Source organism: Segatella oris (genome assembly GCF_900637655.1).
In the GTDB taxonomy this organism is placed as follows: Bacteria; Bacteroidota; Bacteroidia; order Bacteroidales; family Bacteroidaceae; genus Prevotella; species Prevotella oris.
In genome coordinates, this window is record NZ_LR134384.1 from 1,672,473 (window position 1) to 1,730,143 (window position 57,671).

Genomic DNA, 57,671 nt, shown 5'->3' on the forward strand with positions numbered 1-57,671 from the left:
ACCGAGATAAGCATTTGAAATAAAAAAACTTGGGATTATCTATCCCAAGTTTCAAGAGGCACCTAGCAGAGTCGAACTGCTCTACACGGTTTTGCAGACCGTTACCTAACCGATCGGCCAAGGTGCCATAATTGCTGATTTGCGGTTGCAAAGGTATAACAAAAAAACTATTTGACCAAATATATCTACTGTTTTTTTCGTTCCTTTTTGCATTTATCATAAAATGCACAGCCTGCACATTTGTAGTCTTTGCACTTAATATTCTGGTTTATAGATTTATAGATGCCTCTTATAGCGAATGTAACTGCCAAAGCTATAACCAGAAAGATGATAATATATTGTATGAGTATTCCCATTCATTAAAAATAAACGGACAGAATTATACATTTTTTACATATATAAAGTCTGCCCGTATAATCAACCAGTTTTCTAATAATCAATTCATCAATTCATTTGTTTGCAAAGATAATTCTTTGCCGTTAGATATGCAATCCTCATTTTTAATGATTTTCATTCAATGAGTTATTTTTCTTTTTATCCATCGTAATGGAAACTATGTTCCAAAATATTGGAAATCAAAGTGTTATATGATGATTTTTAATTTGCGTCAAGTTATGCTGTCATATGATGCTAATTGCACTGTATTCTGATGCAAATCACACGCTAATCTGATGCAAATTAAAAACTAACCTGAACGATATTGAAATTCAGGATAATTTTGATGATAAGCTATGTTTATTCAGATGTAAATGCGGTATGTATTGTGTTATCGTCTAACTTATGTTTTATTATATAATCATCATTATGATAAATTAACGATATATGAAAGATAACTTTTAATATATTCACCCTATTTCACGGTAAGATGAAAACAACCTTGATGAACTTCGTACTTGATGTGGCAGCGGTTTTGTTTTCTCATGTCGTTCAATACCTCGCTGAGAACCCATTTCAGTGTGTCATTCTGTACAGAACGATGCTTTTCATTTGGTGCTTCTACAGTTTTATATCTATTGTAACAAATATCTACCGTTGTTCCATAAAGATGACAACTGTTTACTGTTGCATTGCCATTATGGTTTCGAAGTTTATCTACATCCTCTTTAGAACGCATGACACTCGTGATGATAATCTTATGCAAAGGGATGCCTTTAGTTTGCAATGAATCAAAAAAGTTGTGCCCGATATCCTGCAACAGTATGGCGGCTTTGGGCACCAGATAAGGAATACTTGACTTTAAGTTGTCAACATAATAATATGGATTTCCACCAACATATACAAGTTCTTCCTTTCTGTTTTCTGCCTCTTCACGGTTTGCAACCGGATTAACACCTAATGCCTGAGCAGACAGAAGTTGCACATCGTTCTGGTCAGGGAATGCCTTACCGAAGTTTGGTACACTGTAAATTCTGTTTTTTACAACCGAGCCATCAGCATTAAAAAAGGTTGAAGCATGTAGTTGAGAAGACTTTGTTTGAGCATATTGCGCCGTTGTTTGATGCGTGTTGAGTGTGTCTGTTTGGGGCGACTTCGATTTCTCCATGATGCCATCTGGGTGTATTTCCTTGTTGGCAATCGACGGAAAAAGACATCGAATGAAACTAAGAAAGACAACACTAAGGCCGAAACCCTGTAAAAAACGATTTTTGGAAATCTTCATGACCCTATAAATAAACTTTTATTCAGCAGTGCAAAGATAGACCAAATATTTTGTAATCTCAAAAAAAAACTCTACTTTTGCAAGTAAATTTTAAGAAGCTCATACATTGATAGAGAAGCATATATTTCTTGAAGATATTGATCCTGTTGTTTTCTATGGCGTCAATAACAGTCATCTGCAGATGATTAAATCTCTCTTTCCCAAACTGAGAATTGCTGCGCGGGACAATGTCATTAGAATTCTTGGCGACGAGGAAGAGATGGCTAAAATAGAGGAAGATTTGGCTTCAATACAAAGACATGTGCTAAAATATAATTCCATTTCCGATGAAGATATCCTTGACATTGTAAAAGGCAGAAAGACTAAAGCTGAAGGTGTTAAGGATGTTTTAGTTTACAGTGTGTCGGGAAGACCGATTAAAAGTCGGTCGGGAAATCAGCAGAAACTTGTTGATGCCTTTTCTAAAAATGATATGATATTCGCTGTTGGTCCTGCCGGAACGGGAAAAACTTATTTAAGTATTGCTCTGGCAGTAAAGGCGCTCAAGGAGAAAACTGCAAAGAAAATCATCTTGAGTAGGCCTGCTGTCGAAGCTGGTGAAAAGTTGGGGTTCTTGCCTGGCGACATGAAAGATAAAATTGATCCTTATCTTCAACCTTTATATGATGCGCTTGAAGATATGATTCCGGCAGTCAAATTGCAAGACATGATGGAAAAACATGTTATTCAGATTGCCCCACTCGCTTTTATGCGCGGACGCACATTAAGTGATGCAGTAGTTATTTTGGATGAAGCTCAGAATACAACTCCGCAGCAAATAAGAATGTTCCTGACCAGAATGGGCTGGAATACGAAGATGATTATCACGGGTGATATGACTCAAATAGATTTGCCTAAAGAGCAGAAAAACGGTCTTAAGGAAGCATTGCATATTCTTGGCAAAGTAGAAGGTATAAGCGTGATTAATCTTTCCCAGAAAGATATTGTAAGGCACAAGCTTGTCACTCGGATTGTTGATGCCTATGATGCTTTTGATAAAGTGAAAGATCAGGAGCGTGAGGAAAGAAGACAAAAGCCTCCCAAAGAGCGAAGAAAACAGAACTTAGAAGAAGAATATACAATATTAGAAAATTCAGACAACGACTTTAATTAATATTGAAAATGAAAGCTTTAACAAAGACAGATTTCCATTTCGATGGACAGAAAAGTGTTTACCATGGTAAAGTTCGTGATGTATATAACATCAACGATGATTTAATGGTAATGGTTGCAACCGACAGAATTTCTGCTTTTGACGTGGTCTTGCCAAAGGGAATTCCGTTCAAGGGACAAGTGTTGAACCAGATTGCTGCTAAATTTCTGGATGCAACAAGTGACATTTGTCCAAACTGGAAAATGGCAACTCCTGACCCTATGGTAACAGTTGGGCTTAAATGTGAAGGCTTTCGCGTTGAGATGATTATCCGTTCTATCCTCACAGGCAGTGCTTGGCGTTCTTATAAAGAGGGTTGTCGTGAGCTATGTGGCGTTAAACTTCCTGATGGAATGCGTGAAAACGAGAAATTCCCTGAGCCAATCGTCACTCCGACGACAAAGGCTGATGAGGGGCACGACTTGAATATTTCCAAGGAAGAAATTATAGCACAAGGGATTGTTTCAAAAGAAGATTACGAAATTATAGAGGATTATACCAAGAAACTCTTCAAGCGTGGACAGGAAATAGCAGCTAAGCAAGGACTGATTTTGGTTGACACAAAATATGAATTTGGTAAGCGTGATGGAAAGATTTATTTGATAGATGAAATCCATACACCAGACTCAAGTCGTTATTTTTACGCTGAAGGCTACGAAGAGAAACTTGCAGCAGGAAAGCCTCAGAAGCAGTTGTCAAAGGAATTTGTACGTCAATGGTTGATTGAGCATAACTTTATGAATGAACCAGGACAGCAAATGCCCGAGATTACTGACGAATATGCTGACAGCGTTAGTGATAGATACATTGAACTGTATGAGCATATTACTGGAGAAAAGTTTGATAGAAGCATTGAATGTGGAGATATTGCAGCGAGAATAGAAAATAATGTTGCAACTTATCTGAAGACAGTCAGATAATTTATTTAAAGGCATTGCATGTATAAACAAGAAGAGATAAAGCCTTACGGTAAGGAGGGTGAGAAAGGAAAGTTGGTTGAGGAAATGTTTGATAACATTGCCCCGACATATGATACGCTAAATCACCGTCTCTCTTGGGATATAGATAAAGGCTGGCGAAAGAAAGCAATTCGCCAGCTTTTGCCCTTTCAACCGAAAGCAATTTTGGATATTGCAACGGGTACAGGTGACTTTGCTATATTGTCTGCAAAAGAACTTCGCCCTCAAAGAATGATTGGAATAGATATCAGCGAGGGGATGATGAAGATCGGACAGAAGAAAGTTGAAGCTGAAGGGCTACAGCATATTGTTTCTTTCAAAAAGGATGATTGTACACACTTGTCATTCGATGATAATTCTTTCGATGCTGTTACGGCTGCTTTCGGCATCCGTAATTTTCAGAATCTTGACCAAGGTTTGAGTGAGATGTATCGTGTCTTGAAGCCTAATGGTCATCTAAGCATTGTGGAATTAACTACACCTGTGAGTTTCCCCATGAAGCAATTGTTTAAGTTATACTCACATACGATACTCCCTGTATATGGAAAATTAATTTCAAAAGATACCAGTGCATACAGCTATCTGACCAAAACTATAGAGGCTTTTCCGCAAGGTGAAGTGATGTTAGATATCCTTAGGAAAGCTGGTTTTAAGAATGCGAGCTTCAAAAGGCTTACCTTTGGTATTTGTACAATGTATTTTGCAACGAAGTAAGAATTAAATCTCACCTATCAACTATGGATAAATATGGTCTTATAGGATACCCACTCGGACATTCCTTTTCTATAGGGTTCTTCAATGAAAAATTTCAAAATGAAGGTATTGATGCACAATACTGCAACTTTGAAATACCAAGTTTGGATTGTCTTCCTGAAATTATTGCTCAGAACCCAGACCTCAAAGGCCTGAATGTGACCATACCTTATAAGGAAAAGATAATAGATTTTCTTGATGAACTCAGTCCTGAAGCAAAGAACATTGGAGCGGTCAATGTTATTAGAGTGAGCCATAATGGGAATAAAACATTCATGAAAGGTTACAATAGTGATGTCATTGGCTTTACTAAAAGCATAGAACCTCTTTTAGAGAGATGCCATAAAAAGGCCTTAATCTTAGGTACCGGCGGTGCCTCTAAAGCTATTAAATACGGTTTGGAATCTCTTGGATTAGAAACATTATTGGTCAGTAGGTTTGAGCGTCCAGGCACTATACAGTACCAATCTGTTACGCCTCAATTACTCCAAGAATATAAGGTGATTGTAAATTGTACTCCATGTGGCATGTATCCTAAAGCAGACGAATGTCCCACCCTACCCTATGAAGCTATGGACAGCCATACTTTACTTTATGATTTGATTTATAATCCGGATGAGACCTTGTTTATGCATAAGGGAGCAGAATATGGAGCTACAGTAAAGAATGGCTTGGAAATGTTGCTGCTTCAAGCCTTTGAAAGTTGGAAATTTTGGAATAGAAAAGAATAAATTTTATATGACAAGAGATATGGATAATAGATATATGATGCGTGGTGTCAGTGCTGCCAAGGAAGATGTTCATAATGCTATTAAGAATATAGATAAAGGTCTTTTCCCGCAGGCTTTCTGCAAAATCATCCCTGATATCTTAGGAAATGATCCTGAATACTGTAATATCATGCATGCTGACGGTGCGGGAACAAAGTCGTCATTAGCCTATATGTATTGGAAAGAAACTGGTGACCTTAGCGTTTGGAAAGGTATTGCACAGGATGCAATTGTCATGAACACAGATGATCTTTTGTGTGTTGGCGCTGTGAATAATATCCTTGTTTCAAGTACAATTGGGCGAAATAAAATGTTGGTTCCCGGCGAGGTTATATCAGCCATCATCAATGGAACAGATGAGTTACTTGCTGAAATGAGAAATATGGGTATCGGCATTTACCCTACCGGTGGAGAGACTGCTGATGTCGGAGATCTTGTCAGAACGATTATTGTTGACTCAACCGTTACTTGTCGCATGAAGCGAAGTGATGTCATAGACAATGCCAATATACGCCCTGGAGATGTAATCGTTGGTCTTAGTTCTACAGGACAGGCTACTTATGAGAAGCAGTATAATGGTGGCATGGGCAGCAATGGATTGACCAGTGCCCGACATGATGTGTTTGCAAAATATCTGGCAGAACGTTATCCGGAGAGCTATGACCATGCAGTACCGGAAGAATTGGTTTATAGTGGAAAGTACAAGTTTGAAGATGCCGTGGAAGGTAGCCCAATTAATGCAGGAAAGCTTGTGCTCTCTCCCACTCGTACCTATGCGCCTGTTATCAAGAAGCTTTTGGACGAGCTTCGTCCAGAAGTTCATGGTATGGTACATTGTACAGGAGGTGCGCAGACAAAGCTTTTACACTTCATTGGTGACAATTGCAAAGCGATAAAAGATAACATGTTCCCTACTCCTCCATTGTTCAAAGCCATTCAGGATTGTTCTGGAACAGATTGGAAAGAAATGTATCAAGTGTTCAATATGGGACATCGAATGGAAATATTCGTGCGTCCGGAGATTGCAGATAAGGTGATAACCATCAGTAAAAGCTTTAATATTGAAGCACAGGTTGTTGGCCATATAGAGGAAGGAAAGCGTAGTCTCACTATTCATTCCGAGTTTGGGACTTTCGAATATTGAATACTCTGCCACAACATTATATACGTGAATTCTGTTTAAGAATCTGTTTGGGTTTTGATGGGGTAAAAAATAAAAAACGGCTTTCCAACCCCTTGGAAGAGCAGAAAACTGGAAAAAATGGCTTTCCAACCCCTTGGATGAGCAGAAAACTGAAAAAAATGGCTTTCCAACCCCTTGGATGAGCAGAAAACTGAAAAAAGTGGCTTTCCAACCCCTTGGATGAACAGAAAACTGAAAAAAGCGGCTTTCCAACCCCTTGGAAGCAGAAAGATAGATGTTTAAACCGAATTCACAACATGATATCATAAGTAAAATTAAAATAATATGCCAGAAAATAATAGTATACTTGAAAAGTTAGACGGCCTTGAAAGCCGTTTTGAAGAGGTTAGTACGTTGATTACCGACCCAGATGTAATTGCTGATCAGACACGTTATGTAAAGCTTACCAAGGAATGGAAAGATTTAGGCGATATCATGAACGCCCGAAAGCGATACATAGCATGCCTCGATTCTATCCGTGAAGCAAAGGATATACTTGCGAATGAGAGCGATAGCGACATGAAAGATATGGCTCGTGAAGAGTTACAGCAGAACGAAACTCTCCAACCGCAATTGGAAGAAGAGATAAAACTACTCTTAATCCCCAAGGATCCTGAGGATGCAAAGAATGTTCAAATGGAGATACGTGCAGGAACAGGTGGTGATGAAGCAGCTTTATTTGCAGGGGATCTGTTCAACATATATAAGCGCTTTTGCGACATGAAGGGCTGGACACTCAGTGTCACTGATGTTTCAGAGGGAGCTGTAGGTGGATATAAAGAGATCGATTTTGCTATCAGTGGCACAGATGTATATGGTACAATGAAATATGAAAGTGGTGTCCATCGTGTTCAACGTGTGCCTGTGACAGAGTCAAACGGCCGTATGCAGACCAGTGCAGCTACTGTTGCCGTGTTGCCTGAAGCTGATAAATTTGAAGTGAATATCAATGAGGGAGACATCAAGTGGGATACCTTCCGCTCAAGTGGTGCCGGTGGTCAGAACGTTAATAAAGTGGAGTCCGGTGTCCGTTTGCGCTATCCCTGGAAGAATCCTAACACTGGTGAGGTTGAAGAGATATTGATTGAATGTACAGAAACGCGTGATCAACCCAAGAATAAAGAGCGTGCTTTGAGTCGCCTCTATACTTTTATTCATGACCGCGAACATCAGAAGTATGTTGATGATATTGCAAGCAGAAGGAAAAGTTTGGTCTCAACAGGTGACCGATCGGCCAAAATCAGAACCTACAACTTCCCACAAGGGCGCGTAACAGACCATAGAATTGGTTATACGACACATGATCTTCAAGGTTTCTTGGGTGGAAATATTCAGGATATGATCGATGCATTGACTGTAGCAGAAAACGCTGAAAAGCTTAAAGAAAATGAACTTTAAACTATCAAACGGAGATGGGCATTAAATATACAAAGAAGAATGAGGATCAGGAGCAGCAGGAACGTACAATTCAGGCTGATGATTTTATGCGGCTCATGATTTCTACTCATCGAAAGGAGAAGGTCAAAACAGAGTTGCCAAAAACTGAAAAACAGAAATAACATGAACAGAGAACAACTTATAAAAGAGATTTTCGACAAGAAGTCTTTCCTGTGCGTAGGTTTAGATATCGACCTAAATAAAATACCGAAACATCTGTTGGATGAAGATGATCCTATTTTCGTTTTCAATAAAGCTATTATTGATGCGACCGCCCCATACTGTGTTTCCTACAAACCTAATCTTGCATTCTATGAGTGCTATGGCATAAAAGGAATGATAGCTTTCGAAAAAACAATCAATTACTTGAAAGAACACTATCCTCATCATTTCATAATTGCAGATGCCAAACGTGGTGATATTGGCAATACAAGCCGCATGTATGCCAAGACTTTCTTTGAAGAATATGATCTCGATGCACTGACTGTTGCACCTTACATGGGTGAAGACAGTGTAAAACCTTTCCTTGAATATGAAGGAAAGTGGGTCATTTTATTGGCTTTGACCAGTAATAAAGGCAGCCATGATTTCCAGCTTTTCACTTCCGATAATGGTCAGCGCCTGTTTGAAAAGGTGCTATCAAAGAGTCAGGAATGGGGCAACATGGATAACTTGATGTATGTTGTTGGTGCTACACAAGGTGCAATGTTCCAGGATATTCGAAAGATAGCGCCTGATCACTTCCTTTTAGTTCCTGGTGTTGGAGCACAAGGTGGTAGTCTTCAGGAAGTCTGCAAGTATGGAATGACGGCAGATTGTGGCCTGTTAGTTAATTCTTCTCGTGGCATTATCTATGCCGGCCAACATGAAGATTTCGCAGAGAAAGCCGCAAACAGTGCTAAAGAATTGCAACAGCAAATGGCTATTGAACTCTCGCGCTTGCAGTAGTTATATAATATAATTGCAGAGTTGCCGGCAAGTGTTTATATATTGTTTCAGCCTCTTTCCCGAACAACTCTGCGCTCTTTTTTACGATATTCAATTTATCGGCTCGCACTGATTTTAAAATCTGAAGTCGACTTCAACATCAATCATGTTATAGTTATGCTTTGACAACGCACGGTCGTTGATGCGGGCATACTCCACATTAATTTGAAAGTTCTTGTGGAAAAGATAATCTGCTCCAACCTCATACTGGGTACGTGCCCTATCCCACTCTGCACTTGGACGGTACAAGTCGTAGCGTGCTTTCACATGTAATTTCTTCTGAATGACAGGTGCTATAACTAATCCATAGAAGCCATCTGCCTTATTTCCCAAGGTTGTATTCACATCGCAATTCGTGAAATTAGGATCCTGTGCGGTCGTATTAGTGATGGATTTAGCAAATGCATATCCCGTTGAATGAACATATTCAGAGCGCAAAGTCCAGTCATTAAATTTGTATTCGCCACTGACAGCATAGCGATGTTTAGGCAAAGAACGAACCTTTCCCGTGTGTGTTACACCTGCATCATCTGTCCAATTCCCCTTACGGGCCACTGAACCTTCCCAGCCAAAGACACCTAATCGCAGACCATCTACGGGTATTACCCAAATACCACCAATGATATCTTTGCGCTGGTCAACATCTTTTGTATTGATACCTTGGCCGTTAAACACCCCTATTTGGTAGTGTAAAAGGTTGCGCCCCGCTGCATTCTTGAGGAAATCACCTTGAATTTGAAGACCTATATCGCGGCCGTTGCTGGGCTGTTCACCACTTCTGTCACTGAAGCCGGCCAGTTTCGAAGTGATCTGTCCCACGCACATAAATCCCTGGTCAATGGGATGAATGGGATTTTCAAACGTAAATGGTCGCTTAAACTGGCCTAACTTCACCTTGAAATAATCATATTTCTGCCACTCTACAAATAGGTCTACAAGACGTGGACTGCTTCCCAATGTCGATGTGTTTCCATTGAATTGAGCCTGTGCCTTCCAATAAAAATCATTTAAGATACGTCCGTCTAAAGACAAACGGAACAATCGCAGATTAAATGAATTGCCTTTGCTTCCTTCTTGATCAGTATATTGATACTGGGTCATTCCATAGCCAGAGAGTTTAATGTTGCTGAACCATTCCTTCTTCTGTGCACTACCTGACAGTGTGACAAGCACGAGCAATGCAACGCATAAGCCTTTTCTCACCATAATTCATGAATTAGAAAATTAATATTTTTGTTATCTTCTTTCCAGCAGAACCACATTTTCAACATGTGGTGTATGTGGGAACATATCAACCGGTTGCACAGCTGTCACCTTGTAATCTGCATCCATCAATTGCAGGTCTCGCGCCTGAGTCGCAGGGTTACAGCTTACATAGACGACACGCTTTGGTGCAGCATTCAGAATAACCTGAACGACATCAGGGTGCATCCCTGCACGTGGAGGATCGGTAATGATGACATCCGGACGCCCATGTTCATGGATAAAGTCGTCTGTAAGGATGTTTTTCATGTCGCCGGCATAAAACAAAGTGTTGTCTATGCCATTGACCTTGCTGTTTTCCTTAGCATCTTCGATAGCCTCCGGCACATATTCTATACCTATTACTTGCTTGGCCTGATGAGCCACAAAGTTAGCAATTGTTCCCGTTCCAGTATATAAATCATAGACTAATTCCTTTCCTGTGAGTGCAGCAAAGGCCCGGGCTACACTGTAAAGATGATAAGCTTGTTCGGTATTTGTCTGATAGAAGCTCTTCGGCCCAACCTTGAATTTCAGGTCTTCCATAGTCTCATAGATGAAATCTGTACCCTTGAAAGTCGTCAGTTCCAAGTCACCGAAAGTGTCATTCCCCTTTTGATTGTCCACATAAATCAGGCTGGTAATTTGCGGGAAAACATCTGCAATGTGCTGAAGCAGTGCCATTGCTTTCTCTTCGTCGCCCTCTTCATCATAGTGGAACTGCACCAACAGCATGAATTCCCCTGTGTTTGAATTGCGCATCATTAAGTCGCGCAGCAATCCATGTTGTGCTCTGATATCATAAAATGCAAGGTCTTGTTCCTTGGCATAACGATTTATCTCATTTCTAATCTGGTTATGGAGATCGTCCATCAACCAGCATTTCTCAATAGGATATATCTTATCAAATGCTCCCGTGATATGGAAACCAATGGCACTCTCGTTCAAATTTCCCTCTGTTCCCTCCTCACGAGGTGGCATAGCAGCAATTTCGTCCTTGGTATACCAACGTTTATTTGCACAGCCAAACTCTAATTTGTTACGATATTCCTTTGTTTTTACGCTTCCCATAATGGGATTAAACTCTGGAAGTGCTATCTTGCCAATGCGCGTCAGTTGGTCGTAGACTTGCTGTTGCTTGGCTTTCAACTGCTCCTCATAGGGCAGATTCTGCCACTTACAGCCACCACATATACCGAAATGTGCACACATCGGAGTCTCGCGTACCTTACTGTATTCAATCACTTTTACGACTTTTCCTTCCATAAAACTGTGTTTCTTTCTGGTAATCTGCACATCAACGATGTCACCAGGAACACAGAACGGAACAAAGACTACTTTGTCCTCGTGATGAAAAAGACTTTTCCCTTCAGCTGCAACAGCCTCTATAGTAACGTTTTCTAAAATTGGGTATGGCTTATGTTTCCTTGTCATTATTCTTGTTTGCTTATGTGCAAAATTAATAAATTAATCTCAAAATCCTATAATAAAGGTATATTTAATTTTCCATGATACAGCAAGTTTATATTCAACCCTCCCCTATTTAATGTATACATCAACATTCAAAGAGCAGTTCTTCTCATCTTATTTTAATGGTGATTATCTATATTTGATATTTTGTTGATTGCCAGACAGTTATTCCATAAAACAGGAATGACAGAACAAAATGATGCAAATGACGCTGTAACTTGCGTCATATTGCGCGCTCATTTGCGTCAAATCACAGCGCAATATGCATCAAGTTACGAGGCATACTCCCTAAAACATCAGTGAAAATTTTGTGAGAAACCAGAAAAACTATACTTTTGTAAAAACAATCTGAATGTTAAGTTTATGATGAAAAGCAGGATTATCATATCCCAAAATATAGCAAAAGAGCTCACCGATGCCATTGCTTCGTGCCGGCACGACCGTCTTTTCATACTTACAGATGAGACTACGCACAGACTCTGTTGGCCTGTTCTGGACGAGTTGTTGCATGCACAAGAGGCGAAAGTCATAACCATTCCGGCCTCAGACACCCACAAAGATGTCACTTCACTCATGCAAGTATGGCAGGAATTAAGCAATGGAGGTGCCACGAGACATTCTTGTCTTGTGAACCTTGGTGGTGGAATGGTGACAGATTTAGGGGGCTTTGCAGCTTCAACTTTCAAGCGGGGCATCAACTTCATCAATATTCCAACAACGCTTTTAGCTATGGTTGATGCATCTGTGGGTGGAAAGACGGGGATTAATTTCAACGGACTGAAGAATGAAATCGGCGTGTTCAATGAGAGTCGTTTCGTTCTCATTGACACGCAATTCCTGCAGACACTCGATGCAAAAAATATCTGTTCGGGATATGCAGAAATGCTGAAGCACGGACTCATTTCTGATGAAAAGACATGGAATGAACTCATTACATTTCCGCTAATGCAGCCAGATTTGAAGAAACTTCAATGTATGGTTGCCGAGTCTGTCAAGGTGAAAGAGCGTATCGTTGAGCAGGATCCACATGAACAAGGCATACGAAAGGCATTAAATCTGGGGCATACTTTCGGCCATGCTTTCGAGAGTTGGGCTCTCAAGAGAAGCCCTATCCTGCATGGTTATGCCGTTGCTTTCGGACTTATTTGCGAGCTTTATCTCAGTTGTTTCAAGGTTGGTTTTCCGACAGAAAGAATGAGACAGACTGTCAGTTTCATTCGTGAAAACTATGGATATCTTCCTGTTACATGCAATGACTATGATGAACTCATTGCGCTGATGACCCATGATAAGAAGAATACAAACGGCATCATCAACTTTACGTTGTTGGGAAATATCGGTGATATCCGTATCAATCAGACGGCTACTGATGAGGAGATTAAAGAGGCATTAGATTTCTTTCGCGAGGGATAAGGCTGCTGCACGTGCAGGTTTTCCAGTCTCGGTGAGTGGTATGTGATCTATATAAAGATAATCATGTGGTTGCCAATATTTTGGAAGACATGCCTTGCAGATATGCTTTATCTTTGAGATTTCCTCTTCTTCTGTCAGTAGAACAATAGTTTCTCCAAATTTTTTGTCAGGTCGTTTGGTAATCATGAAAGGCTTTTCAAGCCATGGTTTCAATAGGGTCTCAATCTCTTCCATCTGTACTTTAATGCCTCCTGTGCAGACGACATTATCCTTCCTGCCCCGGATTTTGAAGCAACCTTCGGCATTAATTGTTACGATATCATTCGTCACAAGGAGTCCGTCGTGCACTAACGGTGCATCAATCACCAAGCATCCTTCGGCATTAGAAGATACCGTTACTCCTTCAAAAGGCTTATACCAATCGCTTGTTTCCGGCCCATTCAAGCGTCGAAGTGCAATATGCGAAAGTGTTTCTGTCATGCCATACGTGCTCCACACATTATTTGGAAAGTCTCTCAAGGCTTCAGCCAGCTGATTATCGATAGCACCACCACCAATGATAAGATGTGTAAAATGTTTCAATTCCTCGGTCTCTTCGACCACTTGAAGACTGTTATAAACCTGCAGGGGAACCATTGCAGCAAGAGAATGCCTGTTTCTGTCAACCTTAAAACCATGCAATGGGTGGCCTGATGGTTCAACGGTTTTCAGTTCCAAATGGCGTTCAATGCTGCGTACCACCATCATTTTCCCCGCGATATAGTCTAATGGCATACAAAGAAAAGCCATGTCACCAGCCTGTAAACCAAGGAAATCACAAGTGATGCGGGCTGAATTGAGCATTCGCTTCTTCTCGACAAACATTGACTTTGGCATTCCCGTGCTACCGCTGGTGTGCACCAATATCCTATCTGAAGGATTGTTCCATGCTTCTAAAAAGGCCTCTAAAGTCATTGCAATATTATTTTATAGCCCATAATTCATCTCTCTTTATCTCTAAAGGCATAGTGATATTATCCGTAAAAAGCTGACCTGTTCCCAAGCCTTGGGGGGGCGTAATGTGTGAACCGTAGACCTTTGCACAGAAGTGTGCAATGGCATTCAATCCCACATTGCTTTCTAAAGCACTGGTTATCCAGCTTCCAATCCCACGTTCTTCAGCCAGTTGTATCCATTCTTCTGTGCCATACATTCCGCCATGAAGACTTGGTTTGAGAATAATATATTGGGGCTGAATGGTGTCAAGTAAATCAGCTTTCATACTTTTTACATTTACTCCAATGAGTTCTTCATCCAAGGCTATAGGTAGCGGTGAGACAGCACAAAGCCTTGCCATGGCTTTCCATTGATGTTGTTTGATAGGCTGTTCTATCGAATGAATGTCATATTTCGCCAATGCTTCGAGGCGCTGCAGTGCATTGTTTGGTGTAAAAGCTCCATTGGCATCTACACGCAGTTCAATTTGTCTTTTGCTGAAAGACTCACGGATGTGTCGAATGAGTTCAAGTTCTTTGTCGAAGTCAATAGCACCGATTTTCAGCTTCACACAATGAAATCCCTGCTGAAGTTTAGCCTCTATCCGCTGATACATTTCATCGAAACTCCCCATCCATACAAGCCCATTGATGCGTATGCCCACTTCACCTCGACCGAAAGGAGTGTCAAAAAGCATTGTACTTCCATGAGCTTCCAATTGTGCAAAAGCAGTTTCCAAGCCAAAAAGAATGCTCGGATAAGATCGCAATATGTCATAGGGAATCTTGCCTAAAGTCTCAACTGTCTTACAAAGTTGGCGCAAGATCGTTTCATATTCAGGTATGGCATCACATGAAAGATCTGGCAAAGTAGCACACTCTCCAAATCCTTTTATCCCAGGGCGTGCATCATCTGTCACCGTTAGAAAATAACTGTGACGCCTTGTATAAACACCTCGAGAGGTGCCGGCCGGTTGCTTGAAGTGAAATGTCCGCTCACTGATTTCAATATGTATCATTAGGGGAATTGTGGATATTTGTCAAAGTCGGGCTTGCGTTTTTCAAGGAAAGCCTTGCCTCCCTCCTGTGCTTCGTCCATCGTGTAATAAAGCATGGTTGCGTCACCTGCAAGTTCCTGAATGCCCGCCTGACCGTCAAGCTCTGCATTCAGACCGGCTTTTATCATACGAAGTGCTAGCGGACTGCGTTCCATCATGATTTCAGCCCACTCTACACAAGTGTCTTCTAATTGGTTGAAAGGCACCACCTTATTGACCATTCCCATAGCTTCGGCCTCCTTTGCACTATATTGTTTGCAGAGGAACCATATTTCACGTGCCTTCTTCTGGCCCACCATTCGAGCAAGATAACTGGCTCCAAAACCAGCATCAAATGACCCAACTTTTGGGCCAGTCTGACCGAAGATTGCATTTTCACTCGCAATCGTAAGATCGCACATCACATGCAAGACATGTCCTCCACCGATAGCATAGCCATTCACCATTGCAATAACAGGCTTGGGCAAACGACGTATCTGCATCTGCACATCAAGTACATTCAGGCGCGGGACACCGTCACTTCCCACATATCCTCCACGTCCTTTCACGTGCATATCTCCACCTGCACAGAAAGCTTTATCTCCCGAACCGGTCAATATAACCACACGAATGTCCTGGCATTCTCTGCAATAAGAGAATGCTTGGCTCATCTCCCAAGTGGTCAATGGCGTAAAAGCATTGCGATAACGTTCACGATTAATGGTTATCTTTGCAATATGATTGTAGCTTTCAAAGAGGATTTCCTTGAAGTCAAATCCTTTGATTTTCTCCCATTTTCTTTGTTCCATAATTATAAAGTATTAAGATATTCCTGGTATATCTGTAGATCGGTTTCGGCATCGGTAAACACTTCCAAGAGCATTGGACGCTCTGATTTCTCCTTTACCAGCACATATAGAAGCTTCTCAAGAGTCTGTATGTCGTTTGCCGCATAATATTTAATTCGATTGTCACGGCATATCCCTTCTGCCGTTGTTGCATGCTCTGCTATTACTATCCTGTTACGTACCGGACTCTGTTTCAGGCCTTCAAACTTCGCGAAAATCTCTCCTCCATGATTGTTCAAAAGCAGTATTCTTAGATTTCCACCTAAGTTTTGGTTCCACAAGGCATTCTGATCATAGAAGAAACTCAAGTCACCAATGATGCAAAACACCTGTTCTTTTGTTACCAAGGAATAGCCGGCAGCTGTAGAAAGTGACCCTTCTATACCGTTTACACCACGGTTACAGAAGATATGATGACGTGCATAAATACAACCTAATCTAATAGATGTACTGTTGGCATAATGCACAATAGCTTTCGATGGATTGTTTGAGAGGAGGGCTTCCACCTGCTTCACTGCCAACATATTTGAATAGTGCGGTTCAAAAACCATGCAATGTTTACGTACATGTTGCTTCATATTCTCCCATAGGTTGAACCATTCGGTATTCCCTTGGAAGTCGATAGCCTGCATGATATCCTTGGGTTCAGCCTGTACGATACCGGTTAAATTCATGAAAGTATCATATAAAACGCCCTCTGGATTAACTATCCAACATTCAGCTTTCTTGGCTTTCCGCAGAAATTCTTTGAGTCGTTTGCTCACAAATGTATCGCCAAAATAGAGAATAAAATCAGGTAAGAACTCCTTTTTATCACCAATCAGGCACATCGTTTCCTCTAAGCAGTTATCCCCTTTATCAACGCCCAATGGCTCATATAGAACAACGTGTTGCTGTGAAATCAAACGTTCAACATGCGTGGAAATCACCACAGAAGGTTTCATTTGTCCAATGATAATCAATGGTTTCTGCGCATGTTTCAACGCTTTGACTATAGGTTGAAAGCACTGAACAGAAGCTGCATTGAAATCTGACAGGCCTGAAAGAAAAGTGATTTTGCGCTCTATAGGTAGTGTATTTGTATTGAACTGATAAAGTGGCTCAGTAATGGGAACATTGATATGTACAGGGCCACAGATACCTTTTACACATGCAATCATGGCTTCATTGATCAGCCGGTTGCAATACCAACGACTTTCTTTATCATGCGGTTCAGGCAGGTTGACAGTCTTGCTCACAAAGCGTTCCAAAGCACCTACTTGCAGAAGCGTCTGTCCGTCAAGCTGGTCTATCCACTGTGCAGGCCTATCTGCCGAAATCACTACTAAAGGCAAATGCTGATAAAAGGCTTCTGCCACTGACGGACAAAGGTTGAGTAATGCTGTTCCACTCGTCACACAGACAACCACCGGAGCATTGACCGCCTGACATAAGCCCAAGGCATAAAACCCCGCACTGCGCTCATCGGTCACAGGATAGCAATGAATGCTACCACAAGCATCAAGATTATGGACAATAGGAGCATTCCTACTGCCTGGACAGACCACGGCATGACGCACACTATGAGCAATGAGAAGACTCGTTAATATATTTACATTTTCTTTATCTGAGAACATCCAACATTGTGTTTAACTTATATTCTGTTTCCCTCCATTCTCGTGTTTCATCAGAATTATCAAGTAATCCTCCACCTGCATAAAGCCTACAATTTTGTTCCATCAGCAGCATACAGCGCAATGAAACATAAAGATGAGTAGCGTCATCCATCTGCAATGGTCCACAAAAACCACTGTAATATTTTCGATCGTGAGACTCATGTTGCAAGATAAAATCCTGTGTTTCGCGTTTGGGAATGCCACAGACAGCAGGCGTAGGATGCAAGGATGAGATGACATTCCCTATATACCTATCATCTTTTAAGATAAAATGGAAATCCGTACAACGGTGATAAAGATGGGCTGCCATACGCGTATAAGGTTGACTTCTTCTTACTTCTATAGCGTGATTAGCCAAATGCTGCGCAATATAATCGGCCACATACTGTTGTTCCCGACAATCTTTTTCGCTCCAAGGCCCTTCTTCACGCATTGTTCCTGCTAAGGCCATGGTATGCCATGCAGGACTTCCTGCCTGCTTTTCTATCAACACTTCAGGGGTAGCCATCAGCCAAGTACCGCTCTGCTGCATTGATATCAGACAGATGAACTGGTGAGGATACAGTGTACATGCTTTTACAAACAAACGCATCGGACTCGGCCTTTTACAACACTTTACATCAACATGACGTGACAACACAATCTTTTGAAAATGTCGATTGAGTAATTCTGTGTGAAAACATTGAAAGTCTTTGTGATATTCTTCCCTGTCAAAAAGGACTTTCTCCACACTAACGGTGTCATTACCAGATGGTTTAAAAGGCAGCACTTCAACCTCGTCAGGCCTTATCAGCATCAAAGGAGTATCCTCTGAAACAGCAAAGGGCGAAAAGACAAAACCTTGCTGACCATTCAGTTCTTCACAAGAAGAAAGGCGAAGCGGTTCATGTCGTGACCGAATACGCACGTAATGATCTGTATCTGGCAGTCGATAGACAACAGTTGCCGTCATGCTTTCCGAGTAGTAGAATTCATGATATAGTTGGTGACATGAACCGTTGAAATCAAGTCCCCGGCCGAGTTTTTAATGTCAATCTGCCACACATGCAACGTGCTTCCTTTTGAAAGAAGTCGCCCGAAAGCTGTTACCGTATCGCCTTCAAGCACAGCTTTTACATGATTTCCACTGACATTGATACCTACACAGATTTTACGCGGGCACAATGCAATGCTTCCTACGCCTGCCAAATTCTCGGCTAAAGCTAATGAGGCCCCACCCGACAGGAAACCGAAAGCCTGCTTATTACGCTCATCTACTTTCATAGTAGCCTTGCAGGTATCAGGTTCGGGAGTTGAAATAAACTCCATTCCAAGCGTATTCGACAGTCCGTCATGTCGGCGGAGCATCTCTTTTATCTTTTCTACGTCCATAGTCTGTTGATTTTGTCAGTCTATGCAAATATACATAAAATAATTCAAAAGAGGCTTGGTTCGTATGAAAAAAAATGGTGTGGACAATGCTTTTGAATATTTTCCACTTGGATTATGAAATTCCTTTCCACCCTATTGGCACAACCGTTATCGTGCTGTCGCTGCTGTCATCATCAATAAGTGCGAGTTGAAATCCTGTCGGTTCCCATTGCTTATTGATGATATCACAACAATGGAGAATATCTAATGTGTTATTCAACAAGGCTTTTTCTATGGTCAGATGATGCAGTTGAACACGCTTCAGACATTCAATATTCCACAAGAAATTGTCAAGTCCTTCCTTAGGATCGACACTTCGCACGACATTTGCATCGGAGAGAAGATACAGCATGCCAACACTTGAAAGTGTATCTATGTCGTTTTTCGCGTCTATCCAAAATGCCTCATAGTCAATCTCATCTTCACCTACGGTCTTGGCCTTATGTTCATAAAATGCTTGGGGATGCGCTAAACTCTCCAGAATGGTATCCATAAGTGGCTTATCATCATCTATCAATTGAATTGCAAGTGCTTCTAATTTATCTTTATCCGTGGGGAGAGGAATAATGGTTACTTGTACTGTATCTTCTTTTTCCTTCTTCTTACCCTTCGGCAGGAAATAAGATATAAGAGGAAGACCGAAAAGTAATGCTCCAAACGCACACAGAAGGCCCATAATGTAGTGACCTGTCTGGAATTTAGTGATTGCAGCCCATGCTGCTCCTATAGTGAAAATGAGAAGAACAAGCCATGTAATGGCGTTGGCAAAGAAATCTTTCATACATTTAGGTTTAGGTATCTTCAATAAACAGATAATTCATCATCCACAACGGATATTCCCATTTTAATTTGCAAGAGAAGCTGGATATTTCCATAATGTGCTGTCGGGCAGCTTGAAATCTGTGTCAAATCACGATGTAATCTGCATCAAAACAGCTTGTAACTTGCGTCAAAATACATCGTGATTTGAGTCAAGTTACATTGTGATTTGAGTCAAGTTAAACGGTAAAGTGACGCAAAACACGACGTGATTAAACTCAAAATGAAAAGAGACTATACCGTTAAGTCACGACAATGCCTCTTTTACTATCATTTTATACAGTGTTCATCAAGCTGTCATCTTATTGAGTTTCTTCAACAGTGCAAACATTACAACCGCACTGATAAGGCAAAGTGCAATCAGAATGCCCCAGTTATACATCAGCGGAATACGGTTCCATAGCATTGAAGGGATAGAACTGAGGTAGTTACCGATGGCAGTTGCAACGAACCATCCACCCATCATGAGGCCTTTATACTTTGGAGGTGCTACCTTGCTGACAAAGGAAATGCCCATTGGTGAGAGCAGAAGCTCGGCTAAGGTCAAGGTGAAATAGGTGGAAATCAACCAACTTGGAGAAAGAATGCTTTGGGTTTTATCCCCTAAGTCCATAGGAGAAATCAGACTGGTTGAGGCCAATGTGATGACCCCAAATCCCAATGCAGCCACTAACATACCCCAGGCAATTCGGGCCGGCGCACTTACTTCATGGCCTTTATTGGCTAATAAACCGAAGAAAAGCATACTGAAAGGTGTGAGTGAGACGACAAAGAAAGGATTGAATTGCTGGAAGTCGGAGGGTTGAGCCATAGTTGGATTATCCATTTGCTTAAAGAGATATAGTGCACCTCCCCATGCAAGCAATGTAACAACGCTGCAGATGACCTTGTTCTTCGTGGTTTTTGCCTGGAAAACGGAGAAGCCGGTGTAGACTGAAAGTGCTATTAAAGCAAGACTGAAGATGTTGAACCAAATGCGCATTGAGCCGGTAACAGTCAGGTCTGTATATTTCTTTGCGAAGAAAGTCAGCGCAGAACCGTTCTGATGGAAAGCCATCCAGAAGAATATCACAACAGCGAAGACCAATAATAAGGCAACAATACGATCTTTCGTCTGCTTCGGTGTGAGTTCTTCAACAGCTTGATTGGCAGCTTTTGCTTGATTGGCTGTGACGTCTGCATGCTTAAACCAACTGCGACAGACAAAATAGATTATAGCCGAAAGTATCAGTGATATGCAGGCAACACCAAAGCAAAGACCATACGCACCATAAAGGGTATGCAAATATGCAGGGTCGAAATTGCCGGCGTCATACACAAATCCATATTGACGAAGATAGATGTTCGTAATCCATTTTGCCATTGAAGGAGCGAACATAGCACCTATATTAATGGCCATATAGAAAAGACTGAAAGCAGAATCACGACTGCTTGAATATTTAGGATTATCATAAAGGTTGCCCACAAGCACTTGAAGATTGCCTTTGAAAAGCCCGGTTCCCAGAGATACGCAAGCTAAACCGGCAAACATGGCAGCCTTACCGATGTCGTTAGCTCCTGTCGGAATAGCTAATCCAAGATATCCAAAGAACATGGTTGCAAAGCCTATCGTGACACACTTCCCATAACCGATTTTGTCGGCTAACATGCCACCTAAAAGCGGGGCAAAGTAAACAACGGCAAGAAAAATAGCATAGACTTGTCCTGCTTGAGACTCTGTCCAGCCAAACTTAGCCTGCATAAACAATGCAAAGATGGCTAACATTGTGTAGTAACCAAAGCGCTCACCCGTGTTGGCAAGGGCTAAGGCGTACAGACCTTTCGGTTGATTTTCAAACATATTCCTATTTTTAATTGTAATTATTTCGTTTTTTTCGTCCGTTTGATATCAAAGAGATAGGTTGCTTTGATAACAATATTGCCAAAGTTTGACTTTGAGAAGAAGTCGCGTTTAGTAGAGCCATAGATATTGCCAAGTCCGTAATAATAGCGTGCTTCAAGCAGGAAATGCCCCACTTTTGGGTGGCTGTATTCTCCGCCAAGACCTACGATGATGCCATAATCAAATTTCTTCTCTACACTCATCGTATCTTGTGCAACCACTGGGTTGACGCGGTCTTTTGTGTTACGCTGGTCAAAGTTGAAATTCATGTCGGTACTTTCACTGAGCATATAGCCAAACTGTGGTCCCAAATTGAGAAAGAAATTGGTCCCCTTGTCTTCTTTCCCCCATGCAAGGTGGGCAAAGATAGGTGCTTGAATATAGTTGATTGTGCGTTTATATTCTTCTGCAACTCCTGTCGTTGCATTGATGACAGGTTGGTCTTTAGCATCAAGAATGTCCTCTTTCCAACCCAATTGAGCATAGTTTATTTCTGCCATGATAGAACAAAATGTAGAAAAATATTTCTCACTTTTATAGCGCAATGCAAGACCACCGGTGATACCTCCGTGTTGTTTCTGATTGACTTTGGGCACAAATCCAACATTGCTCAATACGTAACCTCCATTGAAACCTACAGAGAAGTCATCGCGATGCTCGCCTATCTGCGCCAAAAGAGGCTGACCATAACAGCAGACAAACAGCAAGACTCCCATTATTTTGTTTTGCAATCTCATACTAAAAACCAAGAGAAATAGACGAAATCAATAGGCAATACTCTCTACATTGCCATTGTAGAGGTAATGAATTAACTGAAAACTTGCATTAATACGCCCACCATTGTCAACGGGTTCGAACTTCAATGGTGATTGCAATGCCTTGTAAGGCTGTTGCCATTTGCTGCCCAGAAACCTCTTGCCATACTGCGCCATGCCTCGAACAAAGAATTGTGCATGGTCGTAGCCCATGATGGCAAAGCGTGGCAAGGCCTGCTGCATAGGCTCATGAAACCAATAACGATAGCTGTTTTCCAAAGCCTTCGTGCCCGAAGAAGAGGCATTATAATAAAAGGTTGTGGGGATATAAGTGTCATATTTGCAGAAATGGGCAAAGTCATAAGGTGCATACATCAACCATTCTGTATATCCAAACATGCTGATGAGTGTGCCAGGATGCAACTGATCGAAACGCTCAAGCTTGACAAAAGCGGCATTCAGTTCGGGAGAACGCGCTGTATTGAGCACGATAACATTTGTCTGACCATTGACAAAAGCCTTGGAAAATGCAATATCATCTGACTTGAGACTTGTGAGATTATAGCGTATTCCCTTGGTTTCAAGCTGCTTGCGCAATGCTGCAGTGAAAGCACCTTTCTTGCTTGTAGCATCTCCACAATCGACAAATACAGGATGACATTTACTGAAACGTTCAATAAAAGCATTTACTGTGGCGTTTATCAACCGTGTTTCATCCTGATATACCTGGAAGATATTGCTGTTATATGCCACATCATTTCCTGAAATAGAGAATGGTATCACCAATCGAATGCCTTTAGTTTTACAGAAATCACCAAGAGGTTTCACTTGTTTGCTATACAAAGGGCCGAATATTAAATCACACTTGGTTGCATTTGGATCGAGCAATGTAGTTTTGATATCTGTGTCAATATTAACATTCCAGGCATGAATATTGATATGATAGCCCTCTTTTTTCAGCTGCTCAAAAGCTGTCAGCATACCACGATAATATTCTATCATGCGCTTTCCATCACCATCTACTTGATGCAATGGAAGCATTACACCCACAGAAATCGTGTTATTACTACCAGCTTTGCCTGTGACAACGCCCATAACGACAAGCAAACAAAGCAATATGTATCTACAAATAAACTTCATCTTAGAAAAATATTAAACTTCCAACTGCAAAAATACAAAAAATATGTCATTACACCATATCTTGTGTTTTCTTTTTAGTAACTTTGCAAAAATATAGCTATAAAGAAATGAAAATAAAGATATTAGTTCTGCTCTTTTTACAGTTGATAGGCTATGTCTGTGTTTGGGCTGATGATAATCCTACTGTCGTGCCAACTGTAATTATCAAGGATGCTTCTGGAAATGAAAGCCAAGGAGATTATAATGGACCAGCACCTGTTGAGGCAACTTTTAAGGCAAACCCGCAGTCTGTAACTGGTTGGACGGCTTATTACGAATGGCGTTTCAGTTATGAAAGAGAGAATAAGCCCTATCTTATCAGGTATGAAGAGAATACATCCTATACATTCAGTAGGTCGGGACATCATTCGGTTGTGCTCTATGCAAAGTTCACCAATGGCAATGACATTATAGAACAAGAGTGCGATCCGATAAGCATTACGCTGTCAGAGAGCAAACTTGAAATGCCAAATGCCTTTTCTCCAAATGGTGACGGCATTAATGATATTTATCAAGCTAAGTCAACCTACCAGAGCATTATAGAGTTTCATGCTATCATTTACAATCGCTGGGGCCAGAAACTCTATGAATGGAATGATATAACCGGCGGTTGGGATGGAAAGTTTCACGGTAAAGATGTCAGCCAAGGAGTATATTTTGTTGTGGTAAATGCACGTGGCGCCGATGGCAAACGCTATTCTATCAAGCGTGATGTAAATCTTCTAAGGGGTTACATCGACTCAACAGGGCAATGAGGTGGGCAGAAAAAACTATCAAGAAGAAGTATTCAAGAAACACAAAATAGAATGATTTCCTTATGGAAAGAGAAGATAAAAACATTAATGTCTGGGGAGCACGTGTGCATAATCTAAAGAATATCGACGTGCAAATCCCTCGCAATTCACTGACAGTCATCACTGGTTTGTCGGGTTCTGGCAAGTCATCATTAGCTTTTGACACTATTTTTGCCGAAGGACAACGTAGATATATAGAAACGTTTTCAGCTTATGCACGTAATTTCCTGGGTAACATGGAACGATCGGATGTTGACAAAATAACAGGTTTAAGCCCTGTTATCAGCATTGAACAAAAGACTACGAACAAGAATCCTCGGTCAACTGTCGGTACGACTACAGAGATTTACGATTATCTACGCTTGCTTTATGCACGTGCAGGAACGGCATATAGTTATGCTACTGGCGAGAAAATGGTAAAATATACAGAGGAGAAAGTCATTGAAATGATTACTCATGATTATGTAGATAAGCGTATTTACCTCCTTGCTCCATTGATTAGAAACCGCAAAGGGCATTATCGTGAACTCTTTGAAAGCATGAGGCGCAAGGGATATATCTATATCCGAGTAGACGGAGAGATAAAGGAAATCACGCGTGGTATGAAGACCGACCGCTACAAAAACCATAATATAGAGGTAGTAGTCGATAAGATGCTCGTGGAAGATGTCTCTCATGAGCGCCTCGCCAAAAGTATACAAAATGCCATGAAGCAGGGCGATGGCCTTATTATGGTATTGGATAAAGATAGCGGTGATGCCAAGTTCTTCTCTAAACGCCTTATGTGCCCGACTTCTGGAATTTCCTATAAAGACCCCGCACCAAATATATTCTCGTTTAATTCACCAGAGGGGGCATGTCCACATTGCAAAGGATTAGGCTATGTCAACGAGATAGATCTTAAGAAAGTAATCCCCAATGACAAGATGAGTATACGCGAAGGGGCTATTGCCCCATTGGGGAAATATAAGAATCAGATGATATTCTGGCAGATAGATGCTATTCTTCAGAAGTATGACTGCAATCTCAAGACTCCCTTTGTAGATATTCCACAGGATGCTATTAATGAGATTTTATATGGCAGTCTGGAGAACTTGAAGATTGACAAGGGGCTTGTTCATACTTCTTCAGACTATTTTGTGGCCTTTGATGGTATTATTAAATACCTGCAGACCGTTATGGAAACCGACGAATCGGCTGCAGGAAAGAAGTGGGCCGATCAGTTCATGGCTACGACAGAGTGCCCAGAATGCAAGGGACAACGCCTTAACCGTGAGGCGCTCTCCTATCGCATTTGGGATAAGAACATTACAGAGGTAGCCTGTCTTGATATCAATGACCTCAAGGAATGGCTTGAACATGTGGAAGAACACATGGAAGTTCAGCAAAAAAAAATAGCTACCGAGATACTTAAAGAAATCCGAACGCGTGTGAACTTTCTGTTGGAAGTAGGGCTCGACTATCTCTCACTCAATCGGCAAAGTGCTACCCTTTCGGGCGGAGAAAGCCAACGTATTCGCTTAGCTACACAGATAGGAAGTCAATTGGTCAATGTACTTTATATCCTTGATGAACCGAGTATAGGTCTGCATCAACGTGACAATGACCGTCTCATCCGCTCACTCAAGGAACTGCGCGACCTTGGTAACACTGTAATTGTTGTTGAACACGATGAAGATATGATGAGGGCCGCTGACTGGATCATAGACATTGGACCAAAGGCAGGGCGAAAAGGTGGTGAAGTTGTATTTCAAGGGACGCCTGAAGAAATGCTTAAACAGCATACCATCACAGCTGAATATCTGAATGGTGAACGTAAGATAGAAATACCATCCGAACGTCGCAAGGGTAATGGGAAACATATAAAGATTTTCGGTGCAAAAGGAAATAATCTCAAAAATGTGGATATTGATTTTCCATTAGGCAAGTTGATTGTTGTCACCGGAGTATCAGGCTCTGGGAAATCTACGCTTATCAATGAAACACTCCAGCCCATTCTCTCTCACCATTTCTATCGTTCGTTGAAAAAGCCTATGCCATATGACAAGGTGGAGGGGATTGACAATGTGGATAAAGTGGTCAATGTTGACCAGAGTCCTATTGGAAGAACACCACGCAGTAACCCTGCAACCTACACGGGGGTATTCAGTGATATTCGAAATCTTTTCGTCAACTTACCTGAAGCAAAGATACGAGGTTATAAGCCAGGGCGCTTTTCCTTCAACGTGAAAGGTGGTCGTTGTGAGGCTTGTAGCGGTAATGGCTACAAGACAATTGAGATGAATTTCCTGCCCGATGTAATGGTACCATGTGAGGTCTGCCACGGCAAACGTTACAATCGAGAAACACTTGAAGTGAGATATAAGGGTAAATCCATTGCTGATGTGCTCGATATGACGATTAATCAGGCCGTGGAATTCTTTGAGAATGTGCCAAGTATTCTGCCGAAAATCAAGACATTGCAGGATGTAGGTCTGGGGTATATCAAGCTTGGACAGAGTTCAACGACACTCTCAGGTGGTGAGAGTCAGCGCGTAAAGTTAGCTACAGAACTGGCTAAGCGTGATACAGGCAAGACGCTTTATATCCTTGATGAGCCGACAACAGGACTTCACTTTGAGGATATCCGTATTCTGATGGATGTGCTTCAAAAACTCACTGACCGTGGCAACACTGTAATTATCATTGAACACAACTTGGATGTTATCAAGTTAGCTGACTATATCATTGATGTTGGTCCTGAGGGAGGACGAGGTGGTGGAACAATTCTTACCACAGGAACACCTGAAGAAATAGCCAAGAGTAAGTTGGGATATACACCGAAATTCTTAGCTTCTGCATTAAAAAAAGCATGAGGAAAATTGGTTTATAAGGGAAAGTTCAACTTGCAGAGATAATTAATATAGACTGCAGGAGACTTCATTTACCTTAAAAAACATGTTTTTTCATGACAGATACTTCGGGAGATTGGCTCATGAATATGCCAAGTTCGGGATAAGTAATTGAAACTATTACAAGCTAAGATTAATCTCCTGAGAATGTAATTCATGTCAGTTTGCATGGCAACTTGACATAGATTACACTGCATTTTGACTCAAGTTACATAGTGAAATGACTCAAATTAGTGCGTGATTCAATACAAATTATAACGTCATGTAATGACAGCTTATTTTTATCTTACCTCGAACTGAAGTATAGAATCTGCAAGTTGATTTAATAAATAGTTGTATGTAAAAGTGAAAGAGGAGTTTTGAAAATAAAACTCCTCTTTCTTGTTACTGGTGATTCCGTTGGGATTCGAACCCAAGACCCACAGCTTAGAAGGCTGTTGCTCTAATCCAACTGAGCTACGGAACCCCATAGTATAAAAACGAATGCAAAAGTAATCTTTTCCCATGAGATATGCAAATATTCTCAAAAGTTTTTCTAACTTTGCAGCCATATTTTAATAAGGAGATAACAAAATGCAATACTTCATTATTGAGAATGGTGCCCAAGCAGGTCCATTCACACCCAAAGAACTTGTTAATACAAAGCTTATCACTGCTGAAACCTTAGTTTGGACAGATGGTTTGAAAGACTGGACACCAGCGTGGCAGATAGAGGAAATCAGATTGGCCATGGAGACTCGTACCAATTCTCAGCAGACTCCTCCACCCGTTCCGCCAACTATGCAGGTTGCTTCTGCGCAGAATAAAGAGCAAATGCCTAAGAAGAGCCACAAGACCTTCTGGTACTCTATTTTGGCAATTGTCCTTGTTTGCCTACTCGTTCTCATGGTAAGCAATCCTAACAAGCAAGATCATAAGGAAGCTATCAAAACAGAAGTGACAACAGCTATTACTAAATTGGCTGACAGAAACAATCAAGATAACGATATTTTTTCTATGGGACTCAAGATGTTGACTAATCTCTTTGCCAGCAGTACGGTTGATGTCACCTTAGATCAAATTCTCAATTACCACAACTATCTGATTTATTCTTCTACAGATGTTACCTTTGATGGCGAACAACATAAAGTCTCATACGGTATTCTTGGACATGTATTCACTTTAAATGCCGATGATGTGGTAAGGAGTTATGAGGCAGTTAATCAGAATGGTCAGAAGAATTCGTCTGTGGACAATACAGACCAAAAGTCGGTAAACGACAGCGAAGATGTTGAAAATAGTATAGACAAAACCATCAGTAAAGATGCTGATAAATTAGTTGATAAAGTCAGTAAGAAAGTCGAGGATAAGATAAACGAAGAACTGAATAAGAAACTTGATGAAGTTTCTGACAGTACAGAAAACGTTATTGATAAAATTATAAAGGCATTAGGACTTTAATTTCCTCTCTATTTCAAGAATAAAATGATAGACAGTTCTGCTTTTCAAGGGAAAAAGGCTACATATTATACACTTGGATGTAAACTGAATTTTTCAGAGACATCTACGTTTGGTAAAATGTTATCAGATATGGGTGTCGTGACCGCAGCAAAGGGGGAAGAGGCAGATATTTGTCTCATCAACACCTGTAGTGTTACGGATGTTGCCGACCATAAGTGCAGACAGGCTATTCATAGAATGGTACGTGAGAACCCCGGAGCATTTATTATTGTTACAGGTTGTTACGCCCAACTCGAGTCTGAGCGGGTAAGTAAGATACCAGGAGTAGATCTTGTGCTTGGTTCAAATGAGAAAGCAAATCTCATTCAATATCTAAATGATGCTTTTATTGATAGGACTGCAGGCACTGCACAGCATAAGTATCACTCTGTCAGAACTAAAGATATCAATACTTTCCAGGCATCATGTTCAAGAGGAAACCGTACCCGATACTTCCTGAAAGTACAAGATGGTTGCAATTATTTCTGTACTTACTGTACAATTCCCTATGCACGTGGTTTTTCCCGCAATCCTTCAATAGCGTCATTAGTTGCACAAGCAGAAGAGGCTGCAGCTGAAGGTGGTAAGGAAATAGTACTTACTGGGGTAAACATCGGCCATTTTGGTGAAACTACTCATGAGAAATTCATTGATCTTGTCAAGGCTCTGGATAAGGTAGAAGGTATTAAACGCTTTCGCATCAGCAGTTTAGAACCCGATTTGATAGATGACGAATTGATAGCTTTCTGTGCAGAGAGCCGGGCTTTCATGCCTCATTTCCACATTCCATTGCAGAGTGGTAGCGATGCCGTTCTTAAGCTGATGCATCGCCGATATGACACAGCTTTGTTTGCACATAAAATAGAACTCATCAAGAAATTAATGCCAGATGCTTTCATTGGAGTTGATGTCATGGTAGGCAGTAGAGGTGAGAAACCCGAGTATTTTGAAGACTGTTATCAGTTTCTTGCCCATCTTCCCGTTACGCAACTGCATGTCTTTCCCTATAGTGAACGCCCGGGAACGAGTGCATTATCTATTCCGTATGTCGTTGAAGAAAAGGATAAGAAGTTGCGCTCCAAGCGTCTGCTGGCCTTAAGCGATACTAAGACACAAGACTTCTATCAGCAGTTTATTGGCACAGAACGCGAGGTGTTGTTTGAAAAAGCACCACGTGGGAAAGCTATGCACGGCTTTACGGACAATTATATCCGCGTAGAATTGCCACCTTCACAGGCGCGTACAGAATATGACAACGAACTCATGCGTGTAAAATTAGGTGAATTCAACTACGATAAATCAGCCTTGAGAGCAGAACTAATCTAATGAAAAAACACATGAAACTTGCGATTGTGATTTTGAACTGGAATGGGAAGAAGATGCTCAGACAATACCTTCCTGTTGTCATGCGTTATTCTTCAGCACAAGCAAAGATTATTGTGGCTGATAATGCTTCAACAGATGGTTCTGTTGCCATGTTGAAAGAAGACTTTCCCGAGGTTGAAATCCTTTCATTAAATAAGAATTATGGATTTGCAGAAGGCTATAACCAAGCACTCAAAATGGTTGATGCAGAATACTATCTGCTATTGAATTCTGACGTCAGAGTCACAGAAAACTGGCTCACTCCCCTACTGACCTATATGGATGAACATTCAGATGTGGCAGCCTGTCAACCCAAACTGCTATCAGTGAGCAATCCGAAACGCTTTGAATATGCCGGTGCTGCAGGAGGTTTCATCGACCGTTTGGGCTACCCTTTCTGTCGAGGAAGAGTGTTCGATATTGTTGAAGAAGACCATGGTCAATACGATTCGATTGCCGATATCATGTGGGCTACAGGTGCATGTCTGCTGATTCGTTCGAAAGATTACTGGAATGCAGGTGCTCTTGATGGTCGTTTTTTTGCGCATAACGAGGAAATTGATCTCTGTTGGCGGCTTCGGTTGCTGGGCAGAAGAATTGTATGTATTCCCAATAGCGTGGTCTATCATGTCGGTGGCGGTACGCTTCCGAAGAGTAATCCGATGAAAACGTTCCTGAATTTCCGCAATAATCTGACTATGCTCTATAAGAACCTGCCGGATGAGGAACTGAAAACTATCATGCGACTTCGTTTCTTCCTCGATTATCTTGCAGCGTGGCAAACACTTATTTTCAATCGTAACATAGCCGATTTCAAGGCTATCTATAAGGCACGTCACGCCTTTAAAGCATGGCGTCATGACTTTGATGAAGATCGAAAACGGCTACAACAACAACGGATTAATCCGAGAGTTGATGAACGAAAAGACTTCTCTCTGCTCTGGCAGTTCTACAGACATGGACGAAAAACATTCTCTGCTATCTTGGATGCCTGCCCATAATTCTGACTTGGGGCAGGCAAAGTAATTGCTCTTTCCATTTCTTCAAATAGGCAAACCAATCTTTGGCTTGGTGAAATCCATACGTTTCATTGTCACTTGAATAAGTGAGATAATACTTCAAGTGACCCATTATAGGAGCCAAGACATAGGCATCATTGATACTGTCGCAGGCAAGTTCTTCCTGTAAATAATCTTTTGGAACATATATTCCCATTCCCAAAGTCTCTAATTTACAGGCAGTCGTATCTTTTGAAGGCCAATTCTTTCCCCACAATCCCCGCAATCCTTTATGATCTGAAAGTTTTTCTGCACCCGAAATGTGCATCAAACCAGTTGCAAAACGTAGTCTTTTCTCTTCCGGATTTATCCACGCTTCCACGCTTAAATCCCTATGGCCGGCATATAAGGTATAACGCTCTGTGAGACAAATCCTTCGTTCTCCCCTCGTCCAAAGCCAACCTCTATCGGTCAGTTCAATGATTGTTCTCACTGGACCTTGAGTTACTATGCGCTGTCCTCGATATGCAACATCTTCCAACATCTGCTCTTTTCGACCGTCCCATCCACGGAGTGCCCCCAAGCCCATGCTGTTTCCAGTCCATAGAATATCATCTCCAAATCCTTGCAACGACTGCTCTTTGGTCGTATAAAACTGCGTCTCGTGTAACTCCAAGCCTAAACGCTTCTTCCCATACAAGTCGAGTGTCTGCCGTTTATCAAAATAAATGCGCAATGCTATCAGTTCATTTTCAAATGCCACCCCATGGTGATGCAATAAATGATAGCTGTCTTTCAGCTCTTTCCCAACTTCAATTTGCTGTATATATAAATCCTGTTTGTTCTTTTCTTTTATCTTGGGATTTCTCAATAAGAGTTCGGCGTATGTGCGTGATGCGTACGTTTTCTGCGTACCCTGTTTCTTCAACACAACTTTATAGTTATAGGTTTGCCCTCCTTTCAGCTCGGCAAGGAAACACATTTCATCATTTATTCCGTCACCATCCAAATCATCAAGTTGAGATGGAAGCTCCTTGTCATTAAAATAAACAGAAGAACAGGAAACCCAAGGATATCCCTTCAGGGAGACGACTACAGGATAATTGGACAATGAAAGCTTACCCGAATATTTGATGTTCACGGTAAACGTTTCTGTATCAGGCTTTTTTGAAGCATGTAAAGCCAAACTGATAAATAAAAATGAGCATAGGACAAGCCTTGTTTTCATTAGTAATACCGATAAAAGTTTCATGTTGCAAAAATAAATGTTTTTTTGATTTAACGCCCTTATTTTTATTAATTTTGGCTTTAAGATACCTTTTTATAGCCTTTATTTTAAGTTTTTTAGCAAAATATTTGCTATTGAAAATAATTTTTAGTATTTTTGCCTTGAGATTTAAGATAACCCAAACGTTTGAGAAAGATATATTACATATTGTTTGCAATAATGTTGCTTTGTGTGGCTTGTGAAATGAAGCTGAAATCCAACGATGATGCGCAAGACAAAATAGAAGTCGTGCGTTATGATCGTCTGCAAAGTCGTTATCTGACTACAGGTGACTTTTCTGCTTTGCAGGAAATGAACACAGAGTATGCCATAGAGACTCGAACGCTGGTTGAAAATGTGCTTAAATTGGGAGCCGTCTATGAGCCGGACATCAACAGTCGCTTTCTTAATTTCTATCAAGACACTGTTTTACAGACTGTTATAGCAGATGTAGAAACTCAATATGCCAACATGGATGACATCAACAAGTCACTGACACGAGTTTTTGATAAAGCCCAGAAACAATTGCCTAACTTTACTATTCCGAAGATATATACACAGATTGGTGCCTTTGACCAGAGTATAATTGTGGGTGAAAATATGATTGGTATTTCTCTTGATAAATATTTGGGAGAGGACTATCCGCTCTATTCAAAGTATTATTCAAAGAGTCAACGTGCAACCATGAAGCGTGAGTATATTGTTCCCGACTGCTTGAATTTCTATCTGTTGAGCCTATATCCCGTGAAGAACTTCGACAAGAAGAGTCAGCAGGAGAAAGACATGCACATGGCTCGTGTCATGTATGTGGTTAATGAACTTGTGGGACAAAAGGTTTTCTCAACTCATTATGTCAGCTTGGTAGAAGATTATCTGCAGACACATAAGGACGTAAAGTTGGCTGACTTGCTGAAATTCTAAGCAAGAGTTCCTTTGACATGAAGCAACAGACAGCATTGAGTATGCCTGCGTTGTGGGCTAATTCATTATAACATAGAATTAAAGCGAGAGCTAATCCCGTGCAGATAGCCTTGCAATTTGCGTCAAATTACCTTGCAATCTGCGTCATTTCACCGTGTAACTTGACTCAAATCACCATGTAATCTGCGTCAAATTGCAGAGCCTAATGCAACAGACTGAAAAACAGGGAGATTTAAGATAGAGCGCTGATGCTTGTTTTCTGGTTTCTCGTTTCCCATTTGAAGTCACTGAAAGCGCTTTTCTTTATTTCATTTTATCTTTGTGCTTTCTTTCTTTTTCCTTACCTTTGCAGTGGAAAAAATCAGGTAATCAGTTTTTATGCAAAATCAATTTTCACGTACAGAGCTATTGATTGGCAAGCCGGCGCTTGACACTTTGGCCGGCTCACGCATAGCCGTTTTCGGCATAGGTGGTGTTGGCAGCTATGTGACAGAGGTGTTGGCACGGAGTGGCATAGGCGAATTGGATATCATTGATAACGACCGTGTCTGTCCGACGAACATCAATCGACAGCTCTATGCCCTGCTTTCAACAATAGGGAAAAACAAGGTTGATGTTGCAGAAGAGCGTATTCTTGATATCAATAGCCACTGTATTGTTCACAAAAACCAGATGTTCTATCTTCCCGAAAATGCGGATGCAATTGATTTGAAGCTGTTTGATTATGTTGTGGATTGTGTCGATACGGTGAGTGCGAAACTTGAACTTATCAAGCGTTGTCATCGTTTCAACATCCCCATCATATCCAGCATGGGAGCGGCCAACAAGCTTGATGCAACGGCATTCCGTGTGGCAGACATCAACGAAACGCATATGGATCCGTTGGCAAAGGTGATAAGAAAGAAACTTCGCAAGCTGAATATCCATCGATTAAAGGTGGTTTATAGTGAAGAAGAACCTATCAGGCAGATTGCCTATCCTACTATAGAATGTGCTGAGCATAGCCATGTACCGGCCAGCAATGCGTGGGTTCCAGCTGCAGCAGGCTTGATCATCGGAGGTGAAGTCATCAAGGATCTCATTGCGAAAGCAAAAACTATGCGTATTCTTCCCGAAGAGTCAGAAAGCAATGCGGATGCCGGAATTGCAGCTGAAAAGGCAGCACGGCATGAGGAACGGTACAAAAGCATAGTTCAGGCAAAGGAAAACGGGATTTGGATTGATGACAAAATCGTGATCAAAACACCCTGAATGATTTTAAGTTTTTAATAGGAAATGAAAGTCTATCTATTCAATCCAGGGCATGACATCGCCTTGGCTGCACATCAGAAATATGTAACTTTGCCCCATGCTGCCCGCCAGTTGCAGGCTGACCTTGCCTTTCTACCCGTGCTTTGGGCAAGTAAAGGTGACCTTGTTCTTGTTGAAGACAAGGAGCATATAAGCGTACCTGCGCATTTGAGACAGTATGCTGCAGAGACAGGTTTCATCGACTATCAAGATTTGGAAAGTCTTGATGTGACGAATATTGAGATATTTCCCTGGGGATGGAACCTTGCATTATGCAATCGCCTTATAGAGCAGTCAAACGGAAAGCTTGCAGATGCTCTTCCTTCTGTGCAGCAGTTAGACCATATACGCATGCTGAGTGGCAGAGGCTGGTGTGCAGAACATCTCCTGCCTTGCTTGACAACATGTTTCGACAAGGCCGTTGGCAAGGCTGAAGTCTTTAGAGATTATGCTTCGCTCTGCCAACACTTGCAGCCTGCAGATAACGGACTAGCCTATCAGTATGTGCTGAAGATGCCATGGAGTAGCAGCGGACGCGGGCTGAGATTTATCGACATGAACCATGAAGGCATAACAACTCATCTGCAAGGATGGATTAAAAACGTAATCTCCAAACAAGGATATATTACCGTTGAGCCTTATTATAATAAGGTGGTTGACTTCGGTATGGAGTTCTATGCACATCGGAATGGGACAATAGACTATCTCGGTCTTTCTGTTTTCGATACGGTTAACGGTGCTTATGCGGGCAACATACTCATGGGCGAAGCGCAAAAAGAAGAGATGTTGTCACGCTATACATCCCTTGAATGTCTGGATAGCATACGCGAAACCGTGGTGAGTGTTATGTCAAAACAGCTGAAAGGCAACTATTCGGGGCCTTTCGGCATTGATATGATGATTGTAAACGGCGGATTGGTTCACCCATGTGTTGAATTAAACCTACGGCAGACCATGGGCCATGTGGCTCTGTCGCTATCTGAAAAGGTAAATACTCCTCGTGTCATGAGAATGGACTATCGTGCAGGGCACTATTCCATTCACGTCAATGCCCTCTCTCCTGCATATGCAGACAAATAAGCATTCACTTCTTTATTCATGATGATAAGGTTCACCTTTGATGATAGTGCATGCCCGATAGAGTTGCTCAGTAAAGATGAGACGCACCATCTGGTGGCTGAAAGTCATGCGGGAGAGTGATATCTTTTCATTGGCCCGACTGTATACTGATGGTGAAAAACCATAAGGCCCACCTATGACAAAGACAAGACGGCGGGCTGTAAGCTGCTTCTTCTGTAGCCAGTTTGCAAACTCTATCGAACGGTATTCCGCTCCGTGTTCATCCAGAAGAACAACTGTATCCATGGGCTTTATCTGCTCTAAGATAAGTTCTCCTTCGCGCTCTTTCTGCTGTTCGTTGCTGAGATGCTTTGTGTTTTTCAATTCCGGGATAACAGCAATATCAAAAGGCATATAATGTTCTATGCGTTCATGATAGTCTTTAATGCCCACAACGAAATGTTTGTTGGCTGTTTTGCCAACGAGAACAAGAAGCGTTTTCATTTATAATCTATTTCTTTTCTCTACGTGGAAACCACCCCTTCTCTACCCTTTTCTTCTGTTCGAACAGTTCACCGATACTCCAAAGCAGTGAAGCACCGAGCACACCAAGCAGGGATGACCAGATAATGTGGGCCACGCAGAGTGAGCCTACAATGGAGATAATACCCAAAATGAGGAAAACAAACCAGAAACGTGTACCGAAATAATATTCAGTCTTGACGACTATCGGATGGAATATGCCGATAATCAGAAATGTAGAAAGTGCAATGATAATTCCTGTGAAATACATAATGTTATAGCTTTTAGGTTGCGAAGATACAAAAAATATATATATAATCCGATGTTTTTCCAATGAAAATGCTTATCTTTGCGTGTAAGCAATTTGTAAAATTAAATATATACTTTAAAACTATGGCAAATAACACAGAACTTATTTCACAGTGTGAAGCGAAAGCCAAACAATGGTTGACACCGGCTTTTGACGAGGAAACACGAAAAGAGGTCGAAGCAAAATTAGCTGCAGAAGACAAGACCGATCTGATTGAAAGCTTCTATAAAGACCTTGAATTTGGTACGGGCGGTCTTCGTGGAATCATGGGGGCAGGTTCTAACCGCATGAATATCTACACGGTAGGAATGGCGACACAGGGCTTTGCCAATTACCTGAAAAAGAACTTTGAAGGCAAAAAAGACATTGCCGTTGTCGTATGTCATGATTGCCGTAACAATAGCCGTAAGTTTGCAGAGACTGTTGCAAACATCTTCTCGGCTAATGGTATAAAGGTTTATCTCTTTGAGGATATGCGTCCTACTCCCGAATGTTCCTATGCAATTCGTCATTTGGGATGTCAGGCCGGTGTGAATATCACAGCCAGTCATAACCCCAAGGAATACAATGGATATAAGGCCTACTGGGAAGATGGTGCGCAGGTGCTCACTCCTCATGATGTAGGTATCATTGAAGAAGTAGGCAAGGTAAAAGTTGATGACGTTAAGTTTGAGGGCAATCCGTCACTGATTCAAATTATCGGTAAGGACATTGACGAACCTTATTTGAAAGAAATCCACACGTTGAGTATTGATCCGGAGGTTATCAAGCGCCAGCATGATCTGAAGATTGTCTACACTCCGCTCCATGGAACAGGTATGATGTCTATTCCACAGAGCTTGAAATTGTGGGGCTTTGACAACGTACATTGTGTCAAGGAACAAATGGTGCGCAGTGGTGATTTCCCAACGGTTGTCAGTCCAAACCCGGAAAATGGCGAGGCTTTGTCTTTGGCTATCCGTGATGCCAAGGCAATAGATGCTGACATCGTCATGGCTTCAGACCCGGATGCCGACCGTGTAGGCATGGCCTGCAAGAATAGCAAGGGCGAATGGGTACTGATTAATGGTAACCAAACTTGTTTGCTGTTCCTCTATTATATCATCACCAATCGCAAGGCTAAGGGCTTATTGAAACCTACAGATTTCATTGTCAAGACCATTGTAACGACTGAGGTTATCAAGAAAGTTGCGGATAAGGCTGGTATTGAAATGCGTGACTGCTACACTGGTTTCAAGTGGATTGCACGTGAAATTCGCATTTCTGAGGGCAAGCAGAAGTATATTGGCGGTGGCGAGGAAAGCTATGGTTTCCTTGCACAAGATTTTGTTCGCGACAAGGATGCCGTTTCCGCAATGAGTCTTTTGGCCGAAATCTGTGCATGGGCAAAGGATCAAGGCAAGACCCTTTATGATGTTCTAATGGATATTTACACAGAGTATGGGTTCTCTAAGGAGGTCACTGTCAATGTTGTTCGTCCGGGAAAGACGGGCGCAGATGAAATCAAACAGATGATGACCAACTTCCGTAACAATCCTCCCAAGGAACTTGGTGGCAGCAAAGTTGTATTGTGGAAAGATTTCCTGAAACTTGAAGCATTGCACGAAGACGGCAGCAAGACCAAGCTTGACATGCCTGCTACAAGTAACGTGTTGCAGTGGTTCTGTAATGATGGAACGAAAGTAAGCGTTCGTCCCTCGGGCACAGAGCCAAAGATAAAATTCTATCTTGAAGTGAAAGGCGACATGAAGAATGCATCCGAATACGATGCACTGGAAGCGAAAGGTATGGAAAAAGTGAATGCAATTAAAAAAGGACTTGGATTAGACTAAGAGCAAGATGAGTAAGTTGGTTGTAAATTCATACGAGGAATTCGCATCACATTTAGGCGAACAATTAGGCGTTTCAGAGTGGCTTTTGGTAGACCAGGAACGCATCAACAACTTTGCCGATGCCACACTCGACCATCAATGGATACACGTTGACGAAGCACGTGCGAAGGAAGAAAGTCCCTATAAAAGCACGATAGCACACGGCTATCTGACTCTCTCGTTACTTCCATATATGTGGAACCAGATTATTGAGGTGAACAATCTTAAAATGATGGTCAACTACGGAATGGACAAAATGCGCTTTGGAAAGCCGGTTATCACGGGAAGTAAAGTCCGTTTGGTTACAAAACTCGATGCCATCGAAAACCTACGTGGTATCTGTAAGGCGCAGATTGGCTTCAAAATTGAGATCGAAGGTGAAAAGAAACCTGCGCTTGAAGGCGAGGCCACTTTTCTCTACTATTTCAAATAAGCTTGAGAAAGAAAAGGAGGAAGCAACAACTTCCTCCTTTTTTATTTTCCCTTATAACATGGGCTACATTGTCAAAACCACTGGGTATAATATTATCTGTCCGTATCATAGAGTGTATCATTGATATAACTTATTACTGAAATAGAACTAAAGAATTCCATTTCTCTACGGTTTTAGGATGATAGATTATAAAAGTTTCAGTCTTTTGAATTCCTCAAAGAGTGGGGCTGCAATAGCTTTCGCATCTGGATGTGGAGCACCTGTCGTTCCAAGAGCACGCAGGTCGAAGAAATGTTTCCAGTCACAGACGAAGGCCGTATGTACCAATTCTGTATTTATATCTAAGGGCAAAACAACACGAGCTTCCTGTGGCTTTCGTCCTAAAGAAATCAAATTCAAATATGCATACTCACAGGCAAGATTGGCAAAAAGCCAATTGTCAACAGCACTCCAAGCCTGTTGGTCCTTTTCTATAACGAGTTCTTGGCAAAGCTGTTTCAACAGATTATGGTTGAGTTCTTGATAGATTTTCTGACAGTCTGCTTCCTTTTTTATCCATTCAGGAAGATTGATTGCTATTTCTCCCCCAAACTTATCTTTGCTATAATTGCAATACCGAGTAGACTGTTCGGCCATGGAATTTGCACGATGCCTGTTAAACTCGCGCGTCACTCCAACCTGTGTGGTAAAATGAACGGTAATGCGTTGTTCATGATGAGATGTAGGTTCGCAAAAACACTCTAAGTCTTCCATCCATTTGTTTTCTGCAACAACTCTAAGGTTTGTTGTTACATAGGCAACACCATCTTTCACATGGATACGCGAAAAACGATTGTTGGCATAGCGATTGACAAGATTTTCAACTGCTCCTTTCAAATAGACTGTTCCATGTTCAAGCATAGCTGTGTGGTCAGCTGCAATCATACGCTCAACGAAAGGCTTTGCAGAATCTTCCGAAGCGTTTTTCTCACTCTTATAACAAACGCGACCAGCTCTCTCTATTTGTTTGTATACACCGTTGATACCCTCTTCTTGTGGCCAGATTTCAAAGGATGGTTGCTCAATTTTCATAAGTTTAGCGTGTAATTTTATCTATTATTATTCAAATCTATTTCTTTAATTTATCATAGAATTCTTTCAAAGCAACCTTAGAAACACCTAAACCGACAAGATAATCTAAGTCGCTTAATGCAGCTTCTTTCTTTCTCAATTGTATTCTGACATACGCCCTTGAGAGCCGATAATCCTGATTATCAGGAACGCGCTTGAGTGCTTCAGTATAATCATATTCTGCCGGTTCATACATTTTGCGTTCACGCTCCATATTCGCTCTTACTGCATAAGCCACTGCGCTGTCGGGATATTGAGCAATCAAGCGATTAATACCATCAAAGGCTTCTGTGAAATGTTTATCTTTTTCATTAAGTAACGCCAATCCTAATTGAGCTTCAAAATTACCCGGCACTATATATAGCAGGTGTTGATAATCAAGGCGTGCAAAATTATATCTTGAAAGCTTTTCATTCACATAGGCTCGAAAATAGAGTGCTGTAGGATTGTCTGCATCTTTGGAAAGCACGCGGTCGTATTCCTCTTTTGCATAATTCCATTCTTCCAATTGAATGTTCCATGATGCTTTTTTCAGTCTAAGGTCTATCCGGTCCGGATGATACGCCAATGAGTCTGCGGCAACTCGCAGACTATCTCTCAGCGGATTGACCTTTTGAGCAAATCCAGCTCCTGCTGAAACAACCCAGATTGCTAAAAAGACAGACACCCTATTCATATACCTCGTCAATTTGGAATTCATCATTATCAGCATCTTGTTTGGAGCAGGGATCAAAACCGTCAGGAAGTTCAAAAGTAGCATTGCTGCTATAATTCAATGATTTATCCCTATAGATTTTCTTCATGAAGTACGCCCAAATAGGCAAGGCCATTGTTGCACCCTGTCCCATTGATATATTGTCAAAATGGATGTCACGGTCTTCGCCACCAACCCATATTCCCGTTACTAACTGTGGGGTGAACCCCATAAACCATGCATCACTATTCTTGTTCGTAGTACCTGTCTTACCACAAATTTCTCCTTCCATGTGATACTTATAACGAAGCCTGCTTGCCGTTCCTCCATCAACAACTCCTTGCAACAGCACCAACATTTTGTTTGCACTCTCTACACTGATTACCTCGTTCATGCGAGGTTGGAAACTTGCAATGACGTTGCCTTCATTGTCTTCAATTCTGCTGACAAACATGGGGGCCGTACGTATTCCATGATTTGCAAATGTGGAATATGCACTAACCATCTCGGCCACGCTTACATCACATGGCCCCAGACATAATGACATAGAAGGATGGATATCCGGATTGTTAATACCGAATTCATGAAGCGTAGAAACAAACTGTTGAGGATTGAGTTTACTCATCAGATAAGCAGAAATCCAGTTGTTACTTTGTGCAAGTCCCCACTTGAGAGTGACCATTTGGCCATAGCGTGCATGCGAAGCATTACGTGGGGTCCACGCCCTGCCTGCAACCATGTATGTTTTTTGTACATTAGGAACCAAATCACAGGGTGAGAAACCATTTTCCATTGCGAGCGCATATAAGAATGGCTTGATGGTTGAACCAACCTGTCGGCGTCCTCCGGTGACCATGTCATACATGAAATGATTATAATCCAAACCGCCGACATAGGCTTTTACAGCACCTGTTTTAGGATCCATACTCATAAAACCTGCACGCAGGAAGCCTTTGTAATATTTAATAGAATCCATTGGAGTCATGACGGTATCTATATCTCCATGATAAGTAAATATTGTCATGTCAACAGGACGATTGAATGCTGCGCGTATTTCTGCATTACTTGCACCTGCAGCCTTCATGTTGCGATAGCGCTCACTCTGAAACATATTCCTGTTCAGGATAGAACGAACCTGCGAAAGCGTAAGTGATCCAGAAAACGGCGCATTCTTTTTATTCCGGTTCGCCTTATTGAAAGCCGGCTGTAAGAATTTGGCGACATGTCCATAAACAGACTCTTCCGCATACTGCTGCATGCGACTGTCTATAGTCGTATAAATCTTCAGTCCATCAGTGTAGATATTATAAGGCTTACCATCTTTCTTAAAGTTCTTATTGCACCAACCATATAGTGGATTGTTTTCCCATGCAATGGAATCTAATGTATATTGCACCCTGTTCCATGAAGGATAGTTGGCTCTGTCCGGCTTTTCGGCCATCATATACTGCCGAAGGAATTCTCTGAAATACGTAGCATTACCATCCTTGTGGTCGGTTCTGTGGAAATTCAGAGCTATCGGCATGGCACAATACTCCTCAAACTCTGCCTTCGATAAGTAACCGGCTTTCAACATTTGACCCAAAACCACATTACGCCTGTTTCGTGCACGATCAGGAAATCTCACAGGATTGAACAGTGAAGGATTTTTGCAGAGTCCTATAAGCATTGCCGATTCCACGACATTCAAGTCATTGGCTTCTTTATTGAAATAAGTATTTGCTGCAGTCTTTATGCCTACGGCATTATGCAGGAAATCGAAATAGTTCAAATATAAGGCGATAATCTCTTCCTTGGTATAATTACGTTCCAATTTTACTGCAATCACCCACTCTATCGGTTTCTGGAGCATTCTCTCCAAAGAGTTATGCACCTGCTCTGAATATAGTTGCTTGGCAAGCTGCTGGGTAATGGTCGATCCTCCGCCCGCCGAGGCCTGTCCAAACAGCCCCCGTTTGACGACAGCTCTTCCCAAAGCAATGAAATCAATGCCGCTATGTTCATAAAAACGTTCATCTTCCGTAGCAACCAATGCTTCGACCAGATGCTTTGAGATATTACTGTAAGGGATGACAATTCTGTTTTCCTTGTTAAAATTGTAGGTACCCATAACCTTCCCGTCTGCAAAATACACCTGTGTGGCATAACGACTGATAGGATTTTGCAAATCCTCTACCGGAGGCATATAGCCTATCCAGCCATTCCAGATGGCAACGAATGCAAAAGCAGTCCCACATATAAATAATATCAATGCTCCCCATAGGAAGTGAATAAAAGCCTTTCTCATCTCAATAAATTTTTAGCAAAAATACAATTTTTCTGTCAAATAACACACATTAATCGGAAATAATGCTTAACTTTGAAGTCGAATTCGGAATATCAATCATATTACAAATGGGAAAACATAACTTTGTAACGATTGCTGATTTGAGTAAAGAAGATTTGCTTTACCTTATTCAAATGGCACATGAGTTCGAGCAACATCCTGACAGGGAATTATTAAAGGGGAAGGTTATAGCAACACTCTTTTATGAACCGTCGACTCGCACAAGACTTAGTTTCGAGACAGCAGCCAATAGGCTCGGCGCAAGAGTTATTGGCTTCAGCGATGCGAAAGCCTCGAGTGTTTCAAAAGGAGAAACATTAAAAGACACCATTCTCATGGTAAGCAATTACGCTGATATTATTGCCATGCGACATTACATAGAAGGGGCTGCTCAATATGCATCGGAAATCGCACCTATTCCAATCATAAATGCAGGAGACGGCGCCCACATGCATCCCTCGCAATGTCTGCTTGATCTTTATACCATATATCAAACACAAGGTACACTTGAAAATCTGAATATCTATCTTGTTGGCGATCTCAAATATGGTCGTACAGTCCATTCCCTGATTATGGCAATGCGCCATTTCAATCCTACCTTTCATTTTATTGCACCGAAAGAACTTGCAATGCCACAGGAGTATAAAATTTATTGCAAGGAAAACGGAATAAAGTTTGAAGAACACGCTGAATTTACAGACAAGGTCATTGCCAACGCTGATATTCTATATATGACACGTGTTCAAAAAGAAAGATTCTCTGATCTCATGGAATATGAACACGTTAAGAACATTTATATTTTAAGAGAGGAAATGCTACGATTTGCCAAGCCAAACATGAGAATACTCCACCCTCTCCCTCGTGTCAATGAAATAGCCTACGATGTAGATGACAACCCACACGCCTACTATATCCAACAGGCTCGCAATGGACTTTATGCCCGTGAAGCTATCTTCTGCCATTGTCTGGGCATTACGCTGAAAGATATTCAAAACGACAAAACAATTATCAATTCTAAATTCTAAAGTCATGGGAAAGAAAGAAATGCTTGTTTCAGCTATCGAAAATGGTACGGTTATCGACCATATCCCTGCAGAAAAGACCTATCAAGTCGTTGATTTATTAGGATTGAAAGATTCTACAACTCCTGTGACTATCGGATATAATCTTCCTTCACAAAAGATTGTAAAGAAAGGTATTATCAAGATTACAAATCGCTTTTTCTCTGATGAAGAAATCAGTCGTCTTAGTGTGGTTGCCCCCAAAATAGTGCTTAATATCATTAAAGACTATGAAGTTGTTGAGAAGAAAACTGTTGAAACGCCCGATGAACTGCGAGGGATTGTAAAGTGTAATAATCCTAAGTGCATCACCAACAACGAACCTATGCAAACTGTTTTCAATGTTGTAGACAAAGCACATGGAATTCTGAAATGCAGATATTGTGACAAGGAACAGGATTTCAACAGTATCAAGCTCTGCTGATTTGGCAATTCTATTTGGTGCTGACAGCAAGCTTAAGATTTTATAGATATAGAGACTAAAAAAGTTCATTATAAATTCATATCCACAATGAAAAGAGACCAAGAGATTTTTGACCTTATTGAGAAAGAACATCAGCGCCAGCTGAAAGGTATGGAGTTGATTGCTTCAGAGAACTTTGTAAGTGACGAGGTTATGGCTGCCATGGGGTCATACCTTACCAATAAATATGCAGAAGGACTTCCCGGGAAGCGCTACTATGGCGGCTGTCAGGTTGTCGATCAGATTGAAGACCTTGCTCGTGAGCGTGTAAAGAAGCTCTTCAATGCAGAGTTTGCCAACGTGCAACCCCATTCTGGAGCGCAAGCTAATGCTGCTGTTCTTCTGGCTGTGCTAAAGCCTGGAGATACATTCATGGGCTTAAATCTTGATCATGGTGGGCATCTTTCACATGGTAGTCATGTCAATACTTCCGGATTACTGTACAATCCTATCGGATATAATCTCAATAAAGAGACTGGACGTGTCGATTATGATGAGATGGAACAACTGGCACTTCAACATAAACCGAAACTGATTATTGGCGGAGGCTCTGCATATAGCCGTGAGTGGGATTATGCACGTATGCGCAAGATTGCGGACGAGGTAGGTGCCTTGCTGATGATTGACATGGCACACCCTGCGGGATTGATTGCAGCTGGACTACTTGATAACCCCTTGAAATATGCTCACATTGTAACTAGCACTACCCATAAGACACTCCGTGGACCACGCGGTGGCATCATTTTAATGGGAAAGGATTTCGACAATCCCTGGGGATTGACCACAAAGAAAGGCGAAGTAAAGAAGATGAGTATGCTGCTCAATTCTGCTGTTTTCCCTGGCACACAGGGCGGGCCGTTGGAACATGTCATTGCAGCCAAGGCAGTTGGTTTTGGGGAAAACTTGCAACCTTCATGGAAAGAATATGCCATGCAGGTGAAGAAGAATGCAGCTGTACTGGCCGAAGAATTGATACAACGCGGCTTCAGCATAGTCAGTGGCGGCACAGACAATCATTCTATGCTGGTAGATTTACGCACAAAGTATCCTGATTTGACGGGGAAAGTTGCTGAAAATGCATTGGTGGCAGCAGATATTACAGCCAATAAGAACATGGTGCCATTCGATACTCGCAGTGCTTTCCAGACTTCCGGCATCCGACTTGGCACTGCTGCCATCACAACTCGTGGTGCAAAAGAAGACATGATGCATCTTGTCGCAGAACTGATAGAAGAAGTCTTAAATAATCCTGAGGATGAACAAGTCATTAAACGCGTTCGCGAAAAGGTCAATGCAACGATGAAAGACTATCCTCTTTTTGCATACTAAAAATAGAAATTCATAAAATAAAGCCCAAAAGCATAATCGCTTTTGGGCTTTATAGTTACATCTCTATTAGAAACTTCCTATTCAAGAATACCAGCTTCCCTCCATGTTTCAACAAGAGCAGCCACGTCTTTAGCTGCAGTCGTTTCATCAACCTCGTACTCATTTGTTAACAGTTTCACAAGGTCTTCACATGTGAATTCCTTACCTTGAATATTTTTCCAGAGGAAAGCAGAGCTTTCATTCATGCTGATGATATTGCTGAAATCAATATTTAATTCCCCTTCTGCAACGATGATATATTCACCGCATATGTTCCGAAGATTAAATCCTTGTTTTGTTTTCATATTTCATTCGTTTAAGTTACATTTATGATTAATCATTATATCGGGCCGAAAAATCTGATCCAAATTCTTCTGTAAAAGCCTAAAAGATATCGTCTGACAGGAGAAAGAAAGAGCCATATACGAGAATAAATTCTCCATTTACGGCCATTTGTCCGGTCTAAATCCCGACGTCCCTTTCTATAAAAACCGATGACAGATGCCTTAATATCTTTCTTTTGACAATATTCACAGGCAAGGTTCCCGTCACCTCTCAGCACAACTTGCTCATCATTCATGTCGACAATCCGATGTAAAACATAGAAGCCTGGCTGTGTTTCTGCCAGAACAGGATCGCCAACTTTTATATCAACAGGACTTGTCAATAGTGCCATGTCACGTCCATCCTCGAGAAACGGACGCATACTGTAACCACGCAAAGGAAGTGTCACGGAGTGTCCCTCTTCAAGCATCTTTATGATTTCAGGTATCAACAACCTATTGGCGAAGCATTTATTTATTTTATGGATATTGTTTGATGACATAATTCTGCTGCAGCTTTATCCGGTCTACAATGCAAGGTATACACTGGTGTTTGGGCGATGATATCACCTACTATATTACAAATATGATTAAAGATATCCTCATCCCATTTCATGGATGAGCATGAAGGAAAGACTGAAGCAAAAGCTTCTACTACAGAAAGACGCTCTATCGAATTCTCCGGAGCACGGTCAATGCGTGTGATTGCTCCCAAGCGTGCCTTTACTTTTCGATAGCATGGAGTCTTACCACTCCATGGGCTACCATAAATATATGTCATGCCATCCACAATCCTAATGATTGGATTGTCATCGTTCATCAAGTCGCATCCTTCAATATATCGCAACCAAAGGCTGACCTGTGTGCTCTTACCAGTCCCACTTTTAGCAATGAATGCATATCCATACTCATGTTTCCTGACGAGTGAAGCATGTATCAACACTGTGTCCCGTTTGCTGCCGGCAAAGGCCATGATCAGCATCAATACATTGTTCAGGCCAAAGCTTCTCATGTTGAGATTACCATTCAATGCACACTGACAATTGCGGAAATCCTTATCACAGATAAGCAAAGCACAAGGCATTTTATTAATATCCTTGATGACATATTGATAGCTGCCGTCTGGCAATCTGTCTACAACAGTATCTCCATTACCCGTATCAAACACTCGGATACGATGTCGTTTTTCTTTATCTACAACTTTCAGGTTCGGATTAATCACCAAACTAAACAGAAGCTTGTCCTCTTCTACTGCTTCACATCCAAACGGTTGAAATGAAGGCAGCAAATTATATAGCAAGGCTTCTTCTTCCTGATATGCAATCCTGATAAAATGTTCTGCTATCTCAAAAAAGTAATTCATATCCTGCAAAGGGCCGACACATAAGGCTCATGTGAAATTTGACATTGCCACATGAAGCCATACTATTTCTTTTTACGTGATTTTACAGGAGCTACAATCTGACTTTCATCAGGAATGATTGCCTGATAGTGAAATTCATCGGTTGTAAGATATTTAATGGTATAGGTATTCTTTTTCTTTGTTTTTTTACCGAAAACAACCCCGTATCTGCTTCTCATATTCTGGAATTTCTTTTCGATAACATCTCGCTTTGTAGCCCACATGGTCACACAAGTGGCATGTTCAAACCCCTTGGAAGCAAGATAATCGCGCAGCTGATATGAGTAGCTGTCACGGCCATACAGAAACCCTCCCCTGTCTACTACAGCAGAATCCAACTCCTGAATATCAGTGAAATAGACAGTAGAATCATTAAAAGACGCTGCAAAACCATAAAGATACACTTTGTTGTTTCCAGCAGAAGCAGCCGCGCAAACAAAGAATGCACAAGCTGTCAATAATAGTGTTTTCAATCTCATTTACCTTTATTCTTTTATTTACTATAACGACAAACGATGCAGCTTATTGCCCGAGGTATGCCTTAAGATTTTTATTCTTTGTGTTATGACGCAGCCGACGAATTGCTTTTTCTTTTATTTGGCGTACACGTTCACGCGTCAGACCGAATTTATCTCCGATTTCTTCAAGTGTCATCTCTGATTGGTTAATGCCAAAGAAAGCTTCGACGATGTTGCGTTCACGCTCATTCAACGACTGAAGTGCATTTGCAACTTCATCACGCAAGGACTCCTGTACCAGCACGCTGTCAGCCATTTGAGCATTATTGTTGGGCAGAATATCCAATAAACTGTTCTCCTCTCCTTCTGCAAGCGGAGCATCAACTGACACATGTCTGCCGTTTGATTTGATTGCATCGGCCACTTTATCCTCCGGTATGTCAACTTTTGCAGCAATTTCTTCTATTGTCGGAAATTGTTCATTCTCCTGTTCAAGTTTGTTGAGAACACGCTTTATCTTATTTACCGAACCGACTTGATTCAAAGGCAGTCTGACGATACGGCTCTGCTCGGCAATAGCTTGAAGAATACTCTGGCGTATCCACCAAACAGCATACGAGATGAATTTGAACCCACGAGTTTCATCAAATTTCTCTGCAGCTTTAATCAATCCGAGATTGCCTTCATTGATGAGGTCTGGCAAACTAAGTCCTTGATTTTGATATTGCTTGGCAACAGAAACCACAAAACGCAGGTTAGCACGTGTCAGTTTCTCTAAGGCACGACGATCACCCCGCTTGATTTTCTGTGCAAGCTCCACCTCCTCTTCTACAGAAATCAGGTCTTCATGACCTATCTCCTGCAGATATTTATCGAGCGATGCACTTTCCCGATTGGTTATTGACTTTGTGATTTTCAGCTGCCTCATTAAGTGTTAAAATTTTTCTACAGCGCAAAAATACGGCTTTTTTATTTGACTTGCAAATTTTTTCCCATTTTTTAGCCTAATAAAGAGTTGCATATTCCATAGAATAATATATATATACATTTGTTTATTAATTGGTTGTTATCAAGCATCCGCTATCAAGCGACATATCAATACAATATGAAGTTTTACTTTAACAACTTGAATGAAAACAATTATATTCTAAAAGTTGACTTGTTCTATTATTCAAACAGTTACGCCGTATGCTTCAGATGACATATATTGGTAGAACAAAATAACATGAAAAATTACGGCAATTACACAGAAACTGCAGTTCGGGAAACCTCTCCCTATTGTAAAATTATTATCCGCTTTCCAACGCTTTCTTGTAATAGTAAATAAAGAAGAAAATTCAAAAAAGCAGACTTGCTTTTATAACCTTTCCAGAGTTGTTCTGCAATTCAAGTCATAATGCGCTGTAATTCGATGCAGATTGCAGTGTAATCTGACTCAAGTTAGCGTGTAATCTGACTCAAGTTACACAGCGTTATGCGTCATGTTACACAGTAAGGATTCAGACATGGGGAAATACCTTCAGTTTTCTCATTTTTGAATATCTGTTTAGTGGCACTTGGAAAGCAATGGAGAAGAAATGCAACAATATAGCAAAAATGTAAGGTGAAGATAGCAAAAAAGCAGGTAAAAGTTTGGTTACTTGATAGATTTACATTATATTTGCAAATATTAAAATATCAAATAACCAAATAAAGCAATTTTACACCAAATCAGTTATGAGTGAGAAAAGAGTTTATATCTTCGGCAACGGTAAGGCCGAGGGACGGGCAGACATGAGGAATCTGCTTGGTGGTAAGGGTGCGAACTTAGCCGAAATGAATCTTATCGGTGTTCCAGTTCCTCCCGGTTTCACGATTACGACAGACGTATGTAACGAGTACTTTGAGAAAGGAAAAGAGGAAGTTGTCAATCTGTTGAAGAAAGATGTTGAAACTTCTGTAAAGCATATTGAGACTTTGATGAAATCAAAGTTTGGCGATGTAGATAATCCTTTGCTCGTCAGTGTACGTTCGGGAGCCCGTGCCAGCATGCCCGGTATGATGGATACCATTCTTAATCTCGGTCTCAATGATGAAGTTGTAGAAGGTCTGGCCCGTAAGACCGGCAATGAACGCTTTGCTTATGACAGCTACCGTCGCTTTGTTCAGATGTACGGTGACGTTGTTCTCGGCATGAAACCAGCCAACAAGGAAGACATTGATCCTTTTGAGGCTATCATTATTAATGTAAAGAAACAGCGCGGCATCTCTCTTGATAACGAAATGAATGTGGATGAACTCAAGCAGCTTGTCAAGTTGTTTAAGGCTGCCATTAAGGAGCAGACCGGCCATGATTTCCCAACAGATCCAATGGAACAACTGTGGGGCGCTATCTGTGCTGTCTTTGATTCGTGGATGAATGAGCGCGCTATTCTCTATCGAAAGATGGAAGGTATCCCTGCAGAATGGGGTACAGCGGTCAACGTTATGGCCATGGTATTTGGAAATATGGGCGAAACCTCTGCAACAGGTGTTTGCTTCAGCCGTGATGCCGCAACTGGAGAAAATCGTTTTAATGGTGAATATTTGGTCAACGCTCAGGGCGAAGATGTTGTTGCCGGCATTCGTACACCGCAGCAGATTACCAAGGAAGGCTCTTTGCGTTGGGCGAAACAGCAGTGTATTGATGAGGAAATCCGTGCTTCAAAATACCCGTCGATGGAAGAGGCTATGCCTGAAATCTTCAAGCAGCTGAACGATATCCAGCAGAAGCTCGAAGCTCACTATCACGATATGCAGGATATGGAGTTCACCGTTCAGGAAGGTCATTTGTGGTTCCTCCAGACCCGTAATGGAAAACGTACAGGCACGGCAATGGTAAAGATTGCCATGGACTTGTTGCGCGAAGGCGAAATAGACGAAAAGACAGCTCTGTTGCGTTGTGAGCCAAACAAATTGGATGAACTGCTCCACCCTATCTTTGATAAGGAGGCACAAACAACTGCCAAGGTGTTGACAAGAGGTCTCCCTGCAAGTCCGGGTGCTGCTTGTGGTCAGGTTGTTTTCTTTGCTGATGATGCAGAGAAATGGCATGATGACGGACATCAGGTAATCATGGTGCGCATTGAAACAAGTCCCGAAGACCTCGCAGGTATGAGTGCTGCCGAGGGCATTCTTACGGCACGAGGAGGCATGACCAGTCATGCTGCGGTTGTTGCACGCGGTATGGGTAAGTGTTGTGTCAGTGGTGCAGGTGCTATTAACATTAACTATAAAGCACGTACTCTTGAAATCGACGGCACACTCATTCATGAAGGTGACTACATTTCAATCAATGGTTCAACGGGTGAAGTTTATTTGGGCGAGGTAAAAACAAAGCCGGCTGAGGTCACAGGTGACTTCGCCATGCTGATGGATCTGTGCCAGAAGCATACACGCCTTGTTGTCCGCACAAACGCAGACACGCCTCATGATGCAGAGGTTGCACATAATTTCGGTGCTGTCGGTATCGGTCTCTGTCGCACAGAGCATATGTTCTTCGAGAACGAGAAGATTAAAGCTATGCGCGAAATGATCCTTGCTGACACGAAAGAAGGCCGTGAAAACGCGCTTGAAAAACTCCTACCTTATCAGAAACAGGATTTCTATGGCATATTAAAGGCTATGGATGGCTATCCCGTGAATATCCGTTTGCTCGATCCTCCATTGCATGAGTTCGTGCCTCATGACCTTGCCGGCCAGAAAGCTATGGCTGAAGAGATGGGCATTTCTGTGGAGGAAATCCAGCGTCGTGTAAATTCTCTGAGCGAGCATAATCCGATGTTGGGTCATCGCGGCTGTCGTCTGGGCAACACATACCCCGAAATTACAGCGATGCAGACACGCGCAATCCTCGGTGCAGCAATTGATTTGAAGAAAGCAGGTTTCAATCCAATGCCTGAAATCATGGTTCCACTGATTGGCATTGTCAATGAGTTTGATGTTCAGGAAGATGTTATCCGCTCTACTGCAAAGCAGCTTTTTGAAAAGGAAGGCGTTGAAATCCCATTCAAAGTCGGTACGATGATAGAGATACCACGTGCTGCTCTGACAGCTGACAATATTGCCAAGAGAGCTGAATACTTCAGCTTTGGAACCAATGACCTTACCCAGATGACATTTGGATATAGCCGTGATGACATTGCAAGCTTCCTGCCTGTGTATCTTGAAAAGAAGATACTGAAGGTTGATCCTTTCCAGGTTTTAGATCAGGAAGGTGTAGGTCAGCTTGTTGAAATGGCTGTAAAGAAAGGTCGCGCAACCCGTCCGGAACTTAAGTGCGGTATCTGTGGTGAGCATGGTGGTGAGCCTTCATCGGTCAAGTTCTGCCATCGCGTGGGCTTAGACTATGTGAGTTGTTCTCCATTCCGTGTGCCAATAGCTCGCCTTGCAGCGGCGCAGGCAGCTGTGGAAGAATAAGTTTCAAATTGAACACTATAGAAAAGGATGTCTTTTTGCAGAGACATCCTTTTCCTTTTGGAATAAACCTACTTTCAAAATGAAGCAGGCTATACTATCACTTTTATCTTGTGATGGCTGTTGCGGAATTCTGTGGGCGAACAACCTTTCTTTCGCTTAAAGATGCGATTGAAGTTGCTCATGTTGTTATAACCGCACTTAAAACTGATTTCGGCAATGGTCTCGGTGGTGTCTATCAGCAGGCGCGTGGCATATCCCAAGCGTATATCGATGATATAATCACTTAACCGGCGCCCTGTATGCAACTTGAAGAAGCGGCAGAATGCGCTCTCACTCATGTTGGCGAGGTCTGCCAGACTCTTAAGGCGCAGTTCATACATATAGTTATCTGATATATATTTCTTTACACGTAATATACGACGGCTGTCGTCTTCGATATTCACTTTCGCATAACTGGTCGTTGCCAAGGTGCGTGCGCCTGTGCATAAGGACAGTGTGTGGAGGATGTTCAGAAATTCCATTAAGGCAGTGAAGCGATCGGTTATCTGGCTCAGACCACTCAATCTTTCGTAGACTTTCATGATAGAAGACATGGGAAAGGCCATTCCTTTTTGTGCTTCTTTCATCATATGGCGTATACTTTCAAATGGCGTCTTACCAAAGAAGTAGTCCGCCTCTGTTATTCCGGCCCCGAAATTAAACTGAATAGTGATTTCGCGAATGTCATTACTCTTGCATTCATGCTGCTCCCAGGCATGTTCAAGCGTGGGATTGGTGATAAGTACAAGGTCATAATCTCCGATAACTTCATTGCTGTCGCCAACAATTCGCTTCACCCCAGCTGCATTTTCAACGAAATTGAGTTCGAACACATCGTGATTATGTACGGGATAGGAGAACTCACTCTTGTGCCTGTCAGCGATGTAGAGCGCATCGGTATCCATTAAAGGAGTTATTTCATGTAGCACGTAATTGTCCATATAAACGGGAAAAGACTTCTCCTCACCCCCCTTTTATGAAGACAAAGAGGAGGAGGCAGACTTTAAATTAATCAATGATTATATTCGGGAGCAAGACTTCTTTCGATGATTTCCAAGCACATTCTGGTGTTATGATAAGGGCATTTCCAGAAGCCGGCTTTATCATCTCTGCGATTGGGATGTCCGTTCTTATCACAGCCCCAATACCATTCGCCTCGTTCGTGGTCTATGATATGTTCAACAATATATTGCCAACACTGGCGAGCAATATCGAGCGCCGCCTTATCACCAAAGTGTTGATAGAGATCAACGTGACCTATGACGCATTCGCACATCACCCACCATTGGCGCTGATCATCAACATGCCCAGTGTCAGTCCATCGTTCGTATATCATTGAGCCATCTGGTTGCAGGCCTTCATCTGCAGCCTTAGCTATGCGTATAATAGCCTTTTCAACCTTTGCCAACACTTCAGGTTTACCCAACTCTAACGCTGCCTCATGCAATAACCACACGGCTTCAATGTCATGACCAAAGCTTTGGATGTTTCGACGGCCTTGCCACTTATCATTGAAAAACAGGTCAAGATGATTTGTTTCTGAATTGAGTAAATGTGTGAGAAAGATATCAATAAGATTAGTGATACGCTCTGCCAATTCAGGCGTTTGCCATACACGGTAGAGATTAGTGTAAGGTTCAAGGATATGAAGATGCGTGTTCATTGTCCGCGATCCGTTCTCATCCTTATCACTTAATCGCATGTCGGCAATAGGCTGCCAATCGCGCGTTAATGCCTCTACATAACCATTATTAACGCTGTCGAAAGCATGACGTTCAATGTCGGTATATAACTTCTTTGCATGCAACAATGCCTCTTTATTACCCGTGGCACGCGCATATTCGCTCAAACCATAGATTGCAAATCCAATAGCATAGGTTTGTTTTTTGGCATCAAGCACGTTTCCTTCAGCATCTAAACTCCAGAATACGCCTCCTTCTTGCATATCAATGAAATGATTGATAAAATAGTCTTTTGCTCTTGTCGCTGCTTCCAAATATTCAGGTTTATGTAAAACACGGTAGGCTGCAGCAAAACCCCAGAGTATACGTGCATTGAGGATAGCTCCCTTCTCCGCATCAGGCACAGGATTGCCACAACCATCTATACGGCCGAGGAAACCTCCGTTGCGTTGGTCTATCATTCTGTTCATCCAGAAAGGAAGGATGTTTCGTTCCAACTCCTCGCGTAATTCTTTTGAAAGGTTATACATAGTGAGAAATCTTAAGATTGATTATTGAACTTTAGTTGATGCAGTATCAGCTCGTTTTTCTTCCAACTCGTGCGTTATCTGTTTCATTCTTTGTTCGCTGAGTGGGTAAAAATAAATGAAAGCTAATGAAAGTAGTGCTCCTATTGCCGGCAATATTGAAAGAAACATCTTTATACCTTGGATGGTTTCTGCCGATTGAACAGCATTAGCCTGAAAGCCGAATTGAGCAAGCATCCACCCTGTTATGGCCGTACCGAAAGCCCAACCAAACTTCTGACTCATCGAAGAGGAAGAGAAGATAAGTCCTGTCGCACGGTTACCGGTCTGCAGTTCACTGTAATCTGCACAATCCGCATACATGCTCCACAACAGCGGGAAGATGCTGCCTGCACAAATACTGATGAGCGCCTGCAGTACAAAGATGAGAAGAAGCTGCTCTTTGTCAAGCCAAAAGAATATAATACTGAGAACTGATGCTACAGCCATGGCAGCCATGAATGTGCGTCGTTTACCTATACGATTACTGATAGGGGCTGCAAGTATTACGCCTACAATGTTGGCAGCTTGTCCTACAGCCAGATAAAGACCACTGAGTACAAATGGGAGACCTAAGAAGAAGATACTTCCAATGGCCGTTTCATCAACATAATACTTGAAATAATAAACCGTTGCACCGTCACGAATGGAATTAAATACGAGTGAGGCTACACCTGCACCGAGCAAAATCCACCATGGTCGATTATGTAACAGATCGCGAAGATCCGTTTTTAGTGAAGTCTTTTCTTGTTTAACAGGTCTCACACGCTCTTTTGTAAGAGCGAAGCAACCTAAGAAAAGGATTACGCATACAATGGCAATAACCAATACTGCCATTAGCCAACCAAATTGCGAAGCCGTTAGCCAACCATGCATGGGGCCATTGTCATCAGCTCCACCAAAAGCATTTACCAATGGCATGAAAAGTAATAAGGCTACAAATGAACCCAAATAGGCGAATGTCATGCGATAGGTGGCCAAGGTATTACGGTCTGCTGGGGCGGGACTCATTACTCCCAACAACGAAGCATAGGGTACATTGATAGCAGAATACACCATCATCATCAGCCCATAGGTAATGAAAGCATATACGATTTTCCCTGTTTCTCCAAATGGAGGAGTTAAAAACGTCAATATACCTATAAGGCCGAAAGGCACTGCCAAATAGAGAAGATACGGTCGGAAACGTCCCCAACGTGATGATGTGCGGTCTGCCACTGCACCAACAATAGGGTCAAAAAAGGAATCCCATACGCGAGTGACGGCAAACATCGTTCCAACAATAGCAGCAGAAATGCCAAACACATCGGTATAGAATATCATGAGATAGGCTCCGAAAAGCTTCCAGAACATTGATGATGACATATCACCTAAGCCATAACCTATCTTTTCACTAAGCCCAATTTTCATAGTGCGCGGTTTTTTGCTATGAGTTTCTTGATGGTTTCAACACTGGCAGATGTCGTAAGCCCATCTTGTGGAGTATGCAGACAGTAGTCAACTAATCGATCCACTGTTGAAGTTGCTACATGCATACGTGTATCTGATGATGCGTAATAGATAAATACACGACCGTCTTCATCGGCAATCCACCCATTAGAGAAAACAACGTTCATCACGTCACCTATATATTCACCACCTTCCGGTACCAAAAGGTAACCACCCGGCTGAGCAATCATCCGTGTGGGATTATCTAATGCAGTCATATACATATAAAGAACGTAACGCAGACCACTTGCACAAGCCCGCACACCGTGTGCAAGATGCAGCCAGCCATGCGGAGTTTTAATAGGATGTGGACCTTCGCCGTTCTTCAATTCCATAATCGTATGGTAATGACGCGGGTTAATAATGGTTTCTTCGTGCACTTCTGCATGAGTAATATCATCCACTAAAGCCCAACCTATTCCTCCTCCAGAGCCAGTGTCTATAAAACCATCCTGTGGGCGAGTGTAGAAAGCATACTTGCCATCTACGAACTCTGGGTGAAGAACGACATTGCGTTGTTGACTTGAAGCTTTGAGATCGGGTAAGCGTTCCCATGTTTTCAAATCTTTGGTACGTGCTATGCCTGCCGTTGCGGTAGCAGCAGAAAGGTCACCAGGCATATTGTCATCGTGTCTTTCTGCACAAAAAACTCCATATATATAACCATCTTCATGACGAGTCAGGCGCATGTCATAGATGTTCGTAGCTGGTTTTTCTGTATCAGGCATAGTTATCGGTTCATCCCAAAAGCGGAAATTATCTATACCGTTAGGACTTTCGGCTACAGCGAAGAAGCTTTTTCGGTCAGCTCCCTCCACTCTAACTACCAACAAATACTTATCCTCCCATTTTATTGCACCTGCATTGAGTGTAGCATTCATCATGATTCGCTGCATCAAGAATGGATTAGTGTGTTCATCCATATCGTAGCGCCACTCTAAAGGTGTATGTTCTGCTGTCAGTATGGGATTAGTATAACGTTCATAAATACCATTACCGTTTTCTGCTACGTGGTTTGGTTTTGTGAGCAATGCTTCGTGACGAAGACGAAGTGCATTAAGTTTGGAACTGAATGTTGACATATCTATATACTTTTTATTTCTTATTATGTTTCTTTCCAACCACAGAATATGGCTTTCTTCGCATGTCACTTAACTTACTGCGAAATATAAAAGCCCCTTTTTTATATATGTTTCTAAAGTCATCTGCACATGCTTTCTCTGGTGCAGGGCCAAAGTTTTCTTCTGTATTATCCCATGCATTGCGCCACAGTAGCACATAAATAGGAGCATATCCCTTTATTCCTGGAAGCAATGTGGAACTATACCATTTCGCATCAGGTGTATTTCGGTAGCCAGCTTCTGTAAGCGCGTATAGTTTATGATGCTTTTGGGCATAGGCAGACATAATGCACATTTCATTTTGACAC

The 57,671-nt window shown here is 41.8% G+C and carries 54 protein-coding genes and 2 tRNA genes (2 of these 56 cut by a window edge); 24 read left to right on the forward strand and 32 right to left on the reverse strand.

The features are described 5' to 3' along the window. A protein-coding gene (locus EL210_RS07000) for a hypothetical protein (protein ID WP_018920113.1) crosses the window boundary here: on the forward strand, positions 1–23 show its final stretch. It extends 415 nt beyond the left edge of the window; only the last 23 of its 438 coding nucleotides appear in the window; its start codon lies beyond the left edge, outside the window; its stop codon occupies positions 21–23. A gap of 33 nt (positions 24–56) precedes the next feature. On the opposite strand, the gene EL210_RS13555 is transcribed toward EL210_RS07000, so the two are convergent. From EL210_RS13555 to EL210_RS07010, 3 genes are all read right to left on the reverse strand, one after another. Then, positions 57–127, reverse strand: a tRNA-Cys gene (locus EL210_RS13555). 58 nt (positions 128–185) lie between these two features. Beyond that, positions 186–356: a FeoB-associated Cys-rich membrane protein gene (locus tag EL210_RS07005; protein WP_018920114.1), complete on the reverse strand. Its 171-nt coding sequence runs from the start codon at positions 354–356 to the stop codon at positions 186–188. A gap of 494 nt (positions 357–850) precedes the next feature. Next, positions 851–1,660 (reverse strand): DUF5715 family protein, encoded by an 810-nt coding sequence (locus EL210_RS07010; RefSeq protein WP_018920115.1) that lies wholly within the window; start codon positions 1,658–1,660, stop codon positions 851–853. Between the two features lie 106 nt (positions 1,661–1,766). On the opposite strand from EL210_RS07010, the gene EL210_RS07015 reads away from it, so the two are divergent. The 8 genes from EL210_RS07015 to pyrF all read left to right on the forward strand — a co-directional run bounded on the left by EL210_RS07015 (position 1,767) and on the right by pyrF (position 8,902). Next, positions 1,767–2,813 carry a PhoH family protein gene (locus EL210_RS07015; protein ID WP_018920116.1) on the forward strand — a complete coding sequence of 349 codons (1,047 nt, stop codon included), beginning with the start codon at positions 1,767–1,769 and terminating at the stop codon, positions 2,811–2,813. 8 nt (positions 2,814–2,821) lie between these two features. After that, positions 2,822–3,772: a phosphoribosylaminoimidazolesuccinocarboxamide synthase gene (locus tag EL210_RS07020; RefSeq protein ID WP_018920117.1), complete on the forward strand. Its 951-nt coding sequence runs from the start codon at positions 2,822–2,824 to the stop codon at positions 3,770–3,772. Positions 3,773–3,790: 18 nt separating this feature from the next. Continuing rightward, entirely contained in the window at positions 3,791–4,525 is a 735-nt protein-coding gene (gene ubiE, locus EL210_RS07025) for a bifunctional demethylmenaquinone methyltransferase/2-methoxy-6-polyprenyl-1,4-benzoquinol methylase UbiE (RefSeq protein WP_018920118.1), read from the forward strand. A gap of 23 nt (positions 4,526–4,548) precedes the next feature. Further along, on the forward strand, positions 4,549–5,295 hold the full coding sequence (locus tag EL210_RS07030) for a shikimate dehydrogenase family protein (RefSeq protein WP_018920119.1): 747 nt from the start codon (positions 4,549–4,551) through the stop codon (positions 5,293–5,295). Between the two features lie 19 nt (positions 5,296–5,314). Next, complete coding sequence (locus EL210_RS07035; protein WP_025879515.1) at positions 5,315–6,478, forward strand: AIR synthase-related protein; 1,164 nt, start codon at positions 5,315–5,317, stop codon at positions 6,476–6,478. 324 nt (positions 6,479–6,802) lie between these two features. Further along, positions 6,803–7,915, forward strand: a complete 1,113-nt coding sequence (prfA, locus tag EL210_RS07040; protein WP_018920121.1) for a peptide chain release factor 1 — start codon at positions 6,803–6,805, stop codon at positions 7,913–7,915. A 14-nt stretch (positions 7,916–7,929) separates the two neighbouring features. Continuing rightward, the gene (locus tag EL210_RS13560; protein ID WP_018920122.1) at positions 7,930–8,076 is read left to right on the forward strand and encodes a hypothetical protein; all 147 of its coding nucleotides are present in this window, start codon (positions 7,930–7,932) and stop codon (positions 8,074–8,076) included. Position 8,077: 1 nt separating this feature from the next. Beyond that, positions 8,078–8,902: an orotidine-5'-phosphate decarboxylase gene (gene pyrF, locus EL210_RS07045; RefSeq protein WP_018920123.1), complete on the forward strand. Its 825-nt coding sequence runs from the start codon at positions 8,078–8,080 to the stop codon at positions 8,900–8,902. 114 nt (positions 8,903–9,016) lie between these two features. Here pyrF and EL210_RS07050 read toward each other — a convergent pair whose 3' ends face one another. After that, entirely contained in the window at positions 9,017–10,147 is a 1,131-nt protein-coding gene (locus EL210_RS07050; protein WP_018920124.1) for a porin, read from the reverse strand. 30 nt (positions 10,148–10,177) lie between these two features. Beyond that, positions 10,178–11,617, reverse strand: coding sequence for a 23S rRNA (uracil(1939)-C(5))-methyltransferase RlmD (gene rlmD / locus EL210_RS07055; RefSeq protein ID WP_018920125.1), 1,440 nt, complete (start codon positions 11,615–11,617; stop codon positions 10,178–10,180). A gap of 399 nt (positions 11,618–12,016) precedes the next feature. Between rlmD and aroB the strand changes: the two genes are divergently transcribed. Further along, entirely contained in the window at positions 12,017–13,066 is a 1,050-nt protein-coding gene (gene aroB, locus EL210_RS07060; RefSeq protein ID WP_018920126.1) for a 3-dehydroquinate synthase, read from the forward strand. On the opposite strand, the gene EL210_RS07065 is transcribed toward aroB, so the two are convergent. The 10 genes from EL210_RS07065 to EL210_RS07110 all read right to left on the reverse strand — a co-directional run bounded on the left by EL210_RS07065 (position 13,043) and on the right by EL210_RS07110 (position 23,586). Beyond that, a complete protein-coding gene (locus tag EL210_RS07065; RefSeq protein ID WP_018920127.1) occupies positions 13,043–14,020 on the reverse strand; it encodes an AMP-binding protein in 978 nt (325 codons plus the stop codon). The genes aroB and EL210_RS07065 overlap by 24 nt on opposite strands. Before the next feature lie 7 nt (positions 14,021–14,027). Further along, a complete protein-coding gene (locus EL210_RS07070) occupies positions 14,028–15,059 on the reverse strand; it encodes an o-succinylbenzoate synthase (protein ID WP_018920128.1) in 1,032 nt (343 codons plus the stop codon). Continuing rightward, complete coding sequence (gene menB, locus EL210_RS07075) at positions 15,059–15,886, reverse strand: 1,4-dihydroxy-2-naphthoyl-CoA synthase (RefSeq protein WP_018920129.1); 828 nt, start codon at positions 15,884–15,886, stop codon at positions 15,059–15,061. The genes EL210_RS07070 and menB overlap by 1 nt, the downstream gene beginning before the upstream one ends. 2 nt (positions 15,887–15,888) lie before the next feature. Further along, positions 15,889–17,541 carry a 2-succinyl-5-enolpyruvyl-6-hydroxy-3-cyclohexene-1-carboxylic-acid synthase gene (menD, locus tag EL210_RS07080; protein ID WP_018920130.1) on the reverse strand — a complete coding sequence of 551 codons (1,653 nt, stop codon included), beginning with the start codon at positions 17,539–17,541 and terminating at the stop codon, positions 15,889–15,891. Then, positions 17,528–18,532, reverse strand: a complete 1,005-nt coding sequence (locus EL210_RS07085; RefSeq protein ID WP_018920131.1) for a chorismate-binding protein — start codon at positions 18,530–18,532, stop codon at positions 17,528–17,530. Before EL210_RS07085 ends, menD begins: the two co-directional genes overlap by 14 nt. Beyond that, positions 18,529–18,951, reverse strand: coding sequence for a PaaI family thioesterase (locus EL210_RS07090; protein WP_018920132.1), 423 nt, complete (start codon positions 18,949–18,951; stop codon positions 18,529–18,531). Before EL210_RS07090 ends, EL210_RS07085 begins: the two co-directional genes overlap by 4 nt. Before the next feature lie 112 nt (positions 18,952–19,063). Continuing rightward, positions 19,064–19,771, reverse strand: coding sequence for a DUF6630 family protein (locus EL210_RS07095; RefSeq protein ID WP_018920133.1), 708 nt, complete (start codon positions 19,769–19,771; stop codon positions 19,064–19,066). 327 nt (positions 19,772–20,098) lie between these two features. After that, positions 20,099–21,649 (reverse strand): peptide MFS transporter, encoded by a 1,551-nt coding sequence (locus EL210_RS07100; protein ID WP_018920134.1) that lies wholly within the window; start codon positions 21,647–21,649, stop codon positions 20,099–20,101. Between the two features lie 20 nt (positions 21,650–21,669). Continuing rightward, a complete protein-coding gene (locus EL210_RS07105; protein WP_018920135.1) occupies positions 21,670–22,428 on the reverse strand; it encodes a porin family protein in 759 nt (252 codons plus the stop codon). Positions 22,429–22,455: 27 nt separating this feature from the next. After that, positions 22,456–23,586, reverse strand: a complete 1,131-nt coding sequence (locus EL210_RS07110) for an ABC transporter substrate-binding protein (protein ID WP_025879518.1) — start codon at positions 23,584–23,586, stop codon at positions 22,456–22,458. A gap of 107 nt (positions 23,587–23,693) precedes the next feature. Here EL210_RS07110 and EL210_RS07115 point away from each other — a divergent pair, with 107 nt between their 5' ends. Continuing rightward, entirely contained in the window at positions 23,694–24,380 is a 687-nt protein-coding gene (locus EL210_RS07115) for a T9SS C-terminal target domain-containing protein (RefSeq protein ID WP_018920137.1), read from the forward strand. A gap of 62 nt (positions 24,381–24,442) precedes the next feature. Further along, a complete protein-coding gene (gene uvrA, locus EL210_RS07120; protein WP_018920138.1) occupies positions 24,443–27,274 on the forward strand; it encodes an excinuclease ABC subunit UvrA in 2,832 nt (943 codons plus the stop codon). Positions 27,275–27,698: 424 nt separating this feature from the next. Here the strand turns inward: uvrA and EL210_RS07125 are convergent. Further along, positions 27,699–27,776: transfer RNA gene (locus EL210_RS07125), tRNA-Arg, on the reverse strand. A 107-nt stretch (positions 27,777–27,883) separates the two neighbouring features. Between EL210_RS07125 and EL210_RS07130 the strand changes: the two genes are divergently transcribed. The 3 genes from EL210_RS07130 to EL210_RS07140 are packed head-to-tail and all read left to right on the forward strand — an operon-like array spanning position 27,884 to position 31,155. Next, positions 27,884–28,750 carry a GYF domain-containing protein gene (locus EL210_RS07130; RefSeq protein WP_018920139.1) on the forward strand — a complete coding sequence of 289 codons (867 nt, stop codon included), beginning with the start codon at positions 27,884–27,886 and terminating at the stop codon, positions 28,748–28,750. Positions 28,751–28,774: 24 nt separating this feature from the next. Beyond that, entirely contained in the window at positions 28,775–30,115 is a 1,341-nt protein-coding gene (gene mtaB, locus EL210_RS07135) for a tRNA (N(6)-L-threonylcarbamoyladenosine(37)-C(2))-methylthiotransferase MtaB (protein WP_018920140.1), read from the forward strand. 11 nt (positions 30,116–30,126) lie between these two features. After that, a complete protein-coding gene (locus EL210_RS07140) occupies positions 30,127–31,155 on the forward strand; it encodes a glycosyltransferase family 2 protein (protein WP_025879519.1) in 1,029 nt (342 codons plus the stop codon). Here the strand turns inward: EL210_RS07140 and EL210_RS07145 are convergent. After that, positions 31,133–32,380 (reverse strand): DUF4861 domain-containing protein, encoded by a 1,248-nt coding sequence (locus tag EL210_RS07145; protein WP_025879520.1) that lies wholly within the window; start codon positions 32,378–32,380, stop codon positions 31,133–31,135. The genes EL210_RS07140 and EL210_RS07145 overlap by 23 nt on opposite strands. Positions 32,381–32,566: 186 nt before the next feature. On the opposite strand from EL210_RS07145, the gene EL210_RS07155 reads away from it, so the two are divergent. From EL210_RS07155 to EL210_RS07165, 3 genes are all read left to right on the forward strand, one after another. After that, on the forward strand, positions 32,567–33,340 hold the full coding sequence (locus EL210_RS07155) for a gliding motility protein GldB-related protein (protein ID WP_025879521.1): 774 nt from the start codon (positions 32,567–32,569) through the stop codon (positions 33,338–33,340). A gap of 378 nt (positions 33,341–33,718) precedes the next feature. Then, positions 33,719–34,591, forward strand: coding sequence for a tRNA threonylcarbamoyladenosine dehydratase (locus EL210_RS07160; protein ID WP_018920145.1), 873 nt, complete (start codon positions 33,719–33,721; stop codon positions 34,589–34,591). 24 nt (positions 34,592–34,615) lie between these two features. Continuing rightward, positions 34,616–35,710 carry a hypothetical protein gene (locus EL210_RS07165; protein WP_018920146.1) on the forward strand — a complete coding sequence of 365 codons (1,095 nt, stop codon included), beginning with the start codon at positions 34,616–34,618 and terminating at the stop codon, positions 35,708–35,710. A 12-nt stretch (positions 35,711–35,722) separates the two neighbouring features. Here the strand turns inward: EL210_RS07165 and rlmH are convergent, their stop codons facing one another. Together rlmH and EL210_RS07175 are read right to left on the reverse strand one after the other, a co-directional pair. Then, on the reverse strand, positions 35,723–36,193 hold the full coding sequence (rlmH, locus tag EL210_RS07170; RefSeq protein ID WP_018920147.1) for a 23S rRNA (pseudouridine(1915)-N(3))-methyltransferase RlmH: 471 nt from the start codon (positions 36,191–36,193) through the stop codon (positions 35,723–35,725). A gap of 7 nt (positions 36,194–36,200) precedes the next feature. Further along, on the reverse strand, positions 36,201–36,482 hold the full coding sequence (locus EL210_RS07175; RefSeq protein WP_004375106.1) for a DUF4491 family protein: 282 nt from the start codon (positions 36,480–36,482) through the stop codon (positions 36,201–36,203). A gap of 122 nt (positions 36,483–36,604) precedes the next feature. Between EL210_RS07175 and EL210_RS07180 the strand changes: the two genes are divergently transcribed. Next, positions 36,605–38,353: a phospho-sugar mutase gene (locus EL210_RS07180; RefSeq protein WP_018920148.1), complete on the forward strand. Its 1,749-nt coding sequence runs from the start codon at positions 36,605–36,607 to the stop codon at positions 38,351–38,353. Between the two features lie 7 nt (positions 38,354–38,360). Beyond that, the gene (locus tag EL210_RS07185; RefSeq protein WP_004375104.1) at positions 38,361–38,825 is read left to right on the forward strand and encodes a MaoC family dehydratase; all 465 of its coding nucleotides are present in this window, start codon (positions 38,361–38,363) and stop codon (positions 38,823–38,825) included. A 186-nt stretch (positions 38,826–39,011) separates the two neighbouring features. Here EL210_RS07185 and EL210_RS07190 read toward each other — a convergent pair whose 3' ends face one another. From EL210_RS07190 to EL210_RS07200, 3 genes are read right to left on the reverse strand one after another with little or no spacing between them, the layout of a single operon-like run. Then, positions 39,012–39,896, reverse strand: coding sequence for an FAD-dependent thymidylate synthase (locus EL210_RS07190; RefSeq protein WP_018920149.1), 885 nt, complete (start codon positions 39,894–39,896; stop codon positions 39,012–39,014). Between the two features lie 37 nt (positions 39,897–39,933). Further along, positions 39,934–40,638, reverse strand: a complete 705-nt coding sequence (locus EL210_RS07195; RefSeq protein WP_018920150.1) for a tetratricopeptide repeat protein — start codon at positions 40,636–40,638, stop codon at positions 39,934–39,936. Then, entirely contained in the window at positions 40,604–42,916 is a 2,313-nt protein-coding gene (locus EL210_RS07200; protein ID WP_018920151.1) for a penicillin-binding protein 1A, read from the reverse strand. The genes EL210_RS07195 and EL210_RS07200 overlap by 35 nt, the downstream gene beginning before the upstream one ends. A gap of 107 nt (positions 42,917–43,023) precedes the next feature. Between EL210_RS07200 and pyrB the strand changes: the two genes are divergently transcribed. The 3 genes from pyrB (at position 43,024) to glyA (ending at position 45,808) form a co-directional block, all read left to right on the forward strand. Beyond that, positions 43,024–43,980, forward strand: a complete 957-nt coding sequence (gene pyrB, locus EL210_RS07205; RefSeq protein WP_025879522.1) for an aspartate carbamoyltransferase — start codon at positions 43,024–43,026, stop codon at positions 43,978–43,980. Between the two features lie 4 nt (positions 43,981–43,984). Next, entirely contained in the window at positions 43,985–44,440 is a 456-nt protein-coding gene (gene pyrI, locus EL210_RS07210) for an aspartate carbamoyltransferase regulatory subunit (protein WP_004376224.1), read from the forward strand. Positions 44,441–44,527: 87 nt separating this feature from the next. After that, positions 44,528–45,808 carry a serine hydroxymethyltransferase gene (gene glyA / locus EL210_RS07215; RefSeq protein ID WP_018920153.1) on the forward strand — a complete coding sequence of 427 codons (1,281 nt, stop codon included), beginning with the start codon at positions 44,528–44,530 and terminating at the stop codon, positions 45,806–45,808. A 77-nt stretch (positions 45,809–45,885) separates the two neighbouring features. Here the strand turns inward: glyA and EL210_RS07220 are convergent, their stop codons facing one another. The 5 genes from EL210_RS07220 to EL210_RS07240 form a co-directional block, all read right to left on the reverse strand. Beyond that, positions 45,886–46,152 carry a PqqD family protein gene (locus tag EL210_RS07220; protein WP_018920154.1) on the reverse strand — a complete coding sequence of 89 codons (267 nt, stop codon included), beginning with the start codon at positions 46,150–46,152 and terminating at the stop codon, positions 45,886–45,888. A gap of 35 nt (positions 46,153–46,187) precedes the next feature. Further along, entirely contained in the window at positions 46,188–46,673 is a 486-nt protein-coding gene (locus EL210_RS07225) for a S24/S26 family peptidase (RefSeq protein ID WP_018920155.1), read from the reverse strand. Next, positions 46,646–47,533 carry a hypothetical protein gene (locus tag EL210_RS07230; protein ID WP_018920156.1) on the reverse strand — a complete coding sequence of 296 codons (888 nt, stop codon included), beginning with the start codon at positions 47,531–47,533 and terminating at the stop codon, positions 46,646–46,648. The genes EL210_RS07225 and EL210_RS07230 overlap by 28 nt, the downstream gene beginning before the upstream one ends. Before the next feature lie 62 nt (positions 47,534–47,595). Continuing rightward, complete coding sequence (locus EL210_RS07235) at positions 47,596–48,051, reverse strand: hypothetical protein (protein WP_004375089.1); 456 nt, start codon at positions 48,049–48,051, stop codon at positions 47,596–47,598. Positions 48,052–48,094: 43 nt separating this feature from the next. Beyond that, complete coding sequence (locus EL210_RS07240; protein ID WP_004375088.1) at positions 48,095–48,958, reverse strand: sigma-70 family RNA polymerase sigma factor; 864 nt, start codon at positions 48,956–48,958, stop codon at positions 48,095–48,097. A gap of 788 nt (positions 48,959–49,746) precedes the next feature. Between EL210_RS07240 and ppdK the strand changes: the two genes are divergently transcribed. Continuing rightward, on the forward strand, positions 49,747–52,467 hold the full coding sequence (gene ppdK, locus EL210_RS07245) for a pyruvate, phosphate dikinase (RefSeq protein ID WP_018920157.1): 2,721 nt from the start codon (positions 49,747–49,749) through the stop codon (positions 52,465–52,467). Between the two features lie 89 nt (positions 52,468–52,556). Here ppdK and EL210_RS07250 read toward each other — a convergent pair whose 3' ends face one another. The 5 genes from EL210_RS07250 to EL210_RS07270 form a co-directional block, all read right to left on the reverse strand. Further along, on the reverse strand, positions 52,557–53,447 hold the full coding sequence (locus tag EL210_RS07250; protein ID WP_018920158.1) for a helix-turn-helix transcriptional regulator: 891 nt from the start codon (positions 53,445–53,447) through the stop codon (positions 52,557–52,559). A gap of 71 nt (positions 53,448–53,518) precedes the next feature. Beyond that, on the reverse strand, positions 53,519–54,718 hold the full coding sequence (locus EL210_RS07255; RefSeq protein ID WP_018920159.1) for an AGE family epimerase/isomerase: 1,200 nt from the start codon (positions 54,716–54,718) through the stop codon (positions 53,519–53,521). A 21-nt stretch (positions 54,719–54,739) separates the two neighbouring features. Next, positions 54,740–56,164: an MFS transporter gene (locus EL210_RS07260; RefSeq protein WP_018920160.1), complete on the reverse strand. Its 1,425-nt coding sequence runs from the start codon at positions 56,162–56,164 to the stop codon at positions 54,740–54,742. Next, entirely contained in the window at positions 56,161–57,324 is a 1,164-nt protein-coding gene (locus EL210_RS07265) for a glycoside hydrolase family 130 protein (RefSeq protein ID WP_025879523.1), read from the reverse strand. Before EL210_RS07265 ends, EL210_RS07260 begins: the two co-directional genes overlap by 4 nt. A gap of 13 nt (positions 57,325–57,337) precedes the next feature. Further along, positions 57,338–57,671, reverse strand: the end of a protein-coding gene (locus EL210_RS07270; protein WP_025879524.1) for a glycoside hydrolase family 26 protein. It continues 791 nt past the right edge of the window; only the last 334 of its 1,125 coding nucleotides appear in the window; its start codon lies beyond the right edge, outside the window; it ends in the stop codon at positions 57,338–57,340.

What these genes read in the sequence shown, in the direction of transcription:
- EL210_RS07005 (WP_018920114.1), bottom strand. Translation starts at nt 356, where the DNA reads ATGGGAATACTCATACAATATATTATCATCTTTCTGGTTATAGCTTTG.
- EL210_RS07010 (WP_018920115.1), bottom strand. Translation starts at nt 1,660, where the DNA reads ATGAAGATTTCCAAAAATCGTTTTTTACAGGGTTTCGGCCTTAGTGTT.
- EL210_RS07020 (WP_018920117.1), top strand. Translation starts at nt 2,822, where the DNA reads ATGAAAGCTTTAACAAAGACAGATTTCCATTTCGATGGACAGAAAAGT.
- ubiE (WP_018920118.1), top strand. Translation starts at nt 3,791, where the DNA reads ATGTATAAACAAGAAGAGATAAAGCCTTACGGTAAGGAGGGTGAGAAA.
- EL210_RS07030 (WP_018920119.1), top strand. Translation starts at nt 4,549, where the DNA reads ATGGATAAATATGGTCTTATAGGATACCCACTCGGACATTCCTTTTCT.
- EL210_RS07035 (WP_025879515.1), top strand. Translation starts at nt 5,315, where the DNA reads ATGGATAATAGATATATGATGCGTGGTGTCAGTGCTGCCAAGGAAGAT.
- prfA (WP_018920121.1), top strand. Translation starts at nt 6,803, where the DNA reads ATGCCAGAAAATAATAGTATACTTGAAAAGTTAGACGGCCTTGAAAGC.
- EL210_RS13560 (WP_018920122.1), top strand. Translation starts at nt 7,930, where the DNA reads ATGGGCATTAAATATACAAAGAAGAATGAGGATCAGGAGCAGCAGGAA.
- pyrF (WP_018920123.1), top strand. Translation starts at nt 8,078, where the DNA reads ATGAACAGAGAACAACTTATAAAAGAGATTTTCGACAAGAAGTCTTTC.
- EL210_RS07050 (WP_018920124.1), bottom strand. Translation starts at nt 10,147, where the DNA reads ATGGTGAGAAAAGGCTTATGCGTTGCATTGCTCGTGCTTGTCACACTG.
- rlmD (WP_018920125.1), bottom strand. Translation starts at nt 11,617, where the DNA reads ATGACAAGGAAACATAAGCCATACCCAATTTTAGAAAACGTTACTATA.
- aroB (WP_018920126.1), top strand. Translation starts at nt 12,017, where the DNA reads ATGATGAAAAGCAGGATTATCATATCCCAAAATATAGCAAAAGAGCTC.
- EL210_RS07065 (WP_018920127.1), bottom strand. Translation starts at nt 14,020, where the DNA reads ATGACTTTAGAGGCCTTTTTAGAAGCATGGAACAATCCTTCAGATAGG.
- EL210_RS07070 (WP_018920128.1), bottom strand. Translation starts at nt 15,059, where the DNA reads ATGATACATATTGAAATCAGTGAGCGGACATTTCACTTCAAGCAACCG.
- menB (WP_018920129.1), bottom strand. Translation starts at nt 15,886, where the DNA reads ATGGAACAAAGAAAATGGGAGAAAATCAAAGGATTTGACTTCAAGGAA.
- menD (WP_018920130.1), bottom strand. Translation starts at nt 17,541, where the DNA reads ATGTTCTCAGATAAAGAAAATGTAAATATATTAACGAGTCTTCTCATT.
- EL210_RS07085 (WP_018920131.1), bottom strand. Translation starts at nt 18,532, where the DNA reads ATGACGGCAACTGTTGTCTATCGACTGCCAGATACAGATCATTACGTG.
- EL210_RS07090 (WP_018920132.1), bottom strand. Translation starts at nt 18,951, where the DNA reads ATGGACGTAGAAAAGATAAAAGAGATGCTCCGCCGACATGACGGACTG.
- EL210_RS07095 (WP_018920133.1), bottom strand. Translation starts at nt 19,771, where the DNA reads ATGAAAGATTTCTTTGCCAACGCCATTACATGGCTTGTTCTTCTCATT.
- EL210_RS07100 (WP_018920134.1), bottom strand. Translation starts at nt 21,649, where the DNA reads ATGTTTGAAAATCAACCGAAAGGTCTGTACGCCTTAGCCCTTGCCAAC.
- EL210_RS07105 (WP_018920135.1), bottom strand. Translation starts at nt 22,428, where the DNA reads ATGAGATTGCAAAACAAAATAATGGGAGTCTTGCTGTTTGTCTGCTGT.
- EL210_RS07110 (WP_025879518.1), bottom strand. Translation starts at nt 23,586, where the DNA reads ATGAAGTTTATTTGTAGATACATATTGCTTTGTTTGCTTGTCGTTATG.
- EL210_RS07115 (WP_018920137.1), top strand. Translation starts at nt 23,694, where the DNA reads ATGAAAATAAAGATATTAGTTCTGCTCTTTTTACAGTTGATAGGCTAT.
- uvrA (WP_018920138.1), top strand. Translation starts at nt 24,443, where the DNA reads ATGGAAAGAGAAGATAAAAACATTAATGTCTGGGGAGCACGTGTGCAT.
- EL210_RS07130 (WP_018920139.1), top strand. Translation starts at nt 27,884, where the DNA reads ATGCAATACTTCATTATTGAGAATGGTGCCCAAGCAGGTCCATTCACA.
- mtaB (WP_018920140.1), top strand. Translation starts at nt 28,775, where the DNA reads ATGATAGACAGTTCTGCTTTTCAAGGGAAAAAGGCTACATATTATACA.
- EL210_RS07140 (WP_025879519.1), top strand. Translation starts at nt 30,127, where the DNA reads ATGAAACTTGCGATTGTGATTTTGAACTGGAATGGGAAGAAGATGCTC.
- EL210_RS07145 (WP_025879520.1), bottom strand. Translation starts at nt 32,380, where the DNA reads ATGAAAACAAGGCTTGTCCTATGCTCATTTTTATTTATCAGTTTGGCT.
- EL210_RS07160 (WP_018920145.1), top strand. Translation starts at nt 33,719, where the DNA reads ATGCAAAATCAATTTTCACGTACAGAGCTATTGATTGGCAAGCCGGCG.
- EL210_RS07165 (WP_018920146.1), top strand. Translation starts at nt 34,616, where the DNA reads ATGAAAGTCTATCTATTCAATCCAGGGCATGACATCGCCTTGGCTGCA.
- rlmH (WP_018920147.1), bottom strand. Translation starts at nt 36,193, where the DNA reads ATGAAAACGCTTCTTGTTCTCGTTGGCAAAACAGCCAACAAACATTTC.
- EL210_RS07175 (WP_004375106.1), bottom strand. Translation starts at nt 36,482, where the DNA reads ATGTATTTCACAGGAATTATCATTGCACTTTCTACATTTCTGATTATC.
- EL210_RS07180 (WP_018920148.1), top strand. Translation starts at nt 36,605, where the DNA reads ATGGCAAATAACACAGAACTTATTTCACAGTGTGAAGCGAAAGCCAAA.
- EL210_RS07185 (WP_004375104.1), top strand. Translation starts at nt 38,361, where the DNA reads ATGAGTAAGTTGGTTGTAAATTCATACGAGGAATTCGCATCACATTTA.
- EL210_RS07190 (WP_018920149.1), bottom strand. Translation starts at nt 39,896, where the DNA reads ATGAAAATTGAGCAACCATCCTTTGAAATCTGGCCACAAGAAGAGGGT.
- EL210_RS07195 (WP_018920150.1), bottom strand. Translation starts at nt 40,638, where the DNA reads ATGATGAATTCCAAATTGACGAGGTATATGAATAGGGTGTCTGTCTTT.
- EL210_RS07200 (WP_018920151.1), bottom strand. Translation starts at nt 42,916, where the DNA reads ATGAGAAAGGCTTTTATTCACTTCCTATGGGGAGCATTGATATTATTT.
- pyrB (WP_025879522.1), top strand. Translation starts at nt 43,024, where the DNA reads ATGGGAAAACATAACTTTGTAACGATTGCTGATTTGAGTAAAGAAGAT.
- pyrI (WP_004376224.1), top strand. Translation starts at nt 43,985, where the DNA reads ATGGGAAAGAAAGAAATGCTTGTTTCAGCTATCGAAAATGGTACGGTT.
- glyA (WP_018920153.1), top strand. Translation starts at nt 44,528, where the DNA reads ATGAAAAGAGACCAAGAGATTTTTGACCTTATTGAGAAAGAACATCAG.
- EL210_RS07220 (WP_018920154.1), bottom strand. Translation starts at nt 46,152, where the DNA reads ATGAAAACAAAACAAGGATTTAATCTTCGGAACATATGCGGTGAATAT.
- EL210_RS07225 (WP_018920155.1), bottom strand. Translation starts at nt 46,673, where the DNA reads ATGTCATCAAACAATATCCATAAAATAAATAAATGCTTCGCCAATAGG.
- EL210_RS07230 (WP_018920156.1), bottom strand. Translation starts at nt 47,533, where the DNA reads ATGAATTACTTTTTTGAGATAGCAGAACATTTTATCAGGATTGCATAT.
- EL210_RS07235 (WP_004375089.1), bottom strand. Translation starts at nt 48,051, where the DNA reads ATGAGATTGAAAACACTATTATTGACAGCTTGTGCATTCTTTGTTTGC.
- EL210_RS07240 (WP_004375088.1), bottom strand. Translation starts at nt 48,958, where the DNA reads ATGAGGCAGCTGAAAATCACAAAGTCAATAACCAATCGGGAAAGTGCA.
- ppdK (WP_018920157.1), top strand. Translation starts at nt 49,747, where the DNA reads ATGAGTGAGAAAAGAGTTTATATCTTCGGCAACGGTAAGGCCGAGGGA.
- EL210_RS07250 (WP_018920158.1), bottom strand. Translation starts at nt 53,447, where the DNA reads ATGGACAATTACGTGCTACATGAAATAACTCCTTTAATGGATACCGAT.
- EL210_RS07255 (WP_018920159.1), bottom strand. Translation starts at nt 54,718, where the DNA reads ATGTATAACCTTTCAAAAGAATTACGCGAGGAGTTGGAACGAAACATC.
- EL210_RS07260 (WP_018920160.1), bottom strand. Translation starts at nt 56,164, where the DNA reads ATGAAAATTGGGCTTAGTGAAAAGATAGGTTATGGCTTAGGTGATATG.
- EL210_RS07265 (WP_025879523.1), bottom strand. Translation starts at nt 57,324, where the DNA reads ATGTCAACATTCAGTTCCAAACTTAATGCACTTCGTCTTCGTCACGAA.